We start from the raw sequence: 57,671 nt of genomic DNA on the forward strand, positions 1-57,671 counted from the left end.
CGTGCTCCTTGGTCTGCGGCATCGGGCCGTCGGTGGCGGCGACCACCAGGATGGCGCCGTCCATCTGCGCCGCACCGGTGATCATGTTCTTGATGTAGTCCGCGTGACCCGGGCAGTCGACGTGCGCGTAGTGGCGCGACTCGGTCTGGTACTCGACGTGCGCGATGGAGATGGTGATACCGCGCTGCCGCTCCTCAGGAGCCTTGTCGATCTGGTCGAACGCCGAAGCCTCGTTCAGGTCCGGGTACTTGTCGTGCAGCACCTTGGTGATCGCCGCGGTAAGGGTCGTCTTACCGTGGTCGATGTGACCGATGGTGCCGATGTTGACGTGCGGCTTAGTCCGCTCGAACTTCGCCTTCGCCACTGGGGTCCTCCTGTGGAGTGGTTCTGTAACGCATCCACACTTTGCGGATGGGTTCAGGTGGTCTTACCGAACCGGCCAGGACCCCGAGGGGGATGCCCTTCGCCGTATTCGTTTCTGGGGGCCGGCGGCCGGGGCCCCGCCACAGATCACATGGAGCGATCTGTGGCGGTATGCCCCGATGCCTTTAGCTCCAGCCTAAAGGGGATGGCAACGAAGTGTTACTCGCCCTTGGCCTTCGCGATGATCTCCTCGGCGACGTTCCGGGGAACCTCGGCGTAGGAGTCGAACTGCATGGAGTAGCTGGCGCGGCCAGAGGTCTTGCTGCGCAGGTCTCCGACGTAGCCGAACATCTCGGACAGCGGAACCAGGCCGGTGACCAGCTTGGCACCACTGCGGTCCTCCATGGACTGGATCTGTCCACGGCGGGAGTTGATGTCGCCGATCACATCGCCCATGTAGTCCTCGGGCGTGGTGACCTCGACCTTCATCATCGGCTCGAGCAGGGCCGGGCTGGCCTTGCGGGCGGCCTCCTTGAAGGCCATCGAACCGGCGATCTTGAAGGCCATCTCGGAAGAGTCGACCTCGTGGTAGCCACCGTCGAGCAGCGTGACCTTGACACCCGTCAGCGGGTAGCCGGCCAGCACGCCGAACTCCATGGCCTCCTGGCAGCCGGCGTCGACCGAGGGGATGTACTCCTTCGGAACGCGGCCACCGGTGACCTTGTTCTCGAACTCGTAGCCGTCGCCCTCGAGCGGCTCCAGCGCGATCTGGATCTTCGCGAACTGACCGGAACCACCGGTCTGCTTCTTGTGCGTGTAGTCCAGACGCTCGACCGCCTTGCGCAGCGTCTCGCGGTACGCGACCTGCGGCTTGCCGACGTTGGCCTCGACCTTGAACTCACGGCGCATACGGTCGACCAGCACGTCCAGGTGCAGCTCGCCCATACCAGCGATGATGGTCTGGCCGGTCTCCTCGTCGGTCTTGACGCGGAAGGACGGGTCCTCCTCGGCCAGCCGCTGGATCGCGACGCCCAGCTTCTCCTGGTCGCCCTTGGACTTCGGCTCGATGGCCACCTCGATGACCGGGGCCGGGAAGTCCATGGACTCCAGGATCACCGGCTTGGCGGAGTCGCTGAGGGTCTCGCCGGTGGTGGTCTGCTTCAGACCCATGACGGCGACGATGTCGCCGGCACCCACGCTGTCGATCTCCTCACGCTTGTTCGCGTGCATCCGGTAGATCTTGCCGATCCGCTCCTTCCGGCCCTTCACGGAGTTCAGCACCTGGGTGCCGGTCTCCATGCGGCCGGAGTAGACGCGGACGAAGGTGAGCTTGCCCAGGTGGGGGTCGCTCATGATCTTGAAGGCAAGGCCGGCGAACGGCTCGTCGTCGGACGGCTTGCGCTTCACGACCTCTTCGTCGTTGCTCGGCAGGTGACCCTCGACCGCCTCGATGTCGAGCGGCGACGGCAGGTAGCGCACGACCGCGTCGAGCAGGGGCTGGACGCCCTTGTTCTTGAACGCGGTGCCACAGAACACCGGGGTGACCGTGGTGGTGCCCTTGCCGGTGGAGGCGATGGTGATGCGGCGGATGGCCGCGTACAGCTGCTCCTCGGTGGGCTCGACGCCCTCCAGGAACAGCTCCATCATCTCCTCGTCGTTCTCCGCGACGGCCTCGAGCAGCTTGCCGCGCCACTCCTCGGCAGCCTCGGTGTGGGTGTCCGGGATGTCGACGACGTCGTACATCTCGCCCTTGGCGGCCTCGGCGGACCAGACCAGAGCCTTCATCTGGACGAGGTCCACCACGCCCTTGAAGTCGGCCTCGGCACCGATCGGCAGCTGCATGACCAGCGGCACCGCACCGAGCCGGTCGACGATCATGTCGACGCAGCGGTGGAACTCGGCACCGGTACGGTCCAGCTTGTTGACGAAGCAGATGCGCGGCACGCCGTAGCGGTCCGCCTGACGCCACACGGTCTCGGACTGGGGCTCGACGCCCGCGACACCGTCGAACACCGTGACGGCACCGTCGAGCACGCGCAGCGAGCGCTCCACCTCGACGGTGAAGTCGACGTGGCCCGGGGTGTCGATGATGTTGATCGTGTGGTCGACGTTCGCGAGCGGCCAGTGACAGGTCGTCGCGGCCGACGTGATCGTGATGCCGCGCTCCTGCTCCTGCTCCATCCAGTCCATCGTGGCAGCGCCGTCGTGGACCTCACCGATCTTGTACGAGACACCGGTGTAGAACAGGATCCGCTCGGTGGTGGTCGTCTTGCCCGCGTCGATGTGGGCCATGATCCCGATGTTGCGGACCCTGGCCAGGTCAAGTGAAGTGGTAGCCATGAGGCTTTCGTCTTCTCTCGGTTCTCGATGGGGTAGCGACTACCAGCGGTAGTGCGCGAAGGCCTTGTTGGACTCGGCCATCTTGTGGGTGTCCTCGCGACGCTTGACGGAGGCGCCCAGACCGTTGCTGGCGTCCAGCAGCTCGTTCATCAGACGCTCGGTCATGGTCTTCTCGCGGCGGGCGCGGGAGTAACCCACGAGCCAGCGCAGCGCGAGGGTGGAGGCGCGGCCGGGCTTGACCTCGACCGGGACCTGGTAGGTGGCGCCACCGACACGGCGGGACTTCACCTCAAGGGCCGGCTTCACGTTCTCGAGCGCGCGCTTGAGCGTGATGACGGGGTCGTTGCCGGTCTTCTCGCGCAGGCCCTCCATGGCACCGTAGACGATGCGCTCGGCGGTGGACCGCTTGCCGTTCAGCAGGATCTTGTTGATCAGCGAGGTGACAAGAGGAGAGTTGTAGACCGGGTCGATGATGACCGGGCGCTTCGGGGCGGGGCCCTTACGAGGCATTCTTACTTCTCCTTCTTGGCGCCGTAGCGGCTGCGAGCCTGCTTGCGGTTCTTGACGCCCTGCGTGTCGAGGGAGCCGCGGATGATCTTGTAACGAACACCCGGCAGGTCCTTCACACGACCGCCACGCACGAGCACGATGGAGTGCTCCTGCAGGTTGTGGCCCTCACCCGGAATGTAAGCGGTGACCTCGATCCCGCTGGTCAGACGCACACGCGCGACCTTACGCAGGGCCGAGTTCGGCTTCTTCGGGGTGGTCGTGAAAACACGCGTGCAGACGCCACGACGCTGGGGGGAACCCTCGAGCGCGGGCGTCTTGTTCTTCTCGACCTTGTCCTGCCGGCCCTTGCGGACCAGCTGCTGGATCGTAGGCACCGTTTCTCCGGTTTCTGTGTGCCGTCTCGTTAAAGCTAACCTGGGGATTCTCCGACCCACGCGGTCGGGTGTGTCGCGGACTGCAGACTTTCGCGGGAAGCGAGAGAGTGCGTCAGTCTCGGTGTCGACACCTCGGGCCCCATGGCATAAGCGCGCACGGGAGCCCAGGGACACCCCAGGCACAAGGTCAGAGCGTACCTAGCGCATCGGCTCCGGTCAAAACAAATGCACACGCGCAGGACACACCGTCCCGCAGCATAGTCGTCACGCACCGCGGGCGGAACCCCAGCAGGGCGGCCACCCCGTCCTGGGGTGACCGCCCTGCCCGTGTCACGTGCCGGTACTCCGACCGGCCGCTACCACCTACTGGTTGTACGGACCGTAGTCGTAGTCCTCCAGCGGGACCGCCTGGCCGGAGCCGGTACCGAACGGCGAGTAGTCGATGTCGTCGTAACCGACGGCCGAGTACATCGCGGCCTTGGCCTCCTCGGTCGGCTCGACCCGGATGTTCCGGTAGCGGGACAGGCCCGTACCGGCCGGGATGAGCTTACCGATGATGACGTTCTCCTTGAGGCCGATCAGGGAGTCCGACTTGGCGTTGATCGCCGCGTCGGTCAGGACCCTGGTCGTCTCCTGGAAGGACGCCGCCGACAGCCACGACTCGGTCGCCAGCGAGGCCTTGGTGATACCCATCAGCTGCGGACGGCCGGAGGCGGGGTGACCGCCCTCGGTGACCACCCGACGGTTCTCCGACTCGAAGCGCGAACGCTCCACCAGCTCGCCCGGCAGCAGCTCCGCGTCGCCGGACTCGATGATCGTCACCCGGCGCAGCATCTGCCGGATGATGATCTCGATGTGCTTGTCGTGGATCGACACACCCTGCGAGTTGTAGACCTTCTGGACCTCGCCGACCAGGTGCACCTGGACGGCGCGCTGGCCGAGGATGCGCAGCACGTCGTGCGGGTTGGTGGCACCCACCGTCAGCGCCTGGCCGACCTCGACGTGGTCGCCCTCGCCCACCAGCAGACGGGCTCGCTTCGAGATGCCGTAGGAGGTCTCGTCGGAGCCGTCGTCCGGGGTGACGACGATCTTCTTGGTCTTCTCGGTCTCCTCGATCCGGACGCGGCCGGCCGCCTCCGAGATCGGGGCGACACCCTTGGGCGTACGGGCCTCGAAGAGCTCGACGACACGCGGCAGACCCTGGGTGATGTCGTCACCGGCCACACCACCGGTGTGGAAGGTACGCATCGTCAGCTGGGTACCGGGCTCACCGATGGACTGGGCGGCGATGATGCCGACCGCCTCACCGATGTCCACCAGCTTGCCGGTCGCCAGCGAGCGGCCGTAGCACATGGCGCAGGTGCCGACGGCGGACTCGCAGGTGAGCACCGAGCGGGTCTTGACCTGCTCGACGCCGTGCCGGACGAGCTCCTGGATGAGGACGTCACCCAGGTCGGTGCCGGCCGGGGCCAGCACCTTGCCGTCGACCACGATGTCCTCGGCGAGGCAGCGCGCGTACACGCTGGTCTCGACGTCGTCGGTCTTCCGCAGCACACCGTCCGCGCCCTTGGTCGCGATCGCCAGCTTGAGGCCGCGCTCGGTGCCGCAGTCCTCCTCGCGGATGATCACGTCCTGCGAGACGTCCACCAGACGACGGGTGAGGTAACCCGAGTCGGCGGTACGCAGCGCGGTGTCGGCCAGACCCTTACGGGCACCGTGCGTGGAGATGAAGTACTCCAGCACCGACAGGCCCTCACGGAAGGACGCCTTGATCGGACGCGGGATGGTCTCGTTCTTCGCGTTCGACACCAGACCACGCATACCGGCGATCTGCCGCATCTGCATCATGTTTCCTCGGGCACCCGAGTCAACCATCATGAAGATGGGGTTCGTCTTGGGGAAGTTCGAGTTCATCGCCTCGGCGACCTCGTTGGTCGCCTTGGTCCAGATCGCGATGAGCTCCTGCGTGCGCTCGTCCTTGGTGATCAGACCGCGCTCGTACTGCTTCTGGACCTTCTCGTCCTGCGCCTCGTAGCCCGCGACGATGGCCTTCTTGGCCTCGGGGACGACGACGTCGGAGATCGCGACGGTGACACCGGACCGGGTGGCCCAGTGGAAACCGGCCGCCTTCAGGTTGTCCAGGGTCGCCGCGACGATGACCTTCGGATAGCGCTCGGCGAGGTCGTTGACGATCTCGGAGAGCTGCTTCTTGCCCACCGAGTAGTCGACGAACGGGTAGTCCTCGGGCAGCAGCTCGTTGAAGAGCGCGCGGCCCAGCGTGGTGCGCAGCCGGAAGCTGTCACCCTGCTGCCAGGCGGCCTCACCCTCGTCCGACCCCTCGACGACCGGCGGGGTCCAGCCGCGGGGCGGGACGCTGCCGACCGGGAACCGGATGTCGACCTTCGCCTGGAGCGACAGCTCCCGGGCGTCGAAGGCCATGATCGCCTCGGCGGTGGAGCCGAAGGACCGGCCCTCGCCGCGGACCTCCCGCTCCTCCTCGTCGGTGGTGAGGAAGAACAGGCCCAGCACCATGTCCTGGGTCGGCATGGTGACCGGACGGCCGTCGGCCGGCTTGAGGATGTTGTTCGAGGACAGCATCAGGATGCGGGCCTCGGCCTGGGCCTCCGCGGACAGCGGCAGGTGCACGGCCATCTGGTCACCGTCGAAGTCCGCGTTGAACGCGGTGCACACGAGCGGGTGAATCTGGATGGCCTTGCCCTCGACCAGCTGCGGCTCGAAGGCCTGGATGCCCAGACGGTGCAGGGTGGGCGCACGGTTCAGCAGCACCGGGTGCTCGGCGATGACCTCTTCGAGGACGTCGTACACCACGGTGCGGCCACGCTCGACCATGCGCTTGGCCGACTTGATGTTCTGCGCGTGGTTGAGGTCCACCAGGCGCTTCATCACGAACGGCTTGAACAGCTCCAGCGCCATCGCCTTCGGCAGACCGCACTGGTGCAGCTTGAGCTGCGGGCCGACGACGATGACGGAACGCGCCGAGTAGTCGACACGCTTGCCCAGCAGGTTCTGACGGAATCGACCCTGCTTGCCCTTCAGCATGTCGCTGAGGGACTTCAGCGGGCGGTTACCGGGACCGGTCACCGGGCGACCGCGGCGGCCGTTGTCGAACAGCGCGTCGACGGCCTCCTGCAGCATCCGCTTCTCGTTGTTCACGATGATCTCGGGGGCACCGAGGTCCAGCAGACGCTTCAGACGGTTGTTCCGGTTGATGACCCGGCGGTACAGGTCGTTCAGGTCGGAGGTCGCGAAGCGGCCACCGTCCAGCTGCACCATCGGACGCAGGTCCGGCGGGATGACCGGGATGCAGTCCAGCACCATGCCGTTCGGGCTGTTGCGGGTCTGCAGGAACGCCGAGACGACCTTGAGGCGCTTGAGCGCGCGGGTCTTCTTCTGGCCCTTGCCGGTCCGGATGATCTCGCGGAGCTTCTCGGCCTCCTCGTCGAGGTCGAAGGACTCCAGGCGCTTCTGCAGCGCGGCCGCGCCCATGCCACCCATGAAGTAGGTGCCGAAGCGGTCACGCAGCTCGCGGTAGAGCAGCTCGTCGCCCTCGAGGTCCTGGACCTTGAGGTTCTTGAAGCGGTTCCACACCTCGTCGAGACGGTCGATCTCGCGCTGCGCGCGGTCGCGCAGCTGCTTCATCTCCCGCTCGGCGCCTTCGCGCACCTTGCGGCGCACGTCCGCCTTGGCGCCCTCGGCCTCCAGCTCGGCCAGGTCCGACTCGAGCTTCTTGGCCCGGGCCTCCAGGTCGGCGTCGCGGCGCTGCTCGATCTGCTGGCGCTCGACGGAGACGTGGGCCTCCAGCGACGGCAGGTCGCGCGTACGGCGCTCGTCGTCCACCCACGTGATCATGTAGGCGGCGAAGTAGATGACCTTCTCGAGGTCCTTCGGGGCGAGGTCGAGCAGGTAGCCCAGCCGCGACGGAACGCCCTTGAAGTACCAGATGTGGGTGACGGGAGCGGCCAGCTCGATGTGGCCCATCCGCTCACGGCGCACCTTGGCCCGAGTGACCTCGACGCCACAGCGCTCGCAGATGATGCCCTTGAACCGGACACGCTTGTACTTACCGCAGTAGCACTCCCAGTCCCGGGTGGGACCGAAGATCTTCTCGCAGAAGAGCCCGTCCTTTTCCGGCTTCAGGGTGCGGTAGTTGATGGTCTCCGGCTTCTTCACCTCGCCGTGGGACCACTGTCGGATGTCGTCCGCGGTCGCCAGGCCGATCCGCAGCTCGTCGAAGAAGTTGACGTCGAGCACTTGTCGTCAATCCCTCTTTCGGGGTCGTGTCTTCAGGGGTCTGACTGGGGTCCGGGGGAGACGGAGGTCCGGCAGGACCGAACCTCCGTCTGACCCGTCAGACCTCTTCGACGCTGCTCGGCTCGCGCCGGGACAGGTCGATACCGAGCTCCTCCGCAGCGCGGAAGACGTCCTCGTCGGTGTCACGCATCTCGATGGACATACCGTCACTGGACAGCACCTCCACGTTGAGGCACAGGGACTGCATCTCCTTGATGAGCACCTTGAAGGACTCGGGGATGCCGGGCTCCGGGATGTTCTCGCCCTTGACGATGGCCTCGTAGACCTTCACGCGGCCGGTGACGTCGTCGGACTTGATGGTCAGCAGCTCCTGGAGGGCGTACGCGGCGCCGTAAGCCTCCAGCGCCCACACCTCCATCTCACCGAAGCGCTGGCCACCGAACTGAGCCTTACCACCCAGCGGCTGCTGGGTGATCATGGAGTACGGACCGGTGGACCGGGCGTGCAGCTTGTCGTCCACCAGGTGGTGCAGCTTGAGGATGTACATGTAGCCGACCGAGATCGGGTCCGGGAACGGCTCGCCGGAGCGGCCGTCGAAGAGCCGGGCCTTACCGGAGGGCAGCACCAGCCGGTCGCCGTCGCGGTTGGGGATCGTGGACTCGAAGAGACCGGCGATCTCGTCCTCGCGCGCGCCGTCGAAGACCGGGGTGGCGACGTTGGTGCCGGCCGCGACGTCGTCGGCGCCGATGGCCTGCAGCCGCTGCATCCACTCCTCGCTGCCCTCGACCTTCCAGCCCCGCGAGGCCAGCCAGCCGAGGTGGATCTCCAGCACCTGTCCCGGGTTCATTCGGGACGGGACGCCGAGCGGGTTGAGGATGATGTCGACCGGGGTGCCGTCCTCCAGGAACGGCATGTCCTCGACCGGCAGGATCTTGGAGATGACGCCCTTGTTGCCGTGCCGGCCGGCGAGCTTGTCACCGTCGGTGATCTTGCGCTTCTGCGCGACGTAGACGCGGACCAGCTGGTTCACGCCCGGGGGCAGCTCGTCGCCCTCCTCGCGGTCGAACACGCGCACGCCGATGACCTTGCCGATCTCGCCGTGCGGCACCTTCAGCGAGGTGTCACGGACCTCACGGGCCTTCTCACCGAAGATCGCGCGGAGCAGGCGCTCCTCGGGGGTCAGCTCGGTCTCGCCCTTGGGCGTGACCTTGCCGACGAGGATGTCGCCGGCGACGACCTCGGCACCGATGCGGATGATGCCGCGCTCGTCGAGGTCGGCGAGGACCTCCTCGGAGACGTTCGGGATGTCCCGGGTGATCTCCTCGGGGCCCAGCTTGGTGTCGCGGGCGTCGACCTCGTGCTCCTCGATGTGGATCGAGGAGAGGACGTCGTCCTGCACCAGGCGCTGGCTGAGGATGATCGCGTCCTCGTAGTTGTGGCCCTCCCACGGCATGAACGCCACCAGGAGGTTCTTGCCGAGCGCCATCTCACCCTTGTCGGTGGACGGACCGTCGGCGAGCACCTGGCCCTCCACGACCCGGGCGCCCTCGTCCACGACGACCTTCTGGTTGAAGGAGGTGCCCTGGTTGGAGCGGTTGAACTTGGCCACCCGGTAGGTGGTGTACGTGCCGTCGTCGTTGGCCACCGTCACGTAGTCGGCGGAGACCTCCTGGACGACACCGTCCTTCTCGGCCTTGATGACGTCGCCGGCGTCGACCGCGCAGCGGTACTCCATACCGGTACCGACCAGCGGCGACTCCGCCTTGATCAGCGGAACGGCCTGGCGCATCATGTTCGATCCCATGAGCGCGCGGTTGGCGTCGTCGTGCTCGAGGAACGGGATCATGGCGGTCGCGACCGACACCATCTGGCGCGGCGAGACGTCCATGTAGTCGACCTCGTCGCCGGCGACGTAGTCGATCTCACCGCCACGGCGGCGGACCAGGACGCGGGCCTCGGCGTAGGTGTTGTCGTCGGCCAGCGGCGCGTTCGCCTGGGCGATGACGAAGCGGTCCTCCTCGTCGGCGGTGAGGAAGTCCACCTGGTCGGTGACGACGCCGCCGACGACCTTGCGGTACGGGGTCTCCACGAAGCCGAACGCGTTCACCCGGCCGTAGGAGGCGAGCGAGCCGATCAGACCGATGTTCGGGCCTTCCGGCGTCTCGATCGGGCACATCCGGCCGTAGTGCGAGGGGTGCACGTCACGGACCTCGAAGCCGGCCCGCTCACGGGAGAGACCACCCGGGCCCAGCGCCGACAGACGGCGCTTGTGGGTCAGACCCGACAGCGGGTTGGTCTGGTCCATGAACTGCGACAGCTGGCTGGTGCCGAAGAACTCCTTGATGGAGGCGACGACCGGCCGGATGTTGATCAGGGTCTGCGGCGTGATCGCCTCGACGTCCTGGGTGGTCATCCGCTCCCGGACGACGCGCTCCATACGGGCCAGGCCGGTGCGGACCTGGTTCTGGATGAGCTCGCCGACGTTACGCAGACGACGGTTGCCGAAGTGGTCGATGTCGTCGGTCTCGACGACGATCGAGGTGCCGTTCTCGCCGATCGTCTCGGTCTCGCCCGCGTGCAGCTTGACCAGGTACTTGATCGTCGCGATGACGTCGTCGACGGTCAGCACGCCGGCGTCGAGCGGCGCGTCCGCACCCAGCTTCTTGTTGACCTTGTAGCGGCCGACCTTGGCCAGGTCGTAGCGCTTGGGGTTGAAGTACAGGTTCTCCAGCAGCGTCTGCGCGGCCTCGCGGGTCGGCGGCTCGCCCGGACGCAGCTTGCGGTAGATGTCGAGCAGCGCGTCGTCCTGGCCCTGGGTGTGGTCCTTCTCCAGGGTGGCGCGCATCGACTCGTACTCGCCGAACTCCTCCAGGATCTGCTCGGTGGTCCAGCCGAGCGCCTTGAGCAGGACGGTGACGGACTGCTTGCGCTTGCGGTCGATACGCACACCGACCATGTCGCGCTTGTCGACCTCCATCTCCAGCCAGGCACCCCGGGACGGGATGATCTTGGCGGTGAAGATGTCCTTGTCGGAGGTCTTGTCGATCTGGCTGTCGAAGTAGACACCCGGCGAGCGGACCAGCTGCGAGACGACGACACGCTCGGTGCCGTTGATGCAGAAGGTGCCCTTGTTGGTCATGAGCGGGAAGTCGCCCATGAAGACCGTCTGGGACTTGATCTCACCGGTCTCGTTGTTGGTGAACTCCGCGGTGACGAAGAGCGGCGCGGCGTACGTGAAGTCGCGCTCCTTGCACTCGTCGATGGAGTTCTTCGGCGGCTCGAAACGGTGATCGCGGAAGGTCAGCGACATCGACCCGGAGAAGTCCTCGATCGGAGAGATCTCCTCGAAGATCTCTTCCAGACCGGACTTGGTGGGCACGTCCTGACCACTGTCCAGCGCAGCCTCGACGCGAGCCTTCCAGGCGGCATTGCCGAGCAGCCAATCGAAGCTCTCGGTCTGCAGTGCAAGGAGGTTCGGAACCTCGAGGGGTTCCTTGATCTTCGCAAAGGAGATGCGCAGCGGGGCGGTGCTGGCGCCGTTGTTCGTATTGGCAGTCGAGGCGTTGCGCGAGGCGGCCAAGAGGGGGTCCTTCCGAGGGCTCGGACTCACTACGCGCGTACCGGTCCCGCCGTGACCACAAGGGACGGAAACCCCAGGTCAGGGTCTCTCGCTCAGCTGTGTTCGACGGTGGGCATGCCCCTGGTGACGGGCAGGGAGCAGCTAACAGGCAGCGCAAAGGGTCAGTGTAGCCACTCGGCTCACTGATGTCCAGGGCAGGGTCTTCCAAGACCGGTGCGCTGCTCCCACCTCTTCCTCCGGAAGGTGCATCCCGATACTGCCCACTTCACCCTCGATCCATGCCTCGAACCACGGATCGCTGTGTCGTCGCGTCCTGAGAATTGCGCGCTGCGTGCCGTTCGTCAAGGCCCCCCACGGAAGGGAGATCGTCACACCAGGTGGCAACCGGCAACGAAGATCACCCTACCTGGCGACGCCGCGAAGGCAACGCAGCCGTCCCGTGAACGCCGAAGGGCGATCACCCGTACGGGTGATCGCCCTTCGGACGCGAAGAGTCAGAGACTCAACGAGGTCACTTGACCTCGACCGCGGCGCCGGCGCCCTCCAGGGCCTCCTTCGCCTTGTCGGCCTGCTCCTTGTTGACCTTCTCCAGAACCGGCTTCGGGGTACCGTCGACCAGGTCCTTGGCCTCCTTCAGGCCGAGCGAGGTCAGCTCACGGACGACCTTGATGACCTGGATCTTCTTGTCACCGGCGCCGGTGAGGATGACGTCGAACTCGTCCTTCTCCTCGACGGCCTCGGCGGCCGGGGCGCCCGGGACACCGGCGGCGACGGCGACGGGCGCGGCGGCGGTGACGTCGAACTTCTCCTCGAACGCCTTCACGAACTCGGCGAGCTGCAGGAGGGTCATGCCCTCGAACTCGGCGAGCAGTTCGTCCTGGGTGAGAGCCATGGCGGCTGTCCTTCCACTAATTCGGCTGGTGCCGGATGTACATTTCGGCGGGCTAGCGGCCCGCTGTGACCTGTGCCGCTATGCGGCGGCGGTCATGACGCGAGCCGAATTACTCGGCACCGCCCTGCTCGGCCTGCTTGGCGCGAAGCGCTTCCGCGGTGCGGACGAACTTCGACGGGAGCGCCTGGAAGAGCGCGGCAGCCTGGGACTGCTTGCCCTTCATGGCGCCCGCCAGCTTGGCGAGCAGAACCTCGCGGGACTCGAGGTCCGCGAGCTTCTTGATCTCGTCGGCGGACAGCGCCTTGCCATCAAGGACACCGCCCTTGATGACGAGATTCGGGTTGTCCTTGGCGAAGTTACGGAGACCCTTCGCCGACTCCACCGGGTCACCGGTGACGAAGGCAACCGCCGTCGGACCGTTGAACAGGTCGTCGAGCGAGTCGATCCCGGCCTCGTTGGCCGCGATCTTGGTCAGCGTGTTCTTCACCACGGCGTACTGGGCGTTCTCACCGAGCGAACGGCGCAGCTCCTTGAGCTGTGCCACGGTGAGACCGCGGTACTCGGTCAGCACGGCGGCGTTCGAGCTGCGGAACTTGTCCGTCAGCTCGGAAACCGCGGCGGACTTGTCGGGCCTCGCCATGAGCCTCGGCCTCCTTCCGGGTGATTGCGGACCGCCTAGCGTCGGATAAGGACCTGGGCAAAACGAAACGCCCCGGCGCAGGCGCTCGGGGCGTTACTCGACCACGGCTGACCCGGAGGGCCGGTCGCGGGAGTGGCGTCCACAGTCACCTGCGCAGGTCGTCCGCAGCTAGCGGATCCTTCGGCCGCCGTGCTCCGTGAGGAGACACAGCAACGACCAGCGGTCTTTGGCTTCCGTGGAAGAGTACGCGAACGGCCCCCGGCCCGGCAAATCGACCTCCGGGACGGCCGGGCTACTGCTGCATGTCCTCGAAGTTCACGGTGTCCGAGGCGGCCGGCTCCTCGACCGAGACGTCCGTCCCGTAGTCGGTGTAGTAGACCGTCGAGTCGAACTTCCCGGCGTTGTTCTCGCCGTACTCGCGCTTCTTCACCAGCAGGTTGTTCTCATCGATCCACAGGTCGATGGTCTCGGTCTCGGTGCCGCTCTGCTCCAGCTGCTTCTGCAGGTTCGCCAGGTCCTCCTCGGTGAGGTCCTTGGACTGCAGCTTCGCCAGGTCCGCCACGTTGACCGTGCCGCTGTAGCGGGTGGCCTTGACGCCCTTGACCGTCTCCTCGCCCACCGCCTTGACCTCGCCGGTGGCCAGCACCAGCTGCACCGAGCGGGCGGGGTTGTTGTTCTGCATGGTGTCCTTGAGGAAGGCACCCGCGGCCCCGGCCTTCTCAGCGAGGACGTCGTAGTCGTACTTGACCCAGTGCGCGCCGCCGGCACCCGGCGAGGCCGCGAACTCGTCGCCGAGGTTCATGTACATGGCGTCGGGGGTGTACAGGGCGGGCATCGCCTTGCCGTCCATCGGCGAGCCCTGCACCGCGCCACCCGACTGGGTCACGTCCATCCGGGCGCGGATGCCGTCGGCCCAGTCCATCTCGCCGGACATGCTGGTGCGCGCGGTCCCGATGACCGTGCTGCCCTCGATCTTCGCCGAGTCCTGCTGGTCGGTGCGCTGCGAGGCCAGCTGCAGGGCCGCGATGGCGCCCTTCGGGGCGACCTCGGAGGAGTTCGAGTCCTTGCCCTTGCCGACGGGCTTGTCGCTGTCGTCCTTCTCACTCCCGCAGGCGGTGAGACCCACCGCCATGACGATGCCGCCGGCCAGCGCCGCGGCGCGGAAACCCAGACGGGCAGTACGCATGCTGTCCCCCTCGTAACCCTGTGTTGACGTTCGCGACGAGAGTAGCCGAGGGCTCCGACAGGGCCAACGCGGCCAAGGGCGGGGCCCGGCGGCCCGGGAAGGGCCGCCGGGCCCGTGTCCGATCTTCCCGGCGGGGTGGAGTGCGCCGGTCAGCTCAGTTCTCGGCGTCCTCGGCGAGCTGTGCCATGTCCATGGTTTCGGCGGCCGGCGGCACGGCGACCGTGACAGGCTTGTTGACATCCAGGAACGTGATCGTCACGTCGAGCGGGCCCTGGTCCCCCTCGCCCCGCATCCGGAACCGCTTGGTGTGTCCCTGCTCCGGGTCTATCCACATGTCCATGGTCAGCTTGTCGACGCCCATGGCCTCGAACTCGGCGAGCTTCTTCTCGCGCTTCTCACGGATCTTCGGGGACTCGTCCGCGAGGCTCTCGCGGAGCTGCGCGATGGTGATCGTGCCGCTGTACCGGGTGGTCCGCACCCCGTCGACGGTCTCGTCCCCGACCCGCTTGACGTCCTCGGACTCGGCGAGCAGGTCCGTCTCCCCCGCCGGGTTCTTCTCCGGCCGGTCGGTGACCAGGTTGCCGCCCATGCCCGGGGCGTCGGCGCCCATCAGGGACTTGTCGAACTTGATCCAGCGCTTGCTGTCCGCCTCGGCGGCGGCTTCCTTCCCCCCGTCGAGGTAGAACGCGTCGCCGACCACCCGGATCTCCACCGCGGCGTCGGCGCCCTCGTCCAGCGCCCTCATCTTCATGCTCATGGCGAAGGGCTTCAGGCTCATCGCGGCGTCGACCTCGACCCGGCCGTCCGCCGGCGTCCGGCCGGTCATCCGGTAGCGGAACGAGGTGAGCTTGCCGCTCTTCTTCGTCGCCTCCCGCACCGCCGCGACCGGAGACATCGCCGGCTGCTCGGCCGGCTGCTCCGCCGCCCGTCGCTGCCGGTCTCCGCCGGAGTCCGAGGAGCCGCAGCCGGCGAGCGCCCCGCCGCACAGCAGTGCGGCGGCGAGGACGGCCCCGGCGCCCGTTCTGCCGCGTCCGGTACGTACGAAGAAGGCCATGATCCCCACCCTTGGAAAGATTCCGCACATGCTGCTGGTTTCGGGACAGTACCTCATGCGCGGAACCGTTCCTCCTGGCTGCCCCGGCCCCCCTGCTCGGCCCGCACCGGCCCCCGCCCGGCCCGGCCCCCGGTACCGGCCCCGGACACGGGACAGGCCCCGCTCCCGGCTCGGTGGCTCGGGTGCGGGGCCTGTCTCCGGTCAGCGCCGGCGACCGCGACTGCCGTCAGATTCAGACGGCGGCCGGGTCCTCCTCGGTGAGGAGGTTGCGGGTGCGGTTCGGGTCGACCGGGACGCCGGGGCCCATCGTGGTGGTGATGGTGGCCTTCTTGACGTACCGGCCCTTGGCGGCGGACGGCTTCAGACGGAGGATCTCCTCCAGCGCCGCGCCGTAGTTCTCCACCAGCTTGGTGTCGTCGAACGAGACCTTGCCGATGATGAAGTGCAGGTTCGAGTGCTTGTCGACGCGGAACTCGATCTTGCCACCCTTGATCTCGGTGACAGCCTTGGCGACATCCGGGGTGACCGTGCCGGTCTTCGGGTTCGGCATCAGACCACGCGGACCGAGCACCCGGCCGAGGCGGCCGACCTTGCCCATGAGGTCCGGGGTGGCGACGACGGCGTCGAAGTCCAGACGGCCCTTCGCGACCTCGTCGATCAGTTCGTCGGAGCCGACGATGTCGGCGCCGGCGGCCTCCGCGGCCGCAGCACGGTCACCGGTCGCGAAGACCAGGACCCGGGCGGTCTTACCGGTGCCGTGCGGAAGGTTCACGGTGCCACGGACCATCTGGTCGGCCTTGCGCGGGTCGACACCCAGGCGGAAGGCGACCTCGACGGTGCCGTCGAACTTGGACGAGGAGGTCTCCTTGGCGAGACGGACGGCCTCGAGCGGGGCGTACAGACGCTCCCGGTCGATCTTGGCGTCCGCAGCGCGGAGGGACTTGCTGCGCTTCACTGCTGCTCCTGATTGCGGTAGCGCCTCGCGGCTGTCGCCGCGTGGCGGGTGGGGAGTCGTGGTCCGGGCCAGCGCCTGGCCCTGCCACTGATGTCGATCATGCGGCTCGCGTACGCGAGCTGCGAGCGTCAGCCCACTGCCATGCACTCGGGCTTCCTGCTCACTCGCTCCGCGGACGGCCTCGTACCTCGGCCGGCCACTACGCGAGCTGCGGGCGTCAGCCCACTGCCATGCACTCGGGCTTCCTGCTCACTCGCTCCGCGGACGGCCTCGTTCCTCGGCCGGCCACTACGCGAGCTGCGGGCGTCAGCCCTCGACCGTGATGCCCATGGAACGGGCGGTGCCGGCGATGATCTTCTCGGCGGCGTCCAGGTCGTTGGCGTTCAGGTCGGGCATCTTGGTGGTGGCGATGTCACGGACCTGGTCGCGGGTGATCTTGGCGACCTTGGTCTTGTGCGGCTCGCCGGAGCCCTTCTCCACACCCGCGGCCTTGAGGATCAGCTTGGCGGCCGGCGGAGTCTTGGTGACGAAGGTGAAGGAGCGGTCCTCGTAGACCGTGATCTCCACCGGCACGACCATGCCACGCTGCGACTCGGTCGCGGCGTTGTAGGCCTTGCAGAACTCCATGATGTTGACGCCGTGCTGACCCAGCGCGGGGCCGACCGGCGGGGCCGGGTTCGCGGCGCCGGCCTGGATCTGGAGCTTGATGAGCCCCGTGACCTTCTTCTTCTTGGGAGGCATTGCTCTCTCCGGGTCCTAGTGAGAGGTTTTTTGCCTGCGAGCAGGCATACCGCACCACGATAACGGGTATCGCGGCGAGCCCTGAAACCGAGCAGGTCAGGAAGTCCCTCGCGGCCGGTGTGCGAACCGGTGCGAGCGCTGCCTGACCTGGACGGACGTGCGTATCGCCGAAAGACTCAGTTCTTCTGGATCTGGTCGAAGCTGAGCTCCACCGGGGTCTCCCGGCCGAAGATCTCGACCAGGCCCTTGACCTTCTTGGAGTCGGCGTTGATCTCGTTGATGGTCGCCTGGAGGGTGGCGAACGGACCGTCGGTGACGGTGACCGAGTCGCCCACCTCGAAGTCCAGCACCTGGACCTCGACCTTGCGGCTGGGCGCCGGACGACCCTCGGCCTCGGCGGCCTCCTTGGCGGCCTTCTCCTCCGCCTCCGGGGCGAGCATCTTGACGATCTCGTCCAGCGTCAGCGGGTAGGGGTCGTAGGCGTTGCCGACGAAGCCGGTGACACCCGGGGTGTTGCGGACGACGCCCCAGGACTCGTTCGTCAGGTCCATGCGCACCAGCACGTAGCCGGGGAGCTTGTTCTGCCGGACGGTGCGGCGGTCGCCGTTCTTGATCTGGACGACCTCTTCCTGCGGCACCTCGGCCTGGAAGATGTAGTCCTCGACGTTGAGCGAGACGGCCCGCTGCTCCAGGTTCGTCTTCACGCGGTTCTCGTAGCCCGCGTAGGTGTGGATGACGTACCACTCGCCGGGCAGGGTCCGGAGCTCCTCGCGGAGGGCCTCGACGGGGTCGACGGCGGCCTCGGCCTCTTCCGGGGCCTCGGCGGTCTCCTCGTCCTCGGTCTCCCCGGTCTCGTCGTCCTCGACGGACTCCTCGTCGGACTCCGCGTCCTCGTCGGACTCCTCGTCCTCGACGTCGAGGGCGGCCTCCTCGGCCGGAACACCGGCTTCCGCGTCGGCAGCCTCGGCCTGGTCAGGGTCCACGGAGTCCGCCGCCTCGACGATGTCGAGCTCGTCCTCGACGGACTCGACCGCATCCCCGCGCGGCTCGATGGCGTCGTTCAGGTTCGGGTCAGACACGGTGGCTGCTTCTTCCTGGCTTCAAGGGGTGGAACGTGCGAAGGGGCAGCTCGCAGGAGCCGCCCTCGCGCGGGATCAGCCGAAGACGTACTTGACGGCGTTGCTGAACCCATAGTCGATCAACGTCACAAGACCGATCATGATGACCACGAAGATGATCACCACGGTGGTGTAGGTCGTCAGCTGGTTGCGCGTGGGCCAGACGACCTTGCGGAGCTCCGCGACGACCTGTCGGTAGAAAAGCGCGAGACGGCCGAACGGCCCCTTCTTCCCGCGCTTGCCACCACGGCGGCCCTTCTTGGCCGCGACCTCGTCCTCTGGACGACCGCTTTCAGGCGTCGCGGTGGAGCCGATGGCTTCCGTCACTCATCCTCACCTGAATCCGGGTCGTGGCCGTGCCGCGTCCGGCCCGGCCGCACAGCGGTGCTTTCAGTACGCGCGCACGCACCCTGATGATGATGCGTGTAGCAGGGCCGGAGGGACTTGAACCCCCAACCGCCGGTTTTGGAGACCGGTGCTCTACCAATTGAGCTACGACCCTTTGCGGCTGAACCCAACTTACCGCATCCGCCCTGCGGCACGGAGTGCGCGGAGCGATGCGTTGCCGGGAGGCCAACGACGCATGAGCATACGTGCTCGAGCGCCCGCAGTCGAACGTAAGGCGTTTCCCGGCCGATGAACGGCGTGTGCCGGGCCCGGCGGGGTTCTGCGACGATGCAGGTATGACCGCTGCTACTCCTTCTGCGTCCTCCCCCGCCGACCGCCGGGTATCAGCCCGTGTCGGGTCGATCTCCGAATCCGCGACGCTCGCCGTCGACGCCAAGGCGAAGGCCCTGAAGGCCGCCGGCCGACCGGTGATCGGCTTCGGCGCCGGCGAGCCGGACTTCCCCACCCCCGACTACATCGTCGAGGCGGCCGTGGAGGCCTGCCGTGACCCGAGGTACCACCGCTACACCCCGGCCGGCGGGCTCCCCGAGCTCAAGGCCGCCATCGCCGCCAAGACGCTCCGCGACTCCGGCTACGAGGTCGAGGCGGCCCAGGTCCTGGTGACCAACGGCGGCAAGCAGGCGATCTACGAAGCCTTCGCCGCGATCCTCGACCCGGGCGACGAGGTCATCGTCCCCGCCCCGTACTGGACGACCTACCCGGAGTCGATCCGCCTGGCCGGCGGCGTGCCGGTGGAGGTCGTGGCCGACGAGACCACCGGGTACCGGGTCTCGGTCGAGCAGCTGGAGGCGGCCCGCACCGAGCGCACCAAGGTGCTGCTCTTCGTGTCGCCCTCCAACCCGACCGGCGCGGTCTACTCCCGCGAGCAGGTCGAGGCGGTGGGCCGCTGGGCCGCCGAGCACGGCCTGTGGGTGCTCACCGACGAGATCTACGAGCACCTGGTCTACGGCGACGCCGAGTTCCACTCGCTGCCCGTGGTCGTCCCCGAGCTGCGGGACAAGTGCATCGTGGTCAACGGCGTCGCCAAGACCTACGCCATGACCGGCTGGCGGGTGGGCTGGGTCATCGGCCCCAAGGACGTGGTCAAGGCCGCGACGAACCTGCAGTCGCACGCCACCTCCAACGTCTCCAACGTCGCCCAGATCGCCGCGCTGAAGGCGGTCTCCGGGGACCTGGACGCGGTGGCCGAGATGCGCCGCGCGTTCGACCGCCGGCGCCAGACCATCGTGCGCATGCTCAACGAGATCGACGGCGTGCTCTGCCCCGAGCCGGAGGGCGCGTTCTACGCCTACCCGTCGGTCAAGGGCGTGCTCGGCAAGGAGATCCGCGGCAAGCGCCCGCAGGACTCGGTCGAGCTCGCCGCGCTGATCCTGGACGAGGTCGAGGTCGCGGTGGTCCCCGGCGAGGCGTTCGGCACCCCCGGCTACCTGCGGCTGTCCTACGCGCTGGGCGACGAGGACCTGATCGAGGGCGTCTCCCGGATCCAGAAGCTGCTCGCCGAAGCGCGTGACTGACCCGGTTCACCACCACCCCCGGCCGTGACGCGATTCACACCCGGACGGTCGTGGTGACACTGTCCTGAAGCCGATGCGGGGCCCCGGTGGGCCCCGCATCGGCGTTCGGGGACCCACCCGTGCGGGCCCATACCGGCCCGTCGGGCGCATTCCCTTCCCCCGGCGGAGGGGGATACGGCAGGATCTTGGGATGTTGCAGTCCTTCGGGGACCGTCCCCCACCAGCCCGGAAACCCACCTCCGCACCGCCGCCGGGACCCGGCGGGCGGCGCGATCTGCGTCAGCTGCCCAAGGCCCACCTCCACCTGCACTTCACCGGCTCCATGCGGCCCGGCACCCTGCTGGAGCTGGCCGACAAGTACGGCGTGCACCTGCCGGAGGCACTCAGCGGCGGCGAACCCCCCGAGCTGCGGGCCACCGACGAACGGGGCTGGTTCCGCTTCCAGCGGCTGTACGACATCGCCCGGTCCTGCCTGCGGGAGCCCGAGGACATCCAGCGGCTGGTGCGCGAGGCCGCCGAGGAGGACGTGCGGGACGGCTCCGGATGGCTGGAGATCCAGGTCGACCCGACCTCGTACGCGCCCCGGCTGGGCGGGCTGATCCCGGCGCTGGAGATCATCCTGGACGCGGTGGACCGCGCCTCCCGGGACACCGGGCTCGGCATACGGGTCCTGGTCGCCGCCAACCGGATGAAGCACCCGCTGGACGCCCGGACCCTGGCCCGGCTCGCGGTGCGCTTCCGGGACCGCGGCGTGGTCGGCTTCGGGCTCTCCAACGACGAGCGGCGCGGCCTGGCCCGCGACTTCGACCGGGCCTTCGCCATCGCCCGGGACGGCGGCCTGCTGGCCGCGCCGCACGGCGGCGAGCTGTCCGGCCCCAGCAGCGTCCGGGACTGCCTGGACGACCTGGGAGCGGCCCGGGTCGGCCACGGGGTCCGCGCGGCCGAGGACCCGCGGGTGCTGCGCCGGCTCGCCGAGCGCGGGATCACCTGCGAGGTGTGCCCGTCCTCCAACGTGGCGCTGGGCGTCTACGAGCGGCCCGCGGACGTGCCGCTGCGCACCCTGTTCGAGGCCGGGGTGCCGATGGCGCTGGGCGCCGACGACCCGCTGCTGTTCGGCTCGCGGCTGGCCGCCCAGTACGAGCTGGCGCGCGACCACCACGGCTTCACCGACGAGGAGCTGGCCGAACTGGCCCGGCAGTCGGTGCGCGGGTCGGCCGCCCCCGCTTCGGTGCGCCAGGAGCTGCTGGCGGCCGTCGACGGCTGGCTGGACGCGGCCCCGGCCCCCGGCGCGGCCCCGGAGCCGGCGCTGCAGCGCTGACCGCCGCGGCGCCGGCCGCCGGGGTGCGCCGGACGCCACCGGGTCAGAGCGAGGTGCCCACCATCACCGGCTCGTTGACCAGCGAGATCCCGAAGGCGGCCTCGACCCCGACGACGACCTCCCGGGCCAGCGCCAGCAGGTCCTCGGTGGTGGCCCGGCCGCGGTTGGTGAGGGCCAGCGTGTGCTTGGTGGAGATCCTGGCCGGGCCGTCGCCGTACCCCTTGGTGAAGCCGGCCTTGTCGATCAGCCAGGCGGCCGAGGTCTTGGTCAGCCCGTCCCCCGCCGGGTAGGCGGGCGGGGTGGCGTCCGGGCCGAGCCGCTCGGCGACCCGCGCCAGGAAGGCGGCGTGCTCCTCCGCGGTGAGGACGGGGTTGGTGAAGAACGAACCCGCGGACCAGGTGTCGTGGTCCTCCGGGTCGAGCACCATGCCCTTGCCCGACCGCAGCGCGAGCACGGTCTCCCGGACCACCGCGGCGGGCACCCGGTCGCCCGCCTCGACGCCCAGCGCGCGGGCCGTCTCGGGGTACTTGACCGGCGCGGAGAGCCCGCCCGCGTCCTCCAGCCCGAACCGGACCCGGAGCACCACATGGCGGCCCGGGTCGGCCTTGAAGCGGCTGTGCCGGTAGGCGAACCCGCACTCGGCGCCGGACAGCGTGACCACCTCGCCGGCCCGGCGGTCGTACGCCACGACCTCGGTGATGGTGGCCGAGACCTCCTGGCCGTACGCCCCCACGTTCTGGATCGGGGTGGCACCGGCGGAGCCCGGGATGCCGGCCAGGCACTCGATACCGGCCAGCCCGGCCTCGACGGTGCGGGCGACCGCCTCGGACCAGTTCTCGCCCGCGGCGAGCTCCAGCCGGGTGCCGTCCAGCCGGAAGCCCCGGGTGGCGATGCGCAGGGCCGTGCCCTCGAAGCCCTTGTCCGAGATGACCAGGTTGCTGCCGCCGCCGATGATCAGGAGCGGGGTGGCGGACGCGTCGGCCGCCCGGACCGCGGCGACCACCTCGTCGTCGGTGGTGGCCGTGATCAGGCGGGTGGCGGGGCCGCCGAGCCGGAACGTGGTCAGCGGGGCGAGGGGAGCGTTCTGGAGTTCCTGCACGGGCTCAAGAGTACGGGCCGCCGAACGGCGTCCCGGCCGCCGGGCGGGCCGGGGCGGGGCGGCCTCCGGACCCGCCGGCGGCGCCGGAGCGGGGGCGGGGTCCGGGCCCGCCGGGCGGCGCCGGGGCGGGCGGACGGCCGCGCGCCGCGGCGCCGAGGGCCGGGTGCGGCCCCCGGCGCCGCACCCCCCGGGGCGTCAGGCGAGGGCGACCACGGCCCGGGACATGCCCAGGACCTTCCGGCCCTCGTTCATCACGGTGAGGTCCACCCGGACGGTGCGGGCCTCGTCGTCCAGCTTGGCGGCGACCTTGCCGCTGACCTCGATGACCGCGCCCTTGTCGTCGTTGGGCACCACGACGGGCTTGGTGAAGCGCACCCCGTAGTCCACGACCGAGCCGGGGTCACCGGTCCAGTCGGTCACCACCCGGATCGCCGAGGCCATGGTGAACATGCCGTGCGCGATGACGTCGGGCAGGCCGACGTCCTTGGCGAACTTCTCGTTCCAGTGGATCGGGTTGAAGTCCCCCGAGGCGCCCGCGTACGCGACCAGCGTGGCGCGGTCCACGGTGAACGACTGCGCCGGCAGTTCGGCGCCGACCTCCACGTCGTCGTACGAGACCTTCGCTGTCATCCGTGTCACTCTCCCGCGGTCTCCGTGTTCGGAGACCCTTCCTCGGCGGCGCGGGCCACCAGCTTGGTGTGCGCCGTCACCACGTGCTCGCCGTTCTCGTCGTGCAGCTCGTTGCGGACGAGCAGCACGTCGTTGCCGGCGAGCGACTTGATGTCCTCGATGTGGGAGGTGACGCTGAGCCGGTCACCGGCCCGCACCGGGCGGGTGTAGCTGAACTTCTGGTCGCCGTGCACCACGCGCGTGTAGTCCAGTCCGAGTTCCGGGTCCTCGATGACCTGCTGCGCCACCTTGGTCGTGATCGCGAAAGGGAACGTCGGCGGGGCGATCACGTCCGGGTGGCCGAACTCCCTGGCCGCCTCCGGGTCCACGTACACCGGATTCGGGTCACCGATCGCCTCGGCGAATTCGCGGATCTTCTCCCGGCCGACCTCATAAGGCCGGGTAGGCGGATAGGACCGCCCGACGAAGGACTGGTCGAGCGCCATCGGCTCGGCACCTCCTGCAACGTGAATGGTGGACCGGTTGATCAATGGACCCGGCAACAGCACGAGGCCGCCCCCGTTGTGGGGACGGCCTCGTGAATGAGCCTGATTCAGCGCGTTTCGCGGTGCGCGGTGTGCGCGTTGCAGCGCGGGCAGTGCTTCTTCATCTCAAGACGGTCCGGGTCGTTGCGCCGGTTCTTCTTGGTGATGTAGTTCCGCTCCTTGCACTCCACGCAGGCCAGCGTGATCTTCGGGCGGACGTCGGTGGCAGCCACGTGAGTGCTCCTTGACCGTGGGGCCTCCCCAGGGTGCCAAACCCTTAGGGATGGATGGATGAACGCAGAAATAGTAGCCGACCGAAGGACCGACCCCGCAATCGGCTACTGTCAGTAGCGGTGACCGGACTTGAACCGGTGACACAGCGATTATGAGCCGCTTGCTCTACCGACTGAGCTACACCGCTGCGATGCGATCGGCTCCCGCCCGGCCGAAACCGAGCAGAAACCTCACACACCAGAGCCCCAATACGGAATCGAACCGTAGACCTTCTCCTTACCATGGAGACGCTCTGCCGACTGAGCTATTGGGGCGAGCGATGAAGACATTACACGCTTGGCCGCCGAAGGTGAAATCCGTATCCGGCCGCCCGCGCAAGACCGCCTCCGGCGGCCCTTCCGCCGCCCCGGGAACCCCTCGGGGCGCGCACCGGCCCACCCCGCCCGCACCACACCGGTACGACTATTCAGCTCCTCCGCGAAGCCGTCCCCGCCGCGCCCTAGGCTCGGACCACCTTGAGTGATCTTGGCCGCGTATGCCCGCCGGCGCCCCGCCCGCGCCCCCGCGTACGCCCGCGAACCCAGGAGCGCGATGCCCGACAGCCAGCCGCAGCCGCAGCAGCCGCGCCGGCCCTCCCCGCACGGCTCCGGCCCCGAGGCCACCGCGCTGGTACTCGGCGGCGCCCGGCTCGCCGACGGACGGGTCGTGGACGTCCGGCTCAGCGGCGGACGGATCGAGGCGGTCGGCACCGCGGGCAGCCTCACCGCCGCCACCGGCCGGGTCGACCTCACCGGCTACCTGCTGCTGCCCGCACCCGCCGAGCCGCACGCGCACTGCGACACGGCCCTCACCGCCGACGCCGACGGCCCGCTCAGCGAGACCACCGAGGACATCCAGCGGCGCACCACCGAGGCCGCGCTGCTCCACCTCGGACACGGCGCGACGGCCCTGCGCAGCCATGTCCGGGTCGGCGGGGTCCACGGGCTGCGTCCCCTCGAAGCCGTACTCAGGGCGCGGCAGGCGCTGCACGGCCTCACCGACCTCACCGCCGTCGCGGTGCCCCGGGTGCTGACCGGAGTGGCCGGCGCCGAAGGGCTCGCCGTCCTGCGGGACGCGGTCCGGGCCGGCCCGGTCGTCGTCGGCGGCTGTCCCGACCTCGACCCCGACCCGACCGGCCACGTGGAGGCCGTCCTCGGCATCGCCGCCGAACACGGCTGCCCCGTCGACCTGCACACCGACGGCGCCGACCCGGCCCGGCTCGCCCGGCTCGCGGCGATGTCCGGCGGCCTGCGGCCCGGCGTCAGCATCGGCCCCTGCGGCGGCCTGGCCCGCCTGCCGCACGCGATCGCGGCCCGCGCCGCGGACCAGCTGGCCGCGGCCGGGGTCACGGTCGTCTGCCTGCCGCAGGGCGACTGCGGCGGCCTGGAGCAGCCCGGACGGCACGGCAGCCACGGCGCGCCGGGCGCCCCGGTACGGCTGCTGCGCGCCGCCGGGGTACGGGTGACGGCGGGCAGCGGGGCGCTGCGGGACACCGCCAACCCGGTGGGCCGCGGCGACCCGCTGGAGTCCGCGTTCCTGCTCGCCTCGCAGGGCGGGCTGCGCCCGGAGGAGGCGTACCGGGTGGTGTCCGCCGAGGCGCGCGCCGCGATGGGGCTCGCCGAGGTGCGGGTGGAGGCCGGTTTCCCGGCGGAGCTGCTGGCGGTGCGCGGCTCCGGCGTGGCGGCCGTGCTGTCGCTCGCCTACAGCCGGATCGTGGTGCACCGGGGCCGGGTGGTGGCCCGCACCAGCGCGGTCCGCGAGTACTGCGACTCGGCGGTCGCGGTGGCGCTGGACCTGCCGCGGCAGCTGCGGTCGCCGGGCGGCGAAGGGCAGCAGCCCCCGGCGTGACCGCCCGGCCGGGCCGGGCGGCCCGGTGGCCCGCCCGGTGGCGGCGGCGCTAGAGCTGGTCGGCGTCGATCCGCAGGCCGGAGATGCCTTCGTCGCCGGTCTCCAGGTCCCCGTACTGTTCGAACCCGGTCCCGTCGAGGGTGTCCGCCTCCACCGTGAAGTTGTCACCGGAGATGCTGTCCACCGCCAGCGCGCTCAGCCCGGCCAGCAGATCCGCGAAGTCGACCTCGGTGGCCCCGGCCGGGGCCTTGACCGGCCCGGCTTCGCCGAACTCCAGTGCCAGCGGCAGCTTCTCACCCTCCTTCAGGCCCTCGACGGCCGGCGCGAGGTCGGCGGTGACGCGGGACAGCTTCCCGTCCCGGATCGCGAAGTCGACGCTCAGCTTCTCGTCCGGCACGTCCCCGAGGTCCTCGGCGGTCGGCAGGTCGCCGCCGCCGGGGAGGCCCTCGGTGAACGGCCGCAGCGAGCCGACGATGCCGGTGAGCAGCCTCCGCGCGGAGCCGGTGGCCACCACGTGGTCCGCCCCGTCCCGGGTCCCCGCGTCGGCCAGCACCACACCCTTGACCGCCGTGAGCTCCCGCTTCAGGGCGCCGAGGTCGAAGCCCGGCCGGGGCCGGCCCGCGTCGGCGCCGGACTCCTTCCCCGCCCCGGCCCCGAGTTCGTCGAGCGCCGGGCCCATCCCGGCGGTGTCGATCTTGATCCACTTCCCTTCGAGGGCGCGCCTGATGCCGTCCCCGGCCTCCGGGAACAGCTCGTCCGCCTCGGTCGCGTCGGGCAGCGGAACGTCCGTCAGCCCGCCGATGGCGTCCGGGTCGACGCGGTAGTACGCGGTGTCGCCGATCAGCCGGTACTCGACGAGTTCGCCGTCCGCGCCGGAGACCGTGACCGCGGAGCCGACCACGTCCTTCTCGGCCGCCTCGGCGACCGGCTTCCGGGTCTGCACCGACAGCGTGACCCGCAGGCCGGCCAGGACCTCGGCCGTCTTCTCGGGCATCGGGTCCGCGCCCGGCCCGCTGCCGGTCAGCCTCACCAGCTGCTCGGGCGTCGCGTCGACGGCGAAGCTCACCGACAGTGACGTCCGGCGGCCCAGTTCGTCGGTCGCGTCCGCCAGCCGGTCACCCGGCGACGCGGTCTTCTCGTCGGGCCCGCAGGCACCGACGCCCAGGGCCAGGAGCGCCGCGCAGCCGGCGGCGGTCAGGGAGCGGCGAAGTGCGGGTACGGCGGAAATGGGGACTCCTCGGGTCGTCTCTTCGACGGTAGAGACCGCCCACGGCCGGTCAGGGTTGCACCGTGCGGCACACGGCGTACGGTCGGGATCATGCGCATTGTCATCGCTGGAGGACACGGCCGGATCGCGCTGCGGCTGGAGCGGCTGCTCGCCGGGCGCGGGGACGAGGTGGCGGGCATCATCCGCAAGCCGGGGCAGGCGGGCGACCTGCTCGCCGCGGGCGCCGAGCCGGTGGTGTGCGATCTGGAGTCCGCGTCGGTGGGCGACGTGGCCCGGCACCTGGAGAGCGCCGACGCGGTGGTCTTCGCGGCGGGCGCCGGGCCGGGCAGCGGCGCGGCCCGGAAGGAGACGGTGGACCGGGCCGCCGCGGTGCTCCTCGCCGACGCCGCCGAGCAGGCAGGGGTGCGCCGGTACCTCATGGTGTCCTCGATGGGCGCCGACCCCGAGGCACCGGACGGCGCCGACCCGGTGTTCACCGCCTACCTCCGGGCCAAGGGCGCCGCCGACGAGGCGATCCGCACCCGGCCGGGGCTGGACTGGACCATCCTCCGGCCGGGCAGGCTCACCGACGACCCCGGCACCGGCCGGGTCACCCTCGCCGGGCGCACCGGCCGCGGCGAGGTCAGCCGGGACGACGTGGCCGCGGCCCTGGTGGCGCTGCTGGACGAGGAGCGCACCACCGGCCTCACGCTGGAGCTGATCGGGGGCGACCAGCCGGTGGCGGACGCGGCCCGGGCACTCGCCACGGCCTCCTGAGCCGTCCCCGCGGGGCCCCGCCCCCGTGCCGGGACCCGACCCGCGCGGGTCCACTCGGGCCCACCGCCCCGGGCACGGTCCAGCCAGGCCCTGGCCTCCCGCACGGGTCCGCTAAGGCCCTCGACCTCGGCACCGGTCCACTCGGGCCCCTCCCGGGCCCCCTCGGGTTCGGAAGTGCGCCCGGGACCGGGGGCCGCCGGCTCCCGGCCGAACGGCCGCCCGCGGCCGTCCGCGACGCTCTCGGTCCGCGAGCCGTGCGCCCGGGCCCCGGCCGCCGGGTGGCGTGAGGTCGGCTCGGAGGAGCGTTCACGCTCGACGGCGCCGGGCCGCCCCGCTGCTGCCCGTGCCCCTCCGGGAGAGCGAGCCCGGCACCCTCCGCCCAGCCCCGCCGCCCACCGCTCCGCCACCGCCCGGCGGCCGGCCCGCAGCCCGGGGCCGCGCCCCGGAGGAGGTACCCGGCCGGCGATTCGCCCCCGGACACGGCCCTGCGGCAGAATCTGACCACGCCCGCGCAAGTGCCCTGTGTCGCAACCGCGTTGAGGCGACCACCATGGGGGGAGCGGCAGCAGTTGCACGGCGGACCCATCCCGATTCCGGGCCATCTGAAGCTACCGCCGGGACGCCGGCGTCTCCTCCAGCGACTGCGCCGGGTCTGGCGTTCCCGGAAGGCCCTCACCGGCGTCACCCAGTGGATACTGGACTGGGGCCTCCCGCTGTCCGCGGGCATGGGCCTGCTGTACTTCTTCGCCGCGCGGGCGGAGAGCCCCAGCGACGTCTACGGGGCCTTCACCCTGATCGACGCGCCCGAGCACGTGCTGCTGTGGATCGCGTCGATCGTGGGCTGGCTGCTGGTGCCCGCCATCATCGGTGGCTTCGCCGGGCACGTCATCGCCCAGCGGATCAGCCGGGTGAAGTCCATCTCGACGCACACCCTCTTCCGGCAGCGCACCCTGCGCCGGCGGATCCGGCCACCGGGGCTCATCGACGACCTGGCCCCCTACTTCCACGGGACGCACGCCCAGCAGGACTTCGCCGACGCCTGGGTCCGGGTGGCCCACCGCAACGACTGGTCCCGGGCCCAGGACCACTGGGAGGTCTTCGTCCGGGACACCATGTCGACCCAGCAGTACGCTCATCTGGACCGCCACGAGTGCCTGCGCCAGGCGCAGAACACCGGCCGGATGACTCTGCGGGTCACCGCTCGCTTCGGGCTCTGCATCGTCTGTGAAAGGAGGCGGTGAACAGTGCGCTCCGAGGATGCCGTCGAGATCGTGCGGGCCTCGCTGGCCCTGGCCTTCCCCACGGCCAGCGCCGAAGGGCTCGCCAGGGCCGCGGAGACCGTGATCCGGTGGGGGTCGGAGGACGTCGAGGAGCACCTCGACCAGCCGCTGACGGCCAGGATGCTGCTGGACCTGGCGAAGATCGCCGGGGTGGCCCTCGAGGAGCTCCGGCCGGCGGAGCGCACCTGGGACCCGGGGATGCTGCGGGAGACCGCGGCGCCGTACCGCACCTGGTCGCACAGCGAGGACATGGAGCCGCTGCCCTTCCTGCCCCGCCCCCCGGACGACCCCATGCCCCCGCGCGGTCCGGACGACCCCAACCGGTGGCCCCCACGCGGGCCGGGCGCGGCCGGCTGAAGCCCGCCGGTCCCGCCCGGCCCCGGCACCCCGCCCACCGGTCCCGCCGGGCGGGTGACCTCTCCGGCACCGATCACGCCGGCCGCCCCGGCGCCGCCAGGCGGCCCGGACCGGCCGCCCCGGGTCGCGGGCAGGGCTTCCCGGCGGACGTCACGCTCGGCGGCGCAGCGCACGAGAAAATGGCCCGTGCGCAGCGTTTCCGCTGTTCACGGGCCATCTTCTTCCTGTGGCGGCGCCAGGATTCGAACCTGGGTAGGCTAAGCCGACGGATTTACAGTCCGCTCCCATTGGCCACTCGGGCACACCGCCTGGGATGCCACCAGGATCTCCGTTCTTGCGTCGGGACTCCCTGGCAACGACGTAAACAATACCCGATGCCCCGGGGTGCTTCGCCACCGGGTTGATCTCCACTCGATCATGGCCGGGGTGGCTAGGCTGACCGGTGCGGTCCTCCCCCGGCCGGCGCGCCGGGGCCGTCGGGACCGCATCCCTGACCGATCTACGTACGAGGAGCCAACTCAATATGGCCGACTCCAGTTTCGACATCGTCTCGAAGGTCGAGCGGCAGGAGGTCGACAACGCGCTCAACCAGGCGGACCGGGAGATCTCCCAGCGTTACGACTTCAAGAACGTCGGCGCTTCGATCGCGTGGTCGGGCGACAAGATCGAGATGCGGGCCAACTCCGAGGAGCGGGTCAAGGCGATCCTCGACGTCTTCCAGTCCAAGCTGGTCAAGCGCGGGATCTCGCTGAAGGCGCTGGACGCGGGTGAGCCGCAGGCGTCCGGCAAGGAGTACAAGATCTCCGCCTCGCTGCAGGAGGGGATCTCGCAGGAGAACGCGAAGAAGGTCGCCAAGATCATCCGCGATGAGGGCCCGAAGGGCGTCAAGGCGCAGGTGCAGGGCGACGAGCTGCGGGTGTCCTCCAAGAGCCGGGACGACCTGCAGGCCATCATCGCGCTGCTCAAGGGCAAGGACCTCGACTTCGCGCTGCAGTTCGTGAACTACCGCTGACCCGCGGTCCGGTCCGCACGTCCGCCGGCCGGCGGACGTGGCGGCCACAGCGGCCCGGCGGGCCCCGGCGGTCGTCCGGGGCCCGCCGGGCCGCTGTGTGCGGCCGGGGCGGACGCGGGCCCGGCGGCCTCCGGCTCAGGACTGCCGCAGGGCCGCCGACAGCTGGGCCCGGGACCGCACGTCCAGCTTCTGGTAGATGCGGGTGAGCCGGGCCTCCACGGTCTTCACACTGAGGAACATCTTCGCCGCGGCCTCCTGGTTGCTGGCGCCCTGGCAGACCAGCCGGGCCAGCCGCAGCTCGGCCTCGGTGAGCGGGCCGGCGGTCCCCGGCACGGCGGGGGCGCGGTCGCCGCGCGGCGCCGCGACCGGCTCGGCGGTGAGCGCCAGCCACGGCCGGGCGCCGAGGCGGGTGAACACCTCGGCCGCGGCCTGCAGCGCCGTCTGGGCGGGCGCCCGGCGCCGGCGGCGGCGCTCCACCCGGGCGATGTGGATGAGGGTCCGGCCCTGGTCCAGCGGCAGGTCCCGCTCGGCGTAGCGGTGGGCGATCTCCTCCAGCCGCGCGATGGCCTCCCCGGGGTCCCCCTGGGCGGCCAGGCACATGGCCTGGGCCCGGTCCAGGCCCAGCAGCACGGTGTCCCGGCCGAGCCGCTCGGCGGTGGGGCGGGTGGCGGCGATCAGTTCGGCGGCCCGTCCGGGTTCGTCGGTGGCCACCAGCGCGAGCGCCAGTTCCTCGTGCCAGCGCACCATGGAGGGGTCGACGACCTGCTGGGCCGTCTCCAGGTCCTGCACCGAGCGCAGGGTGCGTACCGCGGCGGCGACGTCGCCGGTGATCAGCTGGATGCGGCCGAGGGCGTAGCGGTTGCGGGCCAGGAAGATCTGGTCCCGCTCCTCCTCGGACGCCTGGACCCCGCGCCGGGCGTAGCTGGCGGCCCGCTGGAAGGAGCCCCCGGCGGTCTCGGCGACGGCCGCGGCGAACCAGGCGGGCCCGGGGGACAGCCCGGCCTCCAGGGTGAGTTCCAGGGACCGCCGGGCGTGGCCGAGGGCGGCGGTGCACTGGCCGAGGCGGACCTGCACCTCGGCCAGGGTGCGGCAGACCTCGATGACGTCCTCGGCGGTCCCCCGGCGCTCCACCACCGGCAGCAGGGCGATGAGCTGGGCCCTGGCCTCGGTGAGCCGGTCGTCGAAGAGGGCGTGCCGGATGGTCAGTATCTGGGCCGGGTTGAGCGCCCCGGCGGGCCCTTCGGCGATCTCCAGGGCCCGGGCCTCGGCGAGGCTCCGCTCGGCCTCCTCGATGCCGAGGGAACGTTCCACCCGGGCGCGTACCGCGAGCGCCTTGGCCGCCGTGGAGCGGTCGCCGGCCTCCTCGGCGAGGGACGCGGCGGCGATGGCCGCCTGCCGGGACCGGCCGGGGTCGCCGTCGGCGAGCAGGTACTTCCAGGCGAGCCGGAGCTGGACGGCGGCGCGCAGCTCCAGGTCGCCGCCGGCGTCCTGGAGGGCGTGCGCGTACTCCTCGTCCAGGTCGGCCAGGCCCTGCCCGGCGGTGTCGAAGACGGCGAGCCGGGCCCGGACCCGGTCCGCCGGTGTGGCGTCGCGGGCGAGGATCGCGTTCGCCGCACGGCGGGCCAGGTCGGCCCGGCCGGCCCGGCCGGCGTCCTCGGCCGCGGTGACCAACCGGACCAGTTCGGGCCCGGGCCGGTCGCCGGGGGTGCGCTCGGTGGCGAGCAGGGCGAGTTCGGCGGCGAGGGCCCGGTTGCCGCGCAGCCGGGAGGCGGCGGCCGCGCCGGCGAGCGCGGCGGCCAGCTCCTCGTCGGCGGTGTCGCACGCCAGCGCCCGGTGGCGTACCGCGTGCACCGCGTCGTACACCGCTTCGGCGAGGGCCGCGTGACCCGCCGCGCGGGCGTGCTGGTCGGCCTCGGCGACCAGGGTGGCGCGCAGGACGTCGGCGGTGAAGGCCACCGCGCCGTCCTCGCTGAGGCTGATCAGGCCCGCCTGTTCGGCGTCGGCGAGTTCGGCGTCGGCGGCCGGCCGGCCCGCCCGGCGCAGCAGCGCGGCGGTGGGCTGGTGGGCGAGCGCGGCGAGGAACAGCGTCTCGCGCACCGGCTCGGTCACCCGGTCCAGCATGCGCCGGGCGGCCAGCCGCACCTGACCGGTGAGCGGCAGGCCGTCGGCGTGGTGGACGGACGGCCGGGCGACCTTGAGGGAGCGGCCGACGGTCAGGGCCAGCCGGGCGTTGCCGCCGCTGGCCCGGTGGATGCGGCCCGCCAGCCGGTACGGCAGGCCGTGCCGGACCAGCAGTTCGGCGACCTCGTCGGCGTCCAGCGGGGGCACCACGATGACGTCCGGGCCGCCGAGGCCGGCGACGACGTCGGTGCCCGCGTCGACCCCCGGTCCGGTGCCGTGCAGCTGCTCGACCAGGATCACCCGGAGCCGGGACGGGGCGAGGTGCAGGGCGAAGCGGAGGACGGCGGCGCTCTCCGGGTCCAGCCAGTGCGCGTTGTCCACCACCAGCAGGGCGGGGCTCGCGGCGCTGAGCGAGCGCAGCAGCCCGGCGACGGCCATCCGCAGCGCGATCGGGTCCCGGACGCCATCGGGGGGCGGCAGCTGGCGCAGGGCCACCGCGACCGCCTCGCGCTGCGGGTCCGGCAGGTCGGCGACGAGTCCGGCGGGGGTGGCGGCGAGCAGGGTCGCGGCCACCGCGCCCGGTATGTGCCGGTCGGCCTCCTCCGGGACCAGGGAGAGCACGGTCTCCCCGCGGTGCTCGGCGCGGGCCGCGGCGGCCGCGGCGAGGGTGGTCTTGCCCACCCCGGCGGCGCCGGTGAGGACGACCCGGCCGCGTTCGCCCAGGACGCGCTCCAGCCGGGCCAGCAGGTCCGCCCGGCCCACGGGCGCCTCCAGGTACGGGTTCAACGGCATGTCCACCATCCCTCGGGCCGGTGTGGTTCCTGCCGGAGAGGATACGGACCGGGCCGGCCGGGTCCGTGGCCGCGGCCGCAGGTCACCGGCGGTCACCGGGCGGTGGCGGGCCCTTCGGGTCCCGCGGGGCCCTCGGTGGTGCCGGGGGACGGTGGGGGTGGTGGGGGTGCTGGGGTGGCGGGAGGACGGTGGTGGTGTCCGGGTGACGGCCCCGCGGCCGGGGCGGGCGGGGCCGCCTAGGGTGGACGGACGGCGCCGGGCCCGGTCGGGGGGTACCCGGCCGGGCCCGGCGGTCGTCGGGGTCGGTGACGCCTCGGGCGCGTCCCGCCGGGCCCCCCGTCGGGGTCGCCGTCCGGGCTCGCGCCGTCAGCGCTGCTCAGGGTTGCCGTCAGGCGAAGGTGAGGCTCCAGGCGTCCAGGTAGCCGGTGTCGCCCGCCACCCGGTCGGTGACCTTCAGCTTCCACGTCCCGTTGGCCGCCTCGGAGGAGGCGTCGACGGTGTAGACGGTGTTCAGGTCGTCCGCGCTGTCGTTGCTGACGCCCTTGAGGTTGCGCACCGTCCCGTCCGGTGCGATCAGGTCGATCGCCAGGTCGCCCCGGTAGGTGTGCTTGATGTCGACGGCGACCTTGAGGGCGGCCGGGGCGTTGCCGGTCCGGCCGGTGACGCTGATCGACGAGGTGACCCCGGTGGTGTTGCTGTCCGGGATGTTCAGGTTGTCGGTGTTGCCGAAGGTGGCGCCACCGGGCGGGGTGGTGCCGCCGCTCACCGCGGCCACGGTCTTGGTGGCGTCCGCGATACCGGCGCCGCAGCCCTCGGTGCAGGTACCGGGCAGCGCGCGGGCGTTGTCCTTCAGCGCCTGCTCGACCTGGGCCGGGGTCAGGTCCGGCTTGGCGGAGATCATCAGCGCGGCGAGGCCGGCGATGTGCGGGGCGGCCATGCTGGTGCCCTGGTACGGCTTGTAGTTCTCACCGGCCGGCGTGGAGGTGCCGGCGTTCAGGGTGGAGAGGATGCCGTTCTCGGGGGTGGTGACGGTGCCCGGGGTGTCGGTCGCCCGGCGGGTCTCACCGCCCGGCGCGGAGACGTCGACGGTGCTGCCCCAGTTGGAGTAGAACGCCTTGTCCCCGGTGCGGTTGGTGGACGCCACGTTGATGACGTTGGCGCATCCGGCCGGCTGGAACCCGGCGGCGTCCTTGTTGCTGTTGCCCGCGGACACCACGACCGACGTCCCGCGCTTCACCGCGGCGTTGATGGCGTTCTGGTACGTGCTGGAGCAGACGCTCGCGCCGCCCAGGCTCATGTTGATGACCTTGGCGGGGGTGGGGTTGGCGGGAACGCCGGGGACCGAGCCTCCGGACGCCCAGGTGATGGCGTCGGCGATGTCGATGGAGCTGCCACCGCACTTGCCGAGCACCCGCACCGGCTGGATCTTCGCCCCGTAGGCGACGCCGGCGACGCCCTTGCCGTTGTGGGTCACCGCGCCGATGGTGCCCGCGACGTGGGTGCCGTGCCAGGAGGAGGTGCTCGCCTTGGAGTCGGTGCCGCACTCGCCGGCCGCGCTCCAGTCGCCCTGGTCGGCGGGGTTGCTGTCGCGTCCGTTGTTGTCGCGGGCCCGGGCGGCGTCGGAGATGAAGTCGTAGCCGGGCACGATGTTCGCGGCCAGGTCGGAGTGGGCGACGTACCCGGTGTCGAGCACCGCGACGGTGGTGTTGGCACCGGTGCTGGTGGTCCAGGCGCCGGGGACGTTCATGCCGCCGGTGGGCTCGAAGAGGTCCCACTGCTTGGCGTATTCGGTGTCGTCCGGGGTCGCCATCGCGTAGGCGAAGGTCTCGGGCTCGACGTAGGCCACGTCGGAGTCGGCCTTGAACGTCTCGATGACATCGGCGAGTTCGGCCTTGGAGGTCTTGCCGCCCAGGTCGATCACGGCGGCACCGGTGCCCAGGCGGCGCTCGAACGTCAGCTCCTCGCCCGCCTTGCGGCCCTTGGCCGCCGCGTCGGAGGTGACGGCCTTGTCGGACCGCGCCTCCTCGGACTTCGCCTGGTAGCCGACCACCAGGCGCTCGGCCGGGCGGTTGGCGGGCGCGTCGCCGGCCACCGACTGCGAGACGGGCGCCGGCTTGGGCGCGGGGGCCGACGGCGCGGCCAGGGCCACGGAGGAGGCGGCCGTGACACCCGCGAGGGTGGCGCAGGCGGCCGCGATGGATATGAGTCTTCGCCTTGATTCGGTCAAGGGAGTCCCTTTCGAGAACTGCTCCGGGGTGGGGGAAGCAGCGAAAAATGGGGGGTGAAGGGTGCTCATCGGCAGGCGGCGTTGCCGGCCCTGACCGGTGGTCTCCGCATTGCTCATGAACCTGACAGGAGGAGACATCTCCGGCGCCCGTCGTGGGGGACGGAGGCGGAGGCTTCCCCGGTGCCAGAAGCGGAGACCACCGGTGGGCAGACAGTAGGCAGCGCGAAGATGACGCCGATACGGGGAAAACCCTCGCGGGTCACGAGGGTCGGGCGTCAGGGCGCCTGGACCGGCCCGAACCGCGGGCGGCGGTCATCGTTCGCGCCGGGGCGCTCGCTCACCGTGACCGGAACGGACCGGCCGGCCGTGACGGCGGACGCGGGGACGTCCGGAATGCGGGGATCATAGTCCGGAAGCCGGAGTCCGAGAAGAGCCTGCCCCGCCGCGCCACGGACGCGGCCGAGGGCGCCAGGACGGCGGAACGGCTGGGCAGCGGGGTGGCGCGCCGGGAAGCGGGGCCCGCCCGCGGCGGGAAAGGGTGCGGGCCCACCCGGGAGGCTCCGGAAGAGCGCACGTGCCCCGGGGCACCGCCCGTCGCGCCGACGGCCCGGCCGCCCGGCCCGAAAGGGGCGCCCGGGCCGCCGCCCGGGAAGGGGGCGCGGGGCGCGGGTCCGCCGGCCGGCTACCAGCCTCGCTGCGCGAACGGCGTGTCCGAGCGGACGATCTCGTGCCCCAGCGGGGTCAGCGAGATCGGGATGAGCTTGAAGTTCGCCAGCCCCAGCGGGATACCGATGATCGTGATGCACAGCAGCAGCCCGGTGACCACATGGCCCAGCGCGAGCCACCAGCCGGCCAGCACCAGCCAGAGCACATTGCCGACACAGGACGGCGCTCCGGCGTCCAGCCGGGGGATCGCCATACGCCCGAAGGGCCACAGGGCGAACAGGGCGATACGGAACGACGCGATGCCGAACGGGATGCCGATGATCGTGATGCACAGCAGCAGCCCGGCGACCACATAGGCGCAGGCCAGCCAGAAGCCGGAGAGCACCAGCCAGATCAGGTTGAGAAGTGTCCTCATTGTCGCGGCCCCGCCATCTGTTCGAGCCGGGCGATGCGCTCGGCCATCGGTGGATGGGTGGAGAAGAGCTTGGCCATGCCCGCGCCCCGACGGAACGGGTTGGCGATCATCATGTGGCTGGCCGTCTCCAGCCGCGGCTCCGGGGGCAGCGGCCGTGCCTGGGTACCCGCCTCCAGCTTCCGCAGCGCACTGGCGAGGGCGAGCGGATCACCGGTGAGCTGGGCGCCGGAGGCGTCGGCCTCGTACTCGCGGGACCGGCTCACGGCCAGTTGGATCAGCGAGGCGGCGAGCGGGCCGAGGATCATGATCAGCAGCATGCCGAGGAGGCCCGGCCCCTCGTCGTCGTCGGAGCGGCCTATCGGAATCAGCCAGGCGAAGTTGACCAGGAACATCACCACGGAGGCGAGGGCGCCGGCCACCGAGGAGATCAGGATGTCCCGGTTGTACACATGGCTGAGCTCATGGCCGATGACCCCGCGCAGCTCGCGCTCGTCGAGCAGGCGGAGGATCCCCTCGGTGCAGCAGACCGCCGCGTTCCGCGGGTTGCGGCCGGTGGCGAAGGCGTTCGGCGCGTCGGTCGGGGAGATGTAGAGCCGGGGCATCGGCTGCCGGGCGGCGGTGGAGAGCTCTCGCACCATCCGGTAGAGCTCCGGTGCCTGGAACTCGCTCACCGGCCGTGCGCGCATGGCCCGAAGTGCCAGTTTGTCGCTGTTCCAGTAGGCGTACGCGTTGGTGGCCAGGGCCACGAAGACCGCGATGATCAGGCCGACGCGCCCGAAGAGGCTGCCGATCACGATGATGAGGGCGGACAGTCCCCCGAGGAGTACGGCGGTCTTGAGCCCGTTGTGCCGACGGTGCACGGTACGCCCTCCAATTGACGCGGCAGGGGAACCCTTTGCCTGGTATGCCCACCTTCCAGTGGACCCTCCTGATCTGGACAACGCCAGATGGAAGGCGCGGGTTCCCTGACGCGGACCGGGCGCGATTAGGCCATCGGGGTGAGCCGGAGGACCGCCGGCTCACCCCCTGCCGGACGGTGACCGGCGCGGCTCCACCGGCCCGCGGCGGGCCGGTGGAGGGGCGCGGCACGCGGGTCCGGTGGGGGCGGGGGCGTCTTCCTAGAAGAGCGTGCCGGAGGCGAAGTGCAGCACCAGCTGCGGCGCCCCGGACAGCGCCACCGCGAGCAGCGCGGCGAGGCCGATGGCGGCGGCCAGCGGCGCCGGCACCCGCGCCCCGGCGTCCGGCACCGCACCGGCGGGAGCGGCGGACGGCTCGGGGGCCGCCGCGCCCCGGGCGCCGACGGGCACCGCCGCCGGTTCCGGCACCACGGCCGGTTCCGGGGCGACCGCCGGTTCCGGGGCCATCGCCGGTTCCGGACGGCCGCGGAAGAGGACCGCCGTCCACTGCAGGTAGTAGTAGAGCGCGATCACCACGTTGGCGGCCATCACCACCGCGAGCCAGCCCAGTCCCGCGTCGACCGCCGTGGAGAAGACCGCCACCTTGGCGAAGAGCCCCACGATGCCCGGCGGCAGGCCGGCCAGGCAGAGCAGGAAGAAGCCGAGGCAGAGCGCGGCCAGCGGGCGGGAGGCGTACAGCCCCCGGTAGTCGTCGATCCGGTTGGCCGGACGGGACCGGGCGACCAGCGCGGCGACCCCGAAGGCACCCAGGTTCACCGCCGCGTACATCAGGCCGTACGCCACGGTGGCACCGACGGCGTGCGCCGCGTCCCGGCCGGTGTCGGCGTACCCCGCGGCGGCCACCGGGACCAGCAGGTAGCCGGCCTGCCCCACGGACGACCAGGCGAGCAGCCGCACCGCACTGTGCGCGCGGTCCGGGCGCTGCCGGAGCGCGGCGACGTTGCCCGCGGTCATGGTGAGCGCCGCGAGCACGGCCAGGGCGGGGCCCCAGACCTCGTCGTAGGCGGGGAAGGCGAGCACCGTCACCAGGATGATGCCGGTGAAACCGACCGCCTTGCCGACCACGGACAGGTAGCCGGCCACCGGGAGCGGGGCTCCCACATAGGTGTCCGGCACCCAGAAGTGGAACGGGACGGCGGCCGTCTTGAAGGCGAAGCCGACCAGGGTCAGCGCGACCCCGGTCTGCGCCAGCGTCTCCAGCCGGGGGTCGACCCCGGCCAGTCCGTCGGCGACGGCGGCCAGGTGCATGGTGCCGGTCGCGGCGTAGACGAAGCTCACGCCGAGCAGGGTGACGGCGGTGGCGGTGACCGAGGAGAGGAAGAACTTCAGCGCCGCCTCGGCCGAGAGCCGGTCCCCGCGCCGCAGCCCGACCAGCGCGAAGGACGGCAGCGAGGCCACTTCGAGGGCGACGATCAGGGTGGCGAGATCCCGGGACGCGGGCAGCAGCAGCGCGCCCGCGACCGCGGCGAGCAGCAGGAACCAGAACTCTCCCGCGGGCAGTCGCAGATCCGCCACCGGGTCGATCGACAGCAGCGCCGCGAGCAGGGCGCCGCCGATCACCAGCAGCTGGACGGCGATGGTGAAGTCGTCGGCGACATAGCTGCACAGGCCCTCGTCGCCGGGGGTGGTGAGGCAGAACGTGCTGCGGTCGCCGTCGAGCAGGGGCAGCAGCGACAGGCCGGCCAGCACGATCCCGGCCACCGAGACCCAGCCCAGTACCGGCTTGCGCCGCTCGGGCAGGAACAGGTCGGCGACCAGCACGGCGATGGCCGCGACGGCGGCGATGGTGGGCGGGGCGATCGCGGCCCAGTCGACCGACTGGACGAGGTTCGCGGCACTGACGGTCATCAGTTGCCTCCTGCGAGGAGCTGCTGCACTGCCGGGTCGGAGAGGCCGAGGAGGACCGCGGGCCAGAGCCCGGCGACCAGGGTGAGGGCCACCAGCGGGGTCCAGGCCGCGAACTCGTGCCCGCGGACGTCGACCGGGTCGGAGGGAGCCGTGGCACCGGCGGGGCCCGTACCGGACGGGCCGCCTGCACCGCCACCGGACGGGCCGTCCGGCAGGGCGGCCGCGGCGGCCGGTCCGCCGTCCGGCAGGCCGGCGATCGGTGCCGCCGCGCTCCGGCCGCCCGGCTCCCCCATGCACACCCGGCGCACCACGACCAGCAGGTACGCGGCGGTGAGGAAGGTGCCGAAGGCCGCGAGGGCGAGATAGGTGAGGTACGCGGGGCGGCTGAGCCCGGCCGCCGGTTCGTACGCCCCGAACATGGCCAGCATCTCGCCCCAGAACCCGGCGAGCCCGGGCAGTCCGAGGGAGGCGACCGCCCCGAAGGCGATCAGCCCGCCCAGGCGCGGTGCCCGGCCGTACAGCGCGGCGCCGGTACGGCCCGCGAGCTGGTCGAGGTCGGTGGTGCCGTAGCGGTCCTTCACCGCGCCGACCAGGAAGAACAGCAGGCCGGTGATGAGACCGTGGGCGATGTTGGCGAACAGCGCGCCGTTCACCCCGGTCGGCGTGAGGGTGGCGATGCCCAGCAGCACGAAGCCCATGTGGCCGACGGACGAGTAGGCGACCAGTCGCTTGAGATCACCCTTGGCGCCGGGGCGGGCGAGCGCGAGGCAGGCCAGCGACCCGTAGATGATCCCGACGACCGCGAACGCCGCCAGGTACGGCGCGAAGGTGTGGGCGCCCTCCGGGGCCATGGGCAGCACGATCCGCACGAACCCGTAGGTGCCCATCTTCAGCAGCACGCCGGCGAGCAGCACCGAGCCGACCGTGGGAGCGGCCGTGTGGGCGTCCGGCAGCCAGCTGTGCAGCGGCCACATCGGGGCCTTCACGGCGAGTCCGATGCCGATCGCGAGGACCGCGACGAGCTGGGTGGTGTGGCTCAGCCGGTCCCCGTTGTCGGCGGCGAGCGCCACCATGTCGAAGGTGCCGCCCTTGAGCCCGATGAGCAGCAGGCCCAGCAGCATCACGACCGAGCCGAGCAGCGTGTACAGGATGAACCGCCAGGCGGCCCGCTCCCGGTCGGCGCCTCCCCACCGGTTGATGAGGAAGTACATCGGGATCAGCACCATCTCGAACGCCAGGAAGAACAGCATCAGGTCCAGCACGGCGAAGCTGGCCAGGGTGCCGCACTCCAGGAGCAGCAGCAGCGCCACGAAGGCCTTCGGGGACGGGCCGGCGGGCATGGACCGGTAGCTGTAGACCGCGCACAGGAAGGTCAGCAGCGCGGTCAGCACCAGCAGCGGCAGCGAGACGCCGTCCACGCCGAGGTGGATGCGGATGTCCAGGGCCGGGATCCAGCTGAGGTCGGTCTGCGCCTGCATCCGGGCCGGGTCGTCGTGGTCGAACCCGGCGGCCAGCGCGACGGCGGCGGCCAGCACGGCACCGGTGACGGTGACCCCGTGCCGCAGGACGGCCTGGTCCGGGTCGCGGCCGCGCAGCCCGGGCGGGGCCGGGAAGAGGGCGGCGACCGAGCCGAGCAGCGGGAGCACGACGACCGCCGCGAGGAGGAGCTGCAAGGTGGTGTGGTTCACGGGTCAGGCTCCGGCTGCGACGAGGACGGCGGCGACGGCCAGGACGAGGGACCCCGCGAGCAGTGCGCCGAGGTAGGTCTGCACATTGCCGGTCTGGGCCCGGCGGACGGCCGCGCCCAGCCAGCGGGGTGCGGTGCCCGCGCCGCGTACGTAGGTCTCCACGACCTCGCGGTCGAGGAAGCGGACGAGCCGGGCGGCGGCCCGGACCGGCCGGACGAACAGCGCGCCGTACACGGCGTCGAGGTGGAAGCCGGCGGCCGCGTGGCGGTGCAGCGGGCCGAGGAGGAGACGGCCGGGGTCCGCCGGGTCGCGGGCCGCGGCGATGTCGCCGTACACCTCGTCGTGCGTCGCGATGGCCTCCGCCTCGGAGGCGGCCGGCTCGGCGTGCGGGTGCGCGAGCACCGCGCCCAGCGGCACCCCGGCGGCCAGGGCGGTGGTGTGCCGCCAGGCCGCGTAGGTGACGAGGGCGCCGACCACGGCGAGGCCGGTGCCCAGCAGCGAGGTGGCCGCGGTCGGGTCGAGCGAGCGGCCGTCGAACCAGTCCGGCAGCACGCCGAAGAGCAGGCCGGAGGCGAGGGCGGGCACCGCCAGGACCCACAGCACCACGTTCATCACGGCCGGGATCCGCACCGGGTACGTCCGGTCCGGGGCACTCGCCGCGCCCGCCGGCAGGGGGGCCTTCCCGGCCCGCCCGGGCGAGCCGGTCAGCAGCCACAGCCGGGTCGCGTACCCGGCGGTGAGCAGCGCGGTGGCGAGTCCGGCGATCAGCACGGTCCAGCCGACCGCGGCGGGCACGCCCGCCTCGTGGCCGAGCGCGGTGTGCTCGGCGGCGCCGAGCACCGCCTCCTTGGAGAAGAACCCGCTGAACGGCGGCAGCGCGGCGAGCGCGAGCAGGCCGATGGTCAGCGTCCAGAAGGCGTCCGGGGCCTTCTTGGCGATGCCGCCCATCCGGGTCATCGCGGCGAGCGAGTTCGTCCCGGCGGCGTGGATGATCACCCCCGCGGCCAGGAACAGCAGCGCCTTGAACGCGCCGTGGCTGATCAGGTGGAACACCGCCGCGTCGCGGTCGCCGACGGCCAGCGCGCCGGTCATGTAGCCGAGCTGGCCGATGGTCGAGTACGCGAGGACCCGTTTGATGTCGTCCTGGGCGAGCGCCGCCAGCGCCGAGCCGATCATGGTGACCGCGGCCATCACCGCGAGCACCGCCAGCGCGGCCGCGGAGGCGGTGAAGACCGGCAGCAGCCGGGCGATGAAGTAGACGCCGGCCGCCACCATCGTGGCGGCGTGGATCAGCGCGGAGACCGGGGTGGGGCCGGCCATCGCGTCCGGCAGCCAGGTGTGCAGCGGGAACTGGGCGGACTTGCCCGCCACCCCGGCCAGCAGCAGCAGCGCGATCAGCGTGGGGTGGTCGAGCTGGAAGTCGGAGGCGGTGGACGTCAGCCGGGTGTGGATCACGCTGATCCGGAAGGTGCCGACCTCGGTGGCGAGCGCGAAGATGCCGATCAGGAACGGCACGTCACCGAGCTTGGTCACCAGGAACGCCTTGAGCGAGGCGGACCGGGCGGCGGCGGTCTCCCAGTAGTGCCCGACCAGGAAGTACGAGCAGATGCCCATGACCTCCCAGCCGACCAGCAGCACGATCAGGTCGTCGGAGTAGACGACCAGCAGCATCGCGGAGGTGAACAGGGAGACGAAGGCGGTGTACGAGGCGTAGCGCGGGTCGTCCCGCAGATAGCCGGTGGAGTAGACCTGCACGGCGGTGGCCACCACGCCGACGAGCACCGCGACCAGTGCGGCGAACCCGTCGACGTGGAACGCCAGGTCGACCGGGATGGAGCCGGTGTCCGCGAGCCGGGTGGACGCGTTCACCGGGTCTCCCCCGCCCTGCCGGGCGGCGACGATCACCGCGAGCACCGCGGCGGCCGCGGTGGGCAGGACCGCCAGCGGCCGGGCGAAGCCGGGGGCGCGGCGGCCCAGCAGCAGGCTCGCGAACGCGCCGAGGAACGGCAGCAGCGGGACGAGGACGGCGGTGGTCGTGATCGTCACGCGGTGGCCTCCGCCTTCTGCTCGCCGCGGCCCCCGTCCGCCGCACCGGCGGCTTCGGGCCTCTCGGCGAGGTCGGTGAGCTTGTCGACGTCGGAGGTGCCGCGGTTGCGGTACACCAGCAGCACGATGGCCAGGCCGATGCCGATCTCGGCGGCGGCGATGGCGATGATGAACAGGGTGAGCGCCTGGCCCGCGTGGAGGGTGTCGCGCAGCCAGACGTCGAAGGCGACCAGGTTGAGGTTGACGGCGTTGAGCATCAGCTCCACCGACATCAGCACCAGGATCGCGTTGCGCCGGGCGAGGACGCCGTACAGGCCGGTGCAGAACAGCAGCACGGCCAGCACGGCCGGATAGGCGAGATGCATCAGCGCTTCTCCTTGCCCGGGGCGCGGCCGGCACCGCCGGGCCGCGCGGCCGGACCGTCGTCTTCGGGGGAGCCCTGCGCGCCGGAGCGGCGGGAGAGGACGATGGCGCCCACCAGCGCGGCCAGCAGCAGCACCGACAGCGCCTCGAACGGCAGCACCCAGTGCCGGAACAGGCTCACGCCGGTCACCTCGGTGGAGCCCTGGACGGCCTCATCGACGTCGATCCAGGTGGCGCGGAACGCGTCCACCACGACCCACACCAGGGTGCCGGCGGCGGCCAGGGCCACCGCGAGCGCCACCCAGCGGTTGCCCGAGTCGGCGTCCGGTGACCGGCCGATGGGCGCCTTGGTGAGCATCAGGCCGAAGAGCAGCAGGACGACCACCGAACCGACGTAGATCAGCACCTGGACCCAGGCGATGAACTCGGCGGTCAGCAGCAGGTACTCCACCGCCAGCCCGCCGAGCGTCACCACCAGCCAGAGCGCGGCGTGCACCAGCTGCTTGGTGGTGACGGTGATGACGGCGGCGCCGAGGGTGGCGACCGCGACCAGCAGGAAGACGATCTCCACGCCGGTCGGGGAGAGGAAGCCGTGGGATGCGGCGGCGAGGGTCACGCGTCGCCCTCCTGGGGTCGCCCGTTCTCGGTGCCGCCGTGCTCCGCCGGCCCATCGGCGCCGGATCCGGCCCCGGCGGCCGCCTCGGCCTCCGCGGCGGCGGCCAGCTTCTCCGCGGTCTTGCGGGCCGCGGCGATCTCCTTCGGCTCCTCCGCGGCCGGATCGAGCGCGGGCGGCGCCGGCACCGTCCACATCCACTCGCGGAGCTTGTCGCGCTCGTGGGTGAGGTCGCGGATGTCGGTCTCGGCGTACTCGAACTCCGGCGACCAGAACAGCGCGTCGAACGGGCACACCTCGATGCAGATGCCGCAGTACATGCAGAGCGAGAAGTCGATGGCGAACCGGTCGAGCACATTGCGGCTGCGCTCCCGGCCACCCGGCGCGGCGGGCGGCATCGTCTCCTTGTGGGAGTCGATGTAGATGCACCAGTCCGGGCACTCCCGGGCGCACAGCATGCAGACCGTGCAGTTCTCCTCGAACAGCCCGATCACCCCGCGGGTGCGCGGCGGCAGCTCGGGCAGCACCTCGGGGTACTGCGCGGTCTGGGTCTTCTGCGTCATCGTGCGCAGCGTGACGGCCAGCCCCTTGGCCAGCCCGGAGCCGGGGATCGAGAAGCGGGACATCAGGAGATCACCACCTTGATCACACCGGTGAGCGCGATCTGGGCCAGGGCGAGCGGAATCAGTACGGTCCAGGCGAGCTTCTGCAGCTGGTCCTCGCGGAGCCGGGGGTAGGTCACCCGCAGCCAGATGACCACGAAGGCGAGCGCGCCGGTCTTCAGCAGGGTCCACAGCCAGCCCAGGCCGTCGGGGTCCGGGCCGTGCCAGCCGCCCAGGAAGAGCACCGTGGTCAGCGCGCACAGCACGACGATGCCGGCGTACTCGGCGAGCAGGAACAGCGCGAAGCGCAGCCCGGTGTACTCGGTGTACGCGCCGAAGATGATCTCCGAGTCGGCGACCGGGGCGTCGAACGGCGGGCGCTGCAGCTCGGCGAGTCCGGCGGTGAAGAACACCAGGCCGCCGACGATCTGCCAGGGCACCCACCACCACTCGAAGGCCTCGACGATGCCGGGCAGCGAGACCGTGCCGGCCGCCATCGCCACCGAGGCGGCGGTGAGCAGCATCGGCAGCTCGTACGCCATCAGCTGCGCGGCCGTCCGCAGACCGCCGAGCAGCGAGAACTTGTTGGCCGAGGCCCAGCCCGCCATCAGCGAACCGAGCACGCCGATGCCCATCACGGCGAGCACGAAGAAGATGCCCGCGTCCACGAACCGGCCGACCGCGTTGTCCGGGCCGATCGGGATGGCGACGAGCACCAGCAGGTACGGCAGCAGCGCCACGGCGGGCGCCAGCTGGAAGATCCGGCGGTCCGCCCCCGCCGGGACCACGTCCTCCTTCTGCGCGAACTTCACCCCGTCGGCGACCAGCTGCGCCCAGCCGTGGAAGCCGCCGGCGTACATCGGGCCGAGACGGCCCTGCATATGGGCCATGACCTTGTGCTCGGTCTGCCCGATGACGAGCGGGAACACCAGGAAGACGAGGAAGACGGCGAGCAGTCGCAGGGCGACGTCGAGGACGTCGTTCGTCACGTGCCGCCTCCTTCGGTGCTGTCGGTGCTGTCGGCGCTGTCGGCGCTGCGGGGGCTTTCGGGGCCGTTGGGGCTCTCGGGGCCGTTGGTGCTGCCGGGGCCGTGGGGGCTCTCGGGGCCGGTTTCCGGGCCCACCGGCTTTTCCGGCGACTTCTCCGGTTCCCGCGCCGGTTCCGATGTCGCTTCCGGTGCCGGTGCCGGTGCCGGTGCCGGTTCTGGTGCCGGTTTGCGCGTCGGTCGTTCCGCCGCCGGTTCGTCGAAGGACGGGCGGGCGTGGTGCCAGGGGGCGTCCGTGGAGCGGCCGCCGGGACCGGCCGGGCGCTCCCCGGCGGACGGTCCGGCCGGCGCCCCGGCCGCGCCACCGCGCCGCGCTGCGCCGTCGCCGGAGGTGTCGGCGGTGGGCCGCGCCTCCTCGGAGCCGCCCGGTTCGCGTCGCTGGCTGGCCGACCCTTCCCCGGCGCTGCGCGTACGCCGCGCCGGGCGGCCCGCCGCGGTGCCGGGCGGCCCGCCTGCCTCGGGCGGGGTGGCCGCGCCGGGTGACCCGGCGGCCTGGGGTGACGTGGCTGCGTCAGGCGTGCCGGGGCCCGCCGCGGCGCCCTCGGGACGCTGGCTGGCCGAACCGGCGCCGGCCGTCCGCATCCTGCGCGCCGGACGTTCACCCGCCGCGGCACCGGCCGCGCGGGCGCCCCGTGCCGGCCGGGCGGGGGCGGGCGGCAGCTGGCCCTTGAGTGGCCCCCAGTCGTTGGGGTCGGGTACGCCGGGCGGCAGCATCTGGCGCCGCTTGGGGCCGTGCGCCCCCGCCGCGGGCTCCCCGGGCTCCTTGGCGCCCGGCCATGCCTTGGCGACCCGCGCGGCCAGCACGAAGTCCTTGCGCAGCGGATGGCCTTCGAAGCTCTCCGGCAGCAGCAGCGGCGCGAGGTGCGGGTGCCCGGTGAAGTCGACCCCGAACATCTCGTGCGTCTCGCGCTCGTGCCAGGCGGCGCCGGCGTACACGCCGGTGGCGGTGGGCAGCGCCGGGGCCTGGTGCGGCACGGTGGTCCGCACCAGCAGCCTGCGGACGGCCGGACCCGGCTCGCCCGGCCGGGCGAGCGCCACGACGTGCGCGGCGACCCGGAACCCGGTGCCGGGCTCGTCGACCGCGCTCAGCCAGTCGAAGTAGGTGCACTGGAGCGTGTCCCGGGCGGTCTCCAGCGCGGTGAGCCAGGCGTCCGCGGGCACGTCGACCGTGAGCAGGTCGTACGCCTCCTCGGCGGTGGCCCCCGGGCCGAAGATCGCGTCGGCGGCGGCGGGCAGCCAGCCCACCGGCGACGCGGCCGGGGCGTCCGGGCCCGCCGTGGACCCGTCGCCGACGGGACGTTCGTCGGGCGAGGTCATCGCCGGTCCTCCCGCTCGGGCCGGGGCTGGTCCCCGGCTGCGGACGGGGCGCCGGTGCCCGTGCCGGTCCCCGGGGCCGGCGGCGGGGCGACCAGGCCGCTGCGGAGGGCGGCGGTGGACGGCCGGGCCGCGTCGCCGCCCGTCCGGTACCGCTCGGCGAGCGACTCGTCCGCGATCTTCTCCTGGAGTTTGAGGATGCCCTGCAGCAGTGCCTCCGGGCGGGGCGGGCAGCCCGGCACGTACACGTCCACCGGGATGATCTGGTCGACGCCCTTGGTGACCGCGTAGGAGTCCCAGTACGGGCCGCCGCAGTTGGAGCAGGCGCCGAAGGAGATCACGTACTTCGGCTCGGGCATCTGCTCGTACAGCCGCTTCACCGCGGGCGCCATCTTGTCGGTCACCGTGCCGGAGACGATCATCAGATCCGCCTGGCGCGGTCCGGGCGCGAACGGGATCACGCCGAGCCGGATGAAGTCGTGGCGGGCCATCGAGGCGGCGATGAACTCGATCGCGCAGCAGGCCAGACCGAAGTTGAAGACCCACAGGCTGTAACGGCGTCCCCAGTTGAGGACGACCTTCATGGGCTCCGGCGCGAGGCGGGAGAGCACGCCCAGCCGCTTGGGTTCGGGCAGCAGTTCCGGCGCCGCGGGGAGCGCGGGGTCCCCGGCGGCGGGAGTCACGGGGTTCGAGCGGGTCACGTCCATTCGAGGACGCCCTTCTTCCATGCGTAGAGGAGACCGACGGCGAGGAAGCCGAGGAAGAGGAACATCTCTACCAGTGTCGTCCCGCCGAAGCCCGGTGCGGCGAACACGGTCGCCCAGGGGAACAGGAAGATCGCGTCCACCGCGAAGATCACGTAGAGGAACGCGTAGACGTAGTAGCGGATCTGGGTGTGCGCCCAGCCCTCGCCGACCGGGTCCACTCCGCACTCGTAGGTGAGCATCTTCTCCTGCGTCGGCACCACCGGCCGCAGCAGCCGCCCTCCGACGAACGCCACCGCCACGAAGAGCACACCGATGACGCCCAGCAGGCCGACCACCGAGTAGTCCCGGAAGTAGTCGGCCGCCAACTGGACGTGGTGGGCACCCGTGATGCGCGCGCTCGTCGCCTCCGGCACGTCCGCCCCTCGCTCCCTGTCCTGCCTGTCTGGCCTGCGGTTCGTCGAGGTCAGGTGCTCGACGATCGGTACGCACGGGAGTCTAGGCCCTGCCGCTGAAGGCCGAGAGGGCTGTCCGGCATGCGGAGCGGCCTGTCTGCCATGCGGAGCGCGGTGTCCGGAAGACGACGGCGCCGGGGCCGCGGAAGGACGACGCCGGAGCCGGGAAGGGGCAGGAAAGAGAGAGGGCGGGAGGAGGGCGAGGGGAGGAGAAGGAGGGAGAGGAGGGGCGGGGGGAAGGGAAGGCGCACGGGGGAGGGGGCACGGGGGTGGGGGCAACCCCACCGGCACCGTCCGAGGAACCCCATGGCGCCCGGTCGGACGGACGGGCAGGCTTGCCCTCATGAACGCGCCCGTATCCCCTGGTCACACCGCCGCCGCCGGAGCCCGCCGGGCAGCCGGCCCGGACGACGAGGCCGACCGGCTGCCGCGGCCCACCCTCGGCTTCCCCGCCCCGACCTGGCGGGAGATCGGCTATCTGCTGGCGAACCTGCCGGTGTCCGTACTGACCTTCACCTATGTCTCGGTGTGGCTGTACGCGGGCGTGCTGACCTCGATCACGGTCATCGGGCTGCCGCTGCTCGCCCTCGGGCTGAGCGGCAGCCGGGTCGTCGGGCGGTACGAACGCCTCCGTGCCCGCCGCATGCTGGCGGTGCACGTGGACGAGCCGAGCCCGCTCCCCCGCCGCAAGAGCGGCGGCCTGCTGGGCCGGCTGTGGACGAGCCTGAAGGACCCGGTCGCCTGGCGGGCCACCCTGTACTCCGTCATCCGGCTGCCGTGGGGCGTGCTGACCTTCACCGTCGTCATCACCGCGCTGTTCGTCGCGTGGCCGCTGCTCGGGTGGATCGCCCGCGGCCTGGGGAACGTGGACCGGGCCATGGTGCGCTGGCTGCTCTCCCCGTCCGACGAGCTGGAGCGGCGGATCGCCGAGCTGGAGTCGGACCGGGGCACCGTGGTGGACACCGCCGCCGCCGACCTGCGGCGCATCGAGCGCGACCTGCACGACGGCGCGCAGGCCCGGCTGGTGGCCCTCGCCATGGGCCTGGGGCTGGCGAAGGAGAAGCTGCTGGAGGACCCGGAGGCGGCGGCCCGGATGGTCGACGAGGCGCACGGCGAGGTGAAGCTCGCCCTCCAGGAACTCCGCGACCTGGCCCGCGGCATCCACCCCGCGATCCTCACCGACCGGGGCCTGGGCCCCGCCCTGTCGTCGGTGGCCGGCCGGTGCACGGTGCCGGTGCGGGTCGCGGTGGAACTGCCGGAGCGGCCCGCCGCGGCCATCGAGGGCATCGCCTACTTCACCGTCTCCGAGCTGCTGCAGAACATCAGCAAGCACAGCGGGGCCCGCCGGGCGGAGGTCGAGCTGTGGCGGTCGGAGGACCGGCTGCTGATCCAGGTCCGGGACGACGGCCAGGGCGGGGCGGCGACCAGCGGCGGCAGCGGGCTGGCCGGCCTCTCCGAACGGCTGGGCTCCGTCGACGGGCTGTTCGTCATCGACTCCCCGCCGGGCGGCGGCACATCGGTCACCGCCGAACTGCCCTGGCGCGACCGCAGCACCGACGACCGTCCGGTACGGAGCTGACCGGCACCGGAGACCACCCGCAGCCGAGCCCGCCCGGCACCGACGACCACCCGGTACGGAACCGACCCGACGCCGGAGACCACCCGCAGCCGAGCCCGCCCGGCACCGACGACCACCCGCAGCCGAGCCCGCCCGACGCCGACGACCACCCGGTACGGAACCGACCCGGCACCGACGACCACCCGGAGCCGGGCCCGCCCGGAGCCGGCGCCCAGGCCGCCCCGCCGTGCCTCGCACCGCCCCGCCATGCCCCACCGGGGCGCGGCGGGGCACGCCCCTGTCCGGGCCCGGGATCCCGAGCCCGGACAAGGCCCGGGATCCCGCCGGCCCGGGCACCGGACGCCGCCCCGGCCACCGCGCCCCGCCCGGACCCACTCGGCCCCCGCCACCGCGGACCGGCCCCGCGGGGCATGGCGCCGGCACGCCGGGGTCGTGGCGGAGGTACGCCGGGGTCACGGCGGAGGCGCCCAGGGCTCGTGCCAGAGGCACCCGGGACTCACGGCAGAGGTACCCCGGAGTCGTGCCAGAGGTACCCCGGGGGGCGTGCCCTGGTACCCCCGGGGGTAGGGCTAGCCCCCCTATGAAGACGCCTACCGGCCATATGGTTCCGCCCGGCCGTTTCCCGGAGCCTGGTGGTACGAACAGCGGATCCCCATGCGGAGGACGGACGGAGACAATGGCCAGCGCATCAACCGGATACGGCTCGGAGCCGCGCAGACACGTGGTGCCCGCAGGGCTGCGCGCTCCGTTCGAGGCCCGCGCCTGGCGCGAGCTGCTCTACATCCTCATCAGCCTCCCGATGGCCGTGCTGTCCTTCAGCTACGCGATCACCATGCTGGCCCTCGGGGTCGGCCTGCTGGTGACCTTCCTCGGCATCCCGGTGCTGGGCGCGGCGCTGGCGGGCTGCCGGGCGCTGGGAGCGGTGGAGCGGGCCCGGGCCCGGGCGCTGCTCCGGCTGGACGTCGCCGCCCCCGAGCCGGTGCTCGTCCGCAAGGGGAAGGACGGCAGCCGCGGACCGATCGCCTGGATGGGCGCGATACTCCGCAGCGGCACCTCCTGGCGGCACGCGCTGTACTCCGTCATCAGCTTCCCGTGGGCCGTCTTCAGCTTCGTGGTGGCCGTGGCCGTCTGGACGTACGGCTGGGCGATGCTCACGTACCCGCTGTGGCACTGGGTCTTCCCCCGGTACACCGACACCCCGGGGTTGCAGCTGTACGGCGACGGGAACGGCGACGGCTTCTACCTCGACTCGTCCCTGGAGCTGGCCGCCACCTGCGTCGTCGGGGCACTGCTCGTGCTGGCCGGCCCGTGGATCAACCGGTTGCTCACCCAGGTGGACCGGCTGCTGGTGTCCGGGCTGCTCGGCCCCTCGCGGCTGGCGACCCGGGTCTCGGAGCTGGAGTCGGACCGGGGCACCGTGGTGGACACCGCCGCCGCCGACCTGCGGCGCATCGAGCGCGACCTGCACGACGGCGCGCAGGCCCGGCTGGTGGCCCTCGCCATGGACCTCGGGCTGGCGAAGGAGAAGCTGCTGGAGGACCCGGAGGCGGCGGCCCGGATGGTCGACGAGGCACACGGCGAGGTGAAGCTCGCCCTCCAGGAACTCCGCGACCTGGCCCGCGGCATCCACCCCGCCATCCTCACCGACCGCGGCCTGGGCCCCGCGCTGTCCGCCCTCGCGGCCCGCTGCTCGGTTCCGGTGCACGTGGTGGTGGACATACCGGAGCGGCCCGTCCCGGCCATCGAGGGCATCGCCTATTTCACCGTCTCCGAGCTGCTGCAGAACATCAGCAAGCACAGCGGGGCCCGCCGGGCCGGGGTGGATGTGTGGCGGTCCGACGGCCGGATCATGCTCCAGGTCACCGACGACGGCCACGGCGGCGCGGACACCACGTCGGGGTCCGGGCTGGCCGGCCTGGCCGAGCGGCTGGACGCGGTGGACGGGATCCTCGTGGTCGACTCGCCGCCGGGCGGGCCGACGACGATCACCGCCGAGCTGCCGTGGCGGGTCTGAGCGGCCGGTGACCGAGGGGGTGGCCCGGTGGCATGATCGCCCGGCCGCCGGGCCGACCGGGCGACGCCATGGTGCGGAGCGCCACGATCGCCCTCGCCTCGCACCACGTACGTCCAAATCCTGGAATGCTGTTCCCCACGAATCGAAAACTGGGGGGGAACGCAAACCGTGGAGGACAAGGTGCGGGTGGTCATCGCCGAGGATTCGGTACTGCTCCGGGAAGGACTGACCCGGCTGCTCACCGATCGCGGCCATGACGTGGTCGCGGGTGTCGGGGACGGCGAGGCGCTGCTGAAGGTGGTGCGGGAGTTCGCCGACCAGGGACAGCTGCCGGACGTGGTGGTGGCGGACGTGCGGATGCCGCCGACGCACACCGACGAGGGCGTGCGGGCGGCGGTCCGGCTCCGGCAGGACCACCCGGGGCTGGGCGTCCTGGTGCTGTCTCAGTATGTGGAGGAGCAGTACGCCACCGAGCTGCTGGCCGGCAGCAGCCGCGGTGTCGGGTACCTGCTCAAGGACCGGGTCGCTGAAGTGCGGGAATTCGTGGACGCGGTGGTGCGGGTGGCGGATGGCGGCACGGCTCTGGACCCGGAGGTGGTGGCGCAGCTGCTGGGCCGCAGCCGGAAGCAGGACGTGCTGGCCGGTCTCACTCCCCGGGAACGGGAAGTCCTCGGTCTGATGGCCGAGGGACGCACGAATTCCGCTATTGCCAAACAGCTGGTGGTCAGCCACGGCGCGGTCGAAAAGCACGTCAGCAACATCTTCCTCAAGCTGGGCCTGTCACCCAGTGACGGGGACCACCGCCGGGTGCTCGCGGTGCTGACCTATCTGAATTCCTGACTTCCGGCACGAACCGAGCCGCGATCGGTCATCGTTCGGTGGAGGGCAGGTCGTAGTACCGAAGACCGATCGAGCAGTGTCGGTGGAGTGGTGACCGGGGGGAAGCGCAGAGCATGGCAAACCGTGACATATGGGTAGCCGACCGCGTCGTCCATCATGTGATCTGCCCAGGGAAGGTCACCCTTACCGACGTACGATGGCGGCGGGACAACCGGTCGGCACCGATGTCCACGAATCGCCGCCTCTAGGAGGTCCGAAGCAGTGACCAGCCAGGTCAGTAGCCCGGCCGAGCAGGCCGAACCAACCGAGCAGCAGGGCGGGCGATCGCTCGCGGGGGGACAGCGGCCGGACGGCGGGGTGAAGGAGGTCCGTCGGCTGGACCGGGTGATCATCCGGTTCGCGGGGGACTCGGGTGACGGTATGCAGCTCACGGGTGACCGGTTCACCTCGGAGACGGCGTCGTTCGGTAATGACTTGTCGACGCTGCCGAATTTCCCGGCGGAGATCCGGGCGCCTGCCGGGACGTTGCCGGGTGTGTCGAGTTTCCAGTTGCATTTCGCCGATCACGACATTCTCACTCCCGGTGACGCGCCGGATGTGCTGGTGGCGATGAACCCGGCGGCGTTGAAGGCGAATCTGGGCGATGTGCCGCCGGGTGCGGAGATCATCGTGAACACCGATGAGTTCACCAAGCGTCCGATGGCGAAGGTGGGCTATGACAGCAGTCCGCTGGAGGACGGGTCGCTGGCGGCGTGGCGGGTGCATCCGGTACCGCTGACGACGCTGACGGTGGAGGCGCTGAAGGACTTCGGTCTGAGTCGGAAGGAGGCCGAGCGGAGCAAGAACATGTTCGCGCTGGGCCTGCTGTCGTGGATGTACCACCGTCCGACGGAGGGGACCGAGGCGTTCCTGCGGAAGAAGTTCGCGAAGAAGCCGCAGATCGCTGAGGCGAACGTGGCGGCGTTCCGGGCGGGGTGGAACTTCGGTGAGACGACCGAGGATTTCGCGGTGTCGTATCAGGTGGCGCCGGCGAAGTCGGCGTTCGCCGCGGGGACGTACCGCAACATCTCGGGGAACCTCGCGTTGTCGTACGGGTTGATCGCGGCGGCGCGGCAGGCGGATCTGCCGTTGTATCTGGGGTCGTATCCGATCACTCCGGCTTCGGACATCCTGCACGAGTTGTCGCGGCACAAGAACTTCGGGGTGCGGACCTTCCAGGCGGAGGACGAGATCGCGGGGATCGGGGCGGCGCTGGGTGCGGCGTTCGGCGGGTCGCTGGCGGTGACGACGACGTCGGGGCCGGGGGTGGCGCTGAAGTCGGAGACGATCGGGCTGGCGGTGTCGCTGGAGCTGCCGCTTTTGGTGGTGGACATCCAGCGTGGCGGGCCGTCCACGGGGCTGCCGACCAAGACCGAGCAGGCGGATCTGCTGCAGGCGATGTACGGGCGCAACGGTGAGGCGCCGGTGCCGGTGGTGGCTCCGTGCACCCCGGGTGACTGTTTCGACGCCGCGCTGGAGGCGGCGCGGATCGCGCTGGTCTACCGCACTCCGGTGTTCTTGCTGTCTGACGGGTACCTGGCCAACGGTTCGGAACCGTGGCGGGTGCCGGAGGTGGAGGAACTTCCGGATCTGCGGGTGCGGTTCGCCACCGGGCCCAACCACACCCTCCCGGACGGGGTGGAGGTGTTCTGGCCCTACAAGCGGGACCCGCAGACCCTGGCCCGGCCGTGGGCGGTGCCGGGCACCCCGGGGCTGGAGCACCGGATCGGCGGGATCGAGAAGCAGGACGGCAGCGGGAACATCTCCTACGACCCGGCCAACCACGAGCACATGGTCCGCACCCGCCAGGCCAAGATCGACAACATCGCGGTACCGGACGTGGTGGTCGACGACCCGGACCGGGCCCGGACCCTGGTGCTGGGCTGGGGCTCCACCTACGGGCCCGTCACCGCCGCGGTCCGGCGGCTGCGCGCGCAAGGGGTGGCGGTGGCCCAGGCCCATCTGCGGCACCTCAACCCCTTCCCCGCCAACCTGCCCACCGTGCTGGCCGGCTTTGACAAGGTCGTCATCCCGGAGATGAACCTCGGCCAGCTGGCCACCTTGATCCGCGCGAAGTACCTGATCGACGCCCGCAGCTACACCCAGGTCAACGGCATGCCGTTCAAGGCCGAACAGCTCGCCACGGCTCTGAAGGAGGCCATCGATGACTGAGGCCACGACCACCCCCACCACACCCACCGCCCCCACCGTCCCTGTCACTCCTGTGGCCCCCGAGGACACCACCGCCACCACCGCCACCAGCGCCGCCGCCGCGGCCGCCGGCGTGGCGACCGGCGTGGCGACCGGAACGCCCGCGGTGACCGGTGTGACGGCGGGTGCGGGTGCGGGTGCTGGGGGTGGGGGGCTGTTGTCGCTGGTGCCCAAGGCCGAGGCGAAGCAGTCGATGAAGGACTTCAAGTCCGACCAGGAGGTGCGCTGGTGCCCGGGCTGCGGTGACTACGCCATCCTCGCCGCCGTGCAGGGGTTCATGCCCGAGCTGGGCCTGGCGAAGGAGAACATCGTCTTCGTCTCTGGGATCGGCTGCTCCTCCCGGTTCCCGTACTACATGAACACCTACGGGATGCACTCCATCCACGGGCGGGCTCCGGCCATCGCCACCGGACTGGCCTCCTCCCGGCGGGACTTGAGCGTGTGGGTGGTCACCGGCGACGGTGACGCGCTGTCCATCGGCGGCAACCATCTCATCCACGCCCTGCGGCGGAACGTGAACCTGAAGATCCTGCTGTTCAACAACCGGATCTACGGGCTGACCAAGGGCCAGTACTCGCCCACTTCCGAGGTCGGGAAGATCACCAAGTCCACCCCGATGGGATCGCTGGACGCCCCGTTCAACCCGGTGTCCCTGGCGATCGGGGCCGAGGCCGGTTTCGTGGCCCGCACCATCGACTCCGACCGCAAGCACCTCACCTCCGTGCTCCGGCAGGCCGCCGACCACCCCGGCACCGCGCTGGTGGAGATCTACCAGAACTGCAACATCTTCAACGACGGGGCCTTCGAGGCACTGAAGGACACCGAACAGGCCAAGGAAGCGGTCATCCGGCTGGAACACGGCCGGCCCATCCGCTTCGGAACCGACCAGGACAAGGGCGTCGTCCGGGACCGGACCACCGGCGACCTGAAGGTCGTCACCGTCACCCCGGACAACATCTCCGACCTGGTGGTCCACGACGCCCACAACCCCTCCCCCACCAACGCCTTCGCCCTCTCCCGCCTCGCCGACCCCGACACCCTCCACCACACCCCGATCGGCGTCTTCCGCGACGTCGAACGCCCCGTCTACGACACCCTCATGGCCGACCAGCTCGACGCCGCCGTCGAACAACACGGCAAGGGCGACCTCGCCGCCCTCCTCGCCGGCAACGACACCTGGACCGTCGTCGGCTGAGCCGAGCCGGTCCTGGTGGACCGGGATATGACACCGCGCCCGGCCGGGAACTCCCCCGGCCGGGCGCGGTGTTCTCCGCCGTCCGCCGGCGCGCACGGCCGCGTCACCCGCCGGCGGAGGCCGGGTCCGGCCTTCGGCCGCCGCTCCGGCCGGTCCGCCCCTCCCGGCCGGGTCAGGCCGCGGCGCCCTTCCTGAAGACCTCGAAAAGGCTGGTGAAGCTGGAGTCGGCGTGGCCGGCCGCCACTCCCCGCCGGAAGATGTCCAGCACCGCGGCCGGCAGGGCGGCGTCCACCCCGGACGCCCGGGCGGTGTGCTCGACGTGCTCGACGCTGGCCACGCCCATGGCGAGCCGGTCCACGTCGCCCGGGTGCTCCCCCGCGTCGATCCGGGACGTGTAGAACTCCAGGAACTGCGGCATGCTCGTCATGGTCGCCACCGCATGCGGCAGGAGTTCCGCGGCCTTGATGCCGTTGGCGTCGGCCACCGCGAGCGCGTGCAGCCAGCTGAGCATCGAGGTCCAGAACATGTCCATGCCGAGCTGGTAGTACAGAGCCGCCAGGCCCGGGTCCGCGCCGCGGTAGTCGGCACCGGTCAGCACCTCCAGCGTCCGCCGGTGCGCGTCGAACACCTCCCGGGGGCCGCTGTAGAAGGTGGCGGACGCCGCGTCGCCGATGCCGGACGGCGGCACCTGCACTCCCCCGGTCAGATGCCGGGCGCCTCGCTCGGCGAACCAGGCCGCCGCTTCGCGGGCCCGGTCCGGGGTGTCCGAGCTGAGGTTGACGATCACCCGCCCGGCCAGGCTCTCCTGGACCGGCTCCAGAAGCGCGTACATCGCGGCGTAGTCGGTCAGGCTGAGGACCACCAGCTCCCCCGCGCCGAGCGCCTCCCGCACCGTGGCGGCACGTATGGCGCCCTTCGCCACCAGGTCGTCCGCCTTGCTCGCGGTCCGGTTCCACACCGTCACCCGGTAGCCCTCGCCGAGAAACGCGTTCACCATCGCCTGACCCATCGGGCCCAGTCCGATCACCGTCACTGCCTGCGCACCCATGGCGCACCCCTCTCTAGAACGAACGCTCTATCCAGTCTCGCGGGAACAACGTAGCACAGCGCTGTAACGAACGTTCTACTCGGTACACTCAGAGGGTGGAGAAGATCGCAGAGCAGGAGACGGCCCCGGACCAGGCCCCGGAGAGCAACCTCGGCACCCGGGAGCGGGTGGTCCGCGCGGCTTCCCGACTGATGCAGCGGCAGGGCTACGACGGCACCGGGATCAAGCAGATCTCCAAGGAGGCCGGAGCCACCCTCGGCTCCGTCTACCACTTCTTCCCCGGCGGGAAGCAGGAGCTGGCGGTCGCCGCGATCCGCCACGGCGAACGGGAGTTCGCCGAGGAACTGGCCGGGAACCTGCGGAGCGAGGACGATCCGGCCCAGGCGGTCCTCGCCTGCACCCGCCGGCTCGCCGAGAGCCTGCGGGCATCCGACTGGGTCGACGGCTGCCCCGTCACCTCCACCGCACTGGGGACGGCGGGCCGCCTCCCGGACATCCAGCAGGCCGCCGCCGAGGCGTTCGCCCACTGGCGGCACCTGGTCTTCGAGAAGCTCCACCAGGCGGGTATCGCCGAACCCGACGCCCATGAACTGGCCCACACGGTGATCAGCACCCTGGAGGGGGCCGAGCTGGCCGCCCAGGTCTCCCGGGACGAGC

At 71.4% G+C, this 57,671-nt stretch carries 46 protein-coding genes, 4 tRNA genes and 1 pseudogene (2 of these 51 only partly in view); 13 read left to right on the forward strand and 38 right to left on the reverse strand.

The window, feature by feature from the left end:
- The 15 genes from tuf to ACH4B3_RS05270 form a co-directional block, all read right to left on the reverse strand.
- On the reverse strand, positions 1-364 hold the 5' end (the start) of the coding sequence (gene tuf, locus ACH4B3_RS05200; protein WP_398461324.1) for an elongation factor Tu. Its footprint begins 830 nt before the window's first position; 364 of the gene's 1,194 nt are visible here — the first part of the coding sequence; the start codon lies at positions 362-364; its stop codon lies off the left edge, out of view.
- A gap of 218 nt (positions 365-582) precedes the next feature.
- Positions 583-2,703 carry an elongation factor G gene (fusA, locus tag ACH4B3_RS05205; RefSeq protein WP_398461325.1) on the reverse strand — a complete coding sequence of 707 codons (2,121 nt, stop codon included), beginning with the start codon at positions 2,701-2,703 and terminating at the stop codon, positions 583-585.
- 39 nt (positions 2,704-2,742) lie between these two features.
- Positions 2,743-3,213 (reverse strand): 30S ribosomal protein S7, encoded by a 471-nt coding sequence (rpsG, locus tag ACH4B3_RS05210; RefSeq protein ID WP_135340137.1) that lies wholly within the window; start codon positions 3,211-3,213, stop codon positions 2,743-2,745.
- A gap of 2 nt (positions 3,214-3,215) precedes the next feature.
- Entirely contained in the window at positions 3,216-3,587 is a 372-nt protein-coding gene (gene rpsL, locus ACH4B3_RS05215) for a 30S ribosomal protein S12 (protein ID WP_003948652.1), read from the reverse strand.
- 363 nt (positions 3,588-3,950) lie between these two features.
- On the reverse strand, positions 3,951-7,859 hold the full coding sequence (locus tag ACH4B3_RS05220) for a DNA-directed RNA polymerase subunit beta' (protein WP_398461326.1): 3,909 nt from the start codon (positions 7,857-7,859) through the stop codon (positions 3,951-3,953).
- A gap of 97 nt (positions 7,860-7,956) precedes the next feature.
- Positions 7,957-11,439, reverse strand: a complete 3,483-nt coding sequence (rpoB, locus tag ACH4B3_RS05225; protein ID WP_398461327.1) for a DNA-directed RNA polymerase subunit beta — start codon at positions 11,437-11,439, stop codon at positions 7,957-7,959.
- Between the two features lie 511 nt (positions 11,440-11,950).
- Positions 11,951-12,331, reverse strand: coding sequence for a 50S ribosomal protein L7/L12 (gene rplL, locus ACH4B3_RS05230; protein ID WP_398461328.1), 381 nt, complete (start codon positions 12,329-12,331; stop codon positions 11,951-11,953).
- Positions 12,332-12,440: 109 nt separating this feature from the next.
- Positions 12,441-12,971, reverse strand: coding sequence for a 50S ribosomal protein L10 (gene rplJ, locus ACH4B3_RS05235; RefSeq protein ID WP_398461329.1), 531 nt, complete (start codon positions 12,969-12,971; stop codon positions 12,441-12,443).
- Positions 12,972-13,263: 292 nt separating this feature from the next.
- A complete protein-coding gene (locus tag ACH4B3_RS05240; protein ID WP_398461330.1) occupies positions 13,264-14,157 on the reverse strand; it encodes a hypothetical protein in 894 nt (297 codons plus the stop codon).
- Between the two features lie 154 nt (positions 14,158-14,311).
- On the reverse strand, positions 14,312-15,211 hold the full coding sequence (locus ACH4B3_RS05245; RefSeq protein WP_398461331.1) for an LppX_LprAFG lipoprotein: 900 nt from the start codon (positions 15,209-15,211) through the stop codon (positions 14,312-14,314).
- 232 nt (positions 15,212-15,443) lie between these two features.
- The gene (rplA, locus tag ACH4B3_RS05250; protein ID WP_398461332.1) at positions 15,444-16,166 is read right to left on the reverse strand and encodes a 50S ribosomal protein L1; all 723 of its coding nucleotides are present in this window, start codon (positions 16,164-16,166) and stop codon (positions 15,444-15,446) included.
- Positions 16,167-16,472: 306 nt separating this feature from the next.
- A complete protein-coding gene (rplK, locus tag ACH4B3_RS05255) occupies positions 16,473-16,907 on the reverse strand; it encodes a 50S ribosomal protein L11 (protein WP_030412999.1) in 435 nt (144 codons plus the stop codon).
- 176 nt (positions 16,908-17,083) lie between these two features.
- Complete coding sequence (gene nusG / locus ACH4B3_RS05260; protein WP_398461333.1) at positions 17,084-17,986, reverse strand: transcription termination/antitermination protein NusG; 903 nt, start codon at positions 17,984-17,986, stop codon at positions 17,084-17,086.
- 75 nt (positions 17,987-18,061) lie between these two features.
- On the reverse strand, positions 18,062-18,352 hold the full coding sequence (gene secE, locus ACH4B3_RS05265) for a preprotein translocase subunit SecE (RefSeq protein WP_398461334.1): 291 nt from the start codon (positions 18,350-18,352) through the stop codon (positions 18,062-18,064).
- Positions 18,353-18,454: 102 nt separating this feature from the next.
- A tRNA-Trp gene (locus ACH4B3_RS05270) sits at positions 18,455-18,527 on the reverse strand.
- 181 nt (positions 18,528-18,708) lie between these two features.
- Between ACH4B3_RS05270 and ACH4B3_RS05275 the strand changes: the two genes are divergently transcribed.
- Positions 18,709-19,947 carry a pyridoxal phosphate-dependent aminotransferase gene (locus ACH4B3_RS05275; protein ID WP_398461335.1) on the forward strand — a complete coding sequence of 413 codons (1,239 nt, stop codon included), beginning with the start codon at positions 18,709-18,711 and terminating at the stop codon, positions 19,945-19,947.
- Positions 19,948-20,137: 190 nt separating this feature from the next.
- Complete coding sequence (locus ACH4B3_RS05280; protein WP_398461336.1) at positions 20,138-21,265, forward strand: adenosine deaminase; 1,128 nt, start codon at positions 20,138-20,140, stop codon at positions 21,263-21,265.
- 43 nt (positions 21,266-21,308) lie between these two features.
- Here ACH4B3_RS05280 and ACH4B3_RS05285 read toward each other — a convergent pair.
- From ACH4B3_RS05285 to ACH4B3_RS05310, 6 genes and pseudogenes are all read right to left on the reverse strand, one after another.
- A pseudogene (locus tag ACH4B3_RS05285) lies at positions 21,309-22,379 on the reverse strand (UDP-N-acetylmuramate dehydrogenase); the annotation flags it as partial.
- A gap of 180 nt (positions 22,380-22,559) precedes the next feature.
- A complete protein-coding gene (locus ACH4B3_RS05290; RefSeq protein WP_398461337.1) occupies positions 22,560-22,994 on the reverse strand; it encodes a MaoC family dehydratase in 435 nt (144 codons plus the stop codon).
- A gap of 5 nt (positions 22,995-22,999) precedes the next feature.
- Entirely contained in the window at positions 23,000-23,479 is a 480-nt protein-coding gene (locus tag ACH4B3_RS05295) for a MaoC family dehydratase N-terminal domain-containing protein (protein WP_398461338.1), read from the reverse strand.
- 107 nt (positions 23,480-23,586) lie between these two features.
- Positions 23,587-23,751, reverse strand: a complete 165-nt coding sequence (gene rpmG / locus ACH4B3_RS05300; RefSeq protein ID WP_004571794.1) for a 50S ribosomal protein L33 — start codon at positions 23,749-23,751, stop codon at positions 23,587-23,589.
- A 115-nt stretch (positions 23,752-23,866) separates the two neighbouring features.
- A tRNA-Met gene (locus ACH4B3_RS05305) sits at positions 23,867-23,939 on the reverse strand.
- Positions 23,940-23,993: 54 nt separating this feature from the next.
- Positions 23,994-24,066 (reverse strand) — tRNA-Thr (locus ACH4B3_RS05310).
- A 277-nt stretch (positions 24,067-24,343) separates the two neighbouring features.
- Here ACH4B3_RS05310 and ACH4B3_RS05315 point away from each other — a divergent pair.
- On the forward strand, positions 24,344-25,639 hold the full coding sequence (locus ACH4B3_RS05315; protein ID WP_398461339.1) for an amidohydrolase family protein: 1,296 nt from the start codon (positions 24,344-24,346) through the stop codon (positions 25,637-25,639).
- 49 nt (positions 25,640-25,688) lie between these two features.
- On the opposite strand, the gene ACH4B3_RS05320 is transcribed toward ACH4B3_RS05315, so the two are convergent.
- On the reverse strand, positions 25,689-26,705 hold the full coding sequence (locus ACH4B3_RS05320) for a hypothetical protein (RefSeq protein WP_398461340.1): 1,017 nt from the start codon (positions 26,703-26,705) through the stop codon (positions 25,689-25,691).
- Between the two features lie 252 nt (positions 26,706-26,957).
- Here ACH4B3_RS05320 and ACH4B3_RS05325 point away from each other — a divergent pair, with 252 nt between their 5' ends.
- From ACH4B3_RS05325 to ACH4B3_RS05335, 3 genes are all read left to right on the forward strand, one after another.
- Positions 26,958-27,623 (forward strand): SDR family oxidoreductase, encoded by a 666-nt coding sequence (locus ACH4B3_RS05325; RefSeq protein WP_398461341.1) that lies wholly within the window; start codon positions 26,958-26,960, stop codon positions 27,621-27,623.
- A 569-nt stretch (positions 27,624-28,192) separates the two neighbouring features.
- Positions 28,193-28,864, forward strand: coding sequence for a DUF6313 family protein (locus ACH4B3_RS05330; protein ID WP_398461342.1), 672 nt, complete (start codon positions 28,193-28,195; stop codon positions 28,862-28,864).
- A 3-nt stretch (positions 28,865-28,867) separates the two neighbouring features.
- Positions 28,868-29,260, forward strand: coding sequence for a hypothetical protein (locus ACH4B3_RS05335; protein WP_398461343.1), 393 nt, complete (start codon positions 28,868-28,870; stop codon positions 29,258-29,260).
- Between the two features lie 227 nt (positions 29,261-29,487).
- Here ACH4B3_RS05335 and ACH4B3_RS05340 read toward each other — a convergent pair.
- Positions 29,488-29,569 (reverse strand) — tRNA-Tyr (locus ACH4B3_RS05340).
- 214 nt (positions 29,570-29,783) lie between these two features.
- Between ACH4B3_RS05340 and ACH4B3_RS05345 the strand changes: the two genes are divergently transcribed.
- Positions 29,784-30,272 (forward strand): YajQ family cyclic di-GMP-binding protein, encoded by a 489-nt coding sequence (locus tag ACH4B3_RS05345; protein WP_398461344.1) that lies wholly within the window; start codon positions 29,784-29,786, stop codon positions 30,270-30,272.
- Between the two features lie 135 nt (positions 30,273-30,407).
- Here ACH4B3_RS05345 and ACH4B3_RS05350 read toward each other — a convergent pair whose 3' ends face one another.
- The 14 genes from ACH4B3_RS05350 to ACH4B3_RS05415 all read right to left on the reverse strand — a co-directional run bounded on the left by ACH4B3_RS05350 (position 30,408) and on the right by ACH4B3_RS05415 (position 48,049).
- The gene (locus tag ACH4B3_RS05350) at positions 30,408-33,185 is read right to left on the reverse strand and encodes an AAA family ATPase (RefSeq protein WP_398461345.1); all 2,778 of its coding nucleotides are present in this window, start codon (positions 33,183-33,185) and stop codon (positions 30,408-30,410) included.
- A 388-nt stretch (positions 33,186-33,573) separates the two neighbouring features.
- Complete coding sequence (locus ACH4B3_RS05355) at positions 33,574-35,412, reverse strand: S8 family serine peptidase (RefSeq protein WP_398461346.1); 1,839 nt, start codon at positions 35,410-35,412, stop codon at positions 33,574-33,576.
- A gap of 682 nt (positions 35,413-36,094) precedes the next feature.
- Positions 36,095-36,493: a YccF domain-containing protein gene (locus ACH4B3_RS05360; protein ID WP_398461347.1), complete on the reverse strand. Its 399-nt coding sequence runs from the start codon at positions 36,491-36,493 to the stop codon at positions 36,095-36,097.
- Entirely contained in the window at positions 36,490-37,353 is an 864-nt protein-coding gene (htpX, locus tag ACH4B3_RS05365; RefSeq protein ID WP_398461348.1) for a zinc metalloprotease HtpX, read from the reverse strand. The genes ACH4B3_RS05360 and htpX overlap by 4 nt, the downstream gene beginning before the upstream one ends.
- 258 nt (positions 37,354-37,611) lie before the next feature.
- On the reverse strand, positions 37,612-39,258 hold the full coding sequence (locus ACH4B3_RS05370; RefSeq protein ID WP_398461349.1) for an NADH-quinone oxidoreductase subunit N: 1,647 nt from the start codon (positions 39,256-39,258) through the stop codon (positions 37,612-37,614).
- The gene (locus tag ACH4B3_RS05375; RefSeq protein WP_398461350.1) at positions 39,258-40,946 is read right to left on the reverse strand and encodes a NuoM family protein; all 1,689 of its coding nucleotides are present in this window, start codon (positions 40,944-40,946) and stop codon (positions 39,258-39,260) included. Before ACH4B3_RS05375 ends, ACH4B3_RS05370 begins: the two co-directional genes overlap by 1 nt.
- A gap of 3 nt (positions 40,947-40,949) precedes the next feature.
- Positions 40,950-42,992 carry an NADH-quinone oxidoreductase subunit L gene (locus ACH4B3_RS05380; protein WP_398461351.1) on the reverse strand — a complete coding sequence of 681 codons (2,043 nt, stop codon included), beginning with the start codon at positions 42,990-42,992 and terminating at the stop codon, positions 40,950-40,952.
- Complete coding sequence (gene nuoK, locus ACH4B3_RS05385; RefSeq protein ID WP_398461352.1) at positions 42,989-43,357, reverse strand: NADH-quinone oxidoreductase subunit NuoK; 369 nt, start codon at positions 43,355-43,357, stop codon at positions 42,989-42,991. Before nuoK ends, ACH4B3_RS05380 begins: the two co-directional genes overlap by 4 nt.
- The gene (locus ACH4B3_RS05390; protein ID WP_398461353.1) at positions 43,357-43,971 is read right to left on the reverse strand and encodes an NADH-quinone oxidoreductase subunit J; all 615 of its coding nucleotides are present in this window, start codon (positions 43,969-43,971) and stop codon (positions 43,357-43,359) included. Before ACH4B3_RS05390 ends, nuoK begins: the two co-directional genes overlap by 1 nt.
- Positions 43,968-44,594, reverse strand: coding sequence for a NuoI/complex I 23 kDa subunit family protein (locus tag ACH4B3_RS05395; RefSeq protein WP_398461354.1), 627 nt, complete (start codon positions 44,592-44,594; stop codon positions 43,968-43,970). The genes ACH4B3_RS05390 and ACH4B3_RS05395 overlap by 4 nt, the downstream gene beginning before the upstream one ends.
- Positions 44,594-45,559, reverse strand: coding sequence for an NADH-quinone oxidoreductase subunit H (locus ACH4B3_RS05400; RefSeq protein WP_398461355.1), 966 nt, complete (start codon positions 45,557-45,559; stop codon positions 44,594-44,596). Before ACH4B3_RS05400 ends, ACH4B3_RS05395 begins: the two co-directional genes overlap by 1 nt.
- Positions 45,556-46,932 (reverse strand): NADH-quinone oxidoreductase subunit C, encoded by a 1,377-nt coding sequence (locus ACH4B3_RS05405; protein ID WP_398461356.1) that lies wholly within the window; start codon positions 46,930-46,932, stop codon positions 45,556-45,558. The genes ACH4B3_RS05400 and ACH4B3_RS05405 overlap by 4 nt, the downstream gene beginning before the upstream one ends.
- The gene (locus tag ACH4B3_RS05410; protein WP_398461357.1) at positions 46,929-47,636 is read right to left on the reverse strand and encodes an NADH-quinone oxidoreductase subunit B; all 708 of its coding nucleotides are present in this window, start codon (positions 47,634-47,636) and stop codon (positions 46,929-46,931) included. The genes ACH4B3_RS05405 and ACH4B3_RS05410 overlap by 4 nt, the downstream gene beginning before the upstream one ends.
- A complete protein-coding gene (locus ACH4B3_RS05415) occupies positions 47,627-48,049 on the reverse strand; it encodes an NADH-quinone oxidoreductase subunit A (RefSeq protein WP_398461358.1) in 423 nt (140 codons plus the stop codon). The genes ACH4B3_RS05410 and ACH4B3_RS05415 overlap by 10 nt, the downstream gene beginning before the upstream one ends.
- Positions 48,050-48,431: 382 nt before the next feature.
- Between ACH4B3_RS05415 and ACH4B3_RS05420 the strand changes: the two genes are divergently transcribed.
- From ACH4B3_RS05420 to ACH4B3_RS05440, 5 genes are all read left to right on the forward strand, one after another.
- Positions 48,432-49,667: a sensor histidine kinase gene (locus tag ACH4B3_RS05420; protein WP_398461359.1), complete on the forward strand. Its 1,236-nt coding sequence runs from the start codon at positions 48,432-48,434 to the stop codon at positions 49,665-49,667.
- Positions 49,668-50,343: 676 nt separating this feature from the next.
- Positions 50,344-51,681, forward strand: coding sequence for a sensor histidine kinase (locus ACH4B3_RS05425; RefSeq protein ID WP_398461360.1), 1,338 nt, complete (start codon positions 50,344-50,346; stop codon positions 51,679-51,681).
- Positions 51,682-51,861: 180 nt separating this feature from the next.
- A complete protein-coding gene (locus ACH4B3_RS05430; protein WP_398461588.1) occupies positions 51,862-52,521 on the forward strand; it encodes a response regulator in 660 nt (219 codons plus the stop codon).
- A 261-nt stretch (positions 52,522-52,782) separates the two neighbouring features.
- Positions 52,783-54,732 carry a 2-oxoacid:acceptor oxidoreductase subunit alpha gene (locus tag ACH4B3_RS05435; protein ID WP_398461361.1) on the forward strand — a complete coding sequence of 650 codons (1,950 nt, stop codon included), beginning with the start codon at positions 52,783-52,785 and terminating at the stop codon, positions 54,730-54,732.
- 232 nt (positions 54,733-54,964) lie between these two features.
- The gene (locus tag ACH4B3_RS05440) at positions 54,965-55,966 is read left to right on the forward strand and encodes a 2-oxoacid:ferredoxin oxidoreductase subunit beta (protein WP_398461589.1); all 1,002 of its coding nucleotides are present in this window, start codon (positions 54,965-54,967) and stop codon (positions 55,964-55,966) included.
- Positions 55,967-56,138: 172 nt separating this feature from the next.
- Here the strand turns inward: ACH4B3_RS05440 and ACH4B3_RS05445 are convergent, their stop codons facing one another.
- Positions 56,139-57,014 carry an NAD(P)-dependent oxidoreductase gene (locus ACH4B3_RS05445; protein WP_398461362.1) on the reverse strand — a complete coding sequence of 292 codons (876 nt, stop codon included), beginning with the start codon at positions 57,012-57,014 and terminating at the stop codon, positions 56,139-56,141.
- 95 nt (positions 57,015-57,109) lie between these two features.
- Between ACH4B3_RS05445 and ACH4B3_RS05450 the strand changes: the two genes are divergently transcribed.
- Positions 57,110-57,671, forward strand: partial view of a TetR/AcrR family transcriptional regulator gene (locus ACH4B3_RS05450; protein WP_398461363.1) — the 5' portion only. The gene runs 74 nt beyond the window's last position; 562 of the gene's 636 nt are visible here — the first part of the coding sequence; it begins with the start codon at positions 57,110-57,112; its stop codon lies off the right edge, out of view.

The sequence above is a fragment of the Streptomyces sp. NPDC018031 genome, from assembly GCF_044327625.1.
In the GTDB taxonomy this organism is placed as follows: Bacteria; Actinomycetota; Actinomycetes; order Streptomycetales; family Streptomycetaceae; genus Streptomyces.

Excerpts from the sequence above, each read along its gene's own strand:
- fusA (WP_398461325.1), bottom strand. The coding sequence starts at position 2,703 with ATGGCTACCACTTCACTTGACCTGGCCAGGGTCCGCAACATCGGGATC.
- rpsG (WP_135340137.1), bottom strand. The coding sequence starts at position 3,213 with ATGCCTCGTAAGGGCCCCGCCCCGAAGCGCCCGGTCATCATCGACCCG.
- rplL (WP_398461328.1), bottom strand. The coding sequence starts at position 12,331 with ATGGCTCTCACCCAGGACGAACTGCTCGCCGAGTTCGAGGGCATGACC.
- rplJ (WP_398461329.1), bottom strand. The coding sequence starts at position 12,971 with ATGGCGAGGCCCGACAAGTCCGCCGCGGTTTCCGAGCTGACGGACAAG.
- ACH4B3_RS05240 (WP_398461330.1), bottom strand. The coding sequence starts at position 14,157 with ATGCGTACTGCCCGTCTGGGTTTCCGCGCCGCGGCGCTGGCCGGCGGC.
- ACH4B3_RS05245 (WP_398461331.1), bottom strand. The coding sequence starts at position 15,211 with ATGGCCTTCTTCGTACGTACCGGACGCGGCAGAACGGGCGCCGGGGCC.
- rplK (WP_030412999.1), bottom strand. The coding sequence starts at position 16,907 with ATGCCTCCCAAGAAGAAGAAGGTCACGGGGCTCATCAAGCTCCAGATC.
- ACH4B3_RS05275 (WP_398461335.1), top strand. The coding sequence starts at position 18,709 with ATGACCGCTGCTACTCCTTCTGCGTCCTCCCCCGCCGACCGCCGGGTA.
- ACH4B3_RS05280 (WP_398461336.1), top strand. The coding sequence starts at position 20,138 with ATGTTGCAGTCCTTCGGGGACCGTCCCCCACCAGCCCGGAAACCCACC.
- ACH4B3_RS05290 (WP_398461337.1), bottom strand. The coding sequence starts at position 22,994 with ATGACAGCGAAGGTCTCGTACGACGACGTGGAGGTCGGCGCCGAACTG.
- ACH4B3_RS05295 (WP_398461338.1), bottom strand. The coding sequence starts at position 23,479 with ATGGCGCTCGACCAGTCCTTCGTCGGGCGGTCCTATCCGCCTACCCGG.
- ACH4B3_RS05315 (WP_398461339.1), top strand. The coding sequence starts at position 24,344 with ATGCCCGACAGCCAGCCGCAGCCGCAGCAGCCGCGCCGGCCCTCCCCG.
- ACH4B3_RS05325 (WP_398461341.1), top strand. The coding sequence starts at position 26,958 with ATGCGCATTGTCATCGCTGGAGGACACGGCCGGATCGCGCTGCGGCTG.
- ACH4B3_RS05345 (WP_398461344.1), top strand. The coding sequence starts at position 29,784 with ATGGCCGACTCCAGTTTCGACATCGTCTCGAAGGTCGAGCGGCAGGAG.
- ACH4B3_RS05350 (WP_398461345.1), bottom strand. The coding sequence starts at position 33,185 with ATGCCGTTGAACCCGTACCTGGAGGCGCCCGTGGGCCGGGCGGACCTG.
- ACH4B3_RS05360 (WP_398461347.1), bottom strand. The coding sequence starts at position 36,493 with ATGAGGACACTTCTCAACCTGATCTGGCTGGTGCTCTCCGGCTTCTGG.
- ACH4B3_RS05370 (WP_398461349.1), bottom strand. The coding sequence starts at position 39,258 with ATGACCGTCAGTGCCGCGAACCTCGTCCAGTCGGTCGACTGGGCCGCG.
- nuoK (WP_398461352.1), bottom strand. The coding sequence starts at position 43,357 with ATGCATCTCGCCTATCCGGCCGTGCTGGCCGTGCTGCTGTTCTGCACC.
- ACH4B3_RS05395 (WP_398461354.1), bottom strand. The coding sequence starts at position 44,594 with ATGTCCCGCTTCTCGATCCCCGGCTCCGGGCTGGCCAAGGGGCTGGCC.
- ACH4B3_RS05405 (WP_398461356.1), bottom strand. The coding sequence starts at position 46,932 with ATGACCTCGCCCGACGAACGTCCCGTCGGCGACGGGTCCACGGCGGGC.
- ACH4B3_RS05410 (WP_398461357.1), bottom strand. The coding sequence starts at position 47,636 with ATGGACGTGACCCGCTCGAACCCCGTGACTCCCGCCGCCGGGGACCCC.
- ACH4B3_RS05420 (WP_398461359.1), top strand. The coding sequence starts at position 48,432 with ATGAACGCGCCCGTATCCCCTGGTCACACCGCCGCCGCCGGAGCCCGC.
- ACH4B3_RS05425 (WP_398461360.1), top strand. The coding sequence starts at position 50,344 with ATGGCCAGCGCATCAACCGGATACGGCTCGGAGCCGCGCAGACACGTG.
- ACH4B3_RS05440 (WP_398461589.1), top strand. The coding sequence starts at position 54,965 with ATGAAGGACTTCAAGTCCGACCAGGAGGTGCGCTGGTGCCCGGGCTGC.
- ACH4B3_RS05445 (WP_398461362.1), bottom strand. The coding sequence starts at position 57,014 with ATGGGTGCGCAGGCAGTGACGGTGATCGGACTGGGCCCGATGGGTCAG.